Origin of the sequence: Acinetobacter sp. YH12043, assembly GCF_013419915.1 — a bacterium.
Taxonomy (GTDB): domain Bacteria; phylum Pseudomonadota; class Gammaproteobacteria; order Pseudomonadales; family Moraxellaceae; genus Acinetobacter.
This window is the reverse complement of record NZ_VOZD01000028.1, coordinates 1-42150: the sequence shown is the minus strand read 5'-3', so window position 1 is coordinate 42150 and position 42150 is coordinate 1. Positions and strand designations below refer to the sequence as shown.

39 protein-coding genes are annotated in these 42150 nt (G+C 42.4%); 13 read left to right on the top strand and 26 right to left on the bottom strand.

Features of this window, described 5'->3' with window-relative positions; genetic code table 11:
- Nucleotides 1–157 precede the first annotated feature (157 nt).
- The 7 genes from FTU01_RS12990 to FTU01_RS12960 form a co-directional block, all read right to left on the bottom strand.
- The gene (locus FTU01_RS12990) at nt 158–796 is read right to left on the bottom strand and encodes an autotransporter outer membrane beta-barrel domain-containing protein (RefSeq protein ID WP_180139425.1); all 639 of its coding nucleotides are present in this window, start codon (nt 794–796) and stop codon (nt 158–160) included.
- Nucleotides 766–1146 carry a hypothetical protein gene (locus tag FTU01_RS12985; protein WP_180139422.1) on the bottom strand — a complete coding sequence of 127 codons (381 nt, stop codon included), beginning with the start codon at nt 1144–1146 and terminating at the stop codon, nt 766–768. Before FTU01_RS12985 ends, FTU01_RS12990 begins: the two co-directional genes overlap by 31 nt.
- Nucleotides 1147–1389: 243 nt before the next feature.
- Complete coding sequence (locus FTU01_RS12980; protein ID WP_125279305.1) at nt 1390–2241, bottom strand: IclR family transcriptional regulator; 852 nt, start codon at nt 2239–2241, stop codon at nt 1390–1392.
- Between the two features lie 130 nt (nt 2242–2371).
- Entirely contained in the window at nt 2372–3589 is a 1218-nt protein-coding gene (locus FTU01_RS12975) for a CaiB/BaiF CoA-transferase family protein (protein WP_180018191.1), read from the bottom strand.
- A gap of 15 nt (nt 3590–3604) precedes the next feature.
- A complete protein-coding gene (locus tag FTU01_RS12970) occupies nt 3605–4807 on the bottom strand; it encodes a 3-oxoadipyl-CoA thiolase (RefSeq protein ID WP_166135187.1) in 1203 nt (400 codons plus the stop codon).
- A 12-nt stretch (nt 4808–4819) separates the two neighbouring features.
- On the bottom strand, nt 4820–6337 hold the full coding sequence (locus FTU01_RS12965) for a 3-hydroxyacyl-CoA dehydrogenase (RefSeq protein ID WP_180139419.1): 1518 nt from the start codon (nt 6335–6337) through the stop codon (nt 4820–4822).
- A 3-nt stretch (nt 6338–6340) separates the two neighbouring features.
- Nucleotides 6341–7120, bottom strand: coding sequence for an enoyl-CoA hydratase (locus FTU01_RS12960; RefSeq protein ID WP_004786253.1), 780 nt, complete (start codon nt 7118–7120; stop codon nt 6341–6343).
- A gap of 308 nt (nt 7121–7428) precedes the next feature.
- Here FTU01_RS12960 and FTU01_RS12955 point away from each other — a divergent pair, with 308 nt between their 5' ends.
- The 5 genes from FTU01_RS12955 to FTU01_RS12935 all read left to right on the top strand — a co-directional run bounded on the left by FTU01_RS12955 (nt 7429) and on the right by FTU01_RS12935 (nt 13959).
- Entirely contained in the window at nt 7429–8583 is a 1155-nt protein-coding gene (locus tag FTU01_RS12955) for an acyl-CoA dehydrogenase family protein (protein ID WP_180139416.1), read from the top strand.
- Between the two features lie 57 nt (nt 8584–8640).
- Nucleotides 8641–9882, top strand: coding sequence for an MFS transporter (locus FTU01_RS12950; protein WP_004786258.1), 1242 nt, complete (start codon nt 8641–8643; stop codon nt 9880–9882).
- A 114-nt stretch (nt 9883–9996) separates the two neighbouring features.
- Complete coding sequence (locus tag FTU01_RS12945) at nt 9997–11709, top strand: electron transfer flavoprotein-ubiquinone oxidoreductase (protein WP_180139413.1); 1713 nt, start codon at nt 9997–9999, stop codon at nt 11707–11709.
- Nucleotides 11710–12098: 389 nt separating this feature from the next.
- The gene (locus FTU01_RS12940) at nt 12099–12887 is read left to right on the top strand and encodes a PaaX family transcriptional regulator C-terminal domain-containing protein (protein ID WP_125279313.1); all 789 of its coding nucleotides are present in this window, start codon (nt 12099–12101) and stop codon (nt 12885–12887) included.
- 94 nt (nt 12888–12981) lie between these two features.
- A complete protein-coding gene (locus tag FTU01_RS12935; protein ID WP_180139410.1) occupies nt 12982–13959 on the top strand; it encodes a fatty acid desaturase family protein in 978 nt (325 codons plus the stop codon).
- 56 nt (nt 13960–14015) lie between these two features.
- Here FTU01_RS12935 and FTU01_RS12930 read toward each other — a convergent pair whose 3' ends face one another.
- The gene (locus FTU01_RS12930; protein ID WP_180139407.1) at nt 14016–14966 is read right to left on the bottom strand and encodes a cation diffusion facilitator family transporter; all 951 of its coding nucleotides are present in this window, start codon (nt 14964–14966) and stop codon (nt 14016–14018) included.
- 197 nt (nt 14967–15163) lie between these two features.
- Nucleotides 15164–15811, bottom strand: a complete 648-nt coding sequence (yfcF, locus tag FTU01_RS12925) for a glutathione transferase (RefSeq protein ID WP_180139404.1) — start codon at nt 15809–15811, stop codon at nt 15164–15166.
- 225 nt (nt 15812–16036) lie between these two features.
- On the opposite strand from yfcF, the gene FTU01_RS12920 reads away from it, so the two are divergent.
- Entirely contained in the window at nt 16037–16756 is a 720-nt protein-coding gene (locus FTU01_RS12920; protein WP_180139401.1) for a glutamine amidotransferase, read from the top strand.
- A gap of 181 nt (nt 16757–16937) precedes the next feature.
- Here FTU01_RS12920 and FTU01_RS12915 read toward each other — a convergent pair whose 3' ends face one another.
- The 5 genes from FTU01_RS12915 to FTU01_RS12895 all read right to left on the bottom strand — a co-directional run bounded on the left by FTU01_RS12915 (nt 16938) and on the right by FTU01_RS12895 (nt 21461).
- Nucleotides 16938–17531, bottom strand: a complete 594-nt coding sequence (locus FTU01_RS12915) for a YceI family protein (protein WP_159123750.1) — start codon at nt 17529–17531, stop codon at nt 16938–16940.
- Nucleotides 17532–17658: 127 nt separating this feature from the next.
- Nucleotides 17659–18114, bottom strand: coding sequence for a GNAT family N-acetyltransferase (locus tag FTU01_RS12910; RefSeq protein ID WP_180139398.1), 456 nt, complete (start codon nt 18112–18114; stop codon nt 17659–17661).
- 182 nt (nt 18115–18296) lie between these two features.
- Nucleotides 18297–18512: a hypothetical protein gene (locus FTU01_RS12905; RefSeq protein WP_004786275.1), complete on the bottom strand. Its 216-nt coding sequence runs from the start codon at nt 18510–18512 to the stop codon at nt 18297–18299.
- A 135-nt stretch (nt 18513–18647) separates the two neighbouring features.
- On the bottom strand, nt 18648–20636 hold the full coding sequence (tkt, locus tag FTU01_RS12900) for a transketolase (protein ID WP_180139395.1): 1989 nt from the start codon (nt 20634–20636) through the stop codon (nt 18648–18650).
- 441 nt (nt 20637–21077) lie between these two features.
- Nucleotides 21078–21461, bottom strand: a complete 384-nt coding sequence (locus tag FTU01_RS12895; RefSeq protein ID WP_180139393.1) for a prepilin-type N-terminal cleavage/methylation domain-containing protein — start codon at nt 21459–21461, stop codon at nt 21078–21080.
- Nucleotides 21462–21933: 472 nt separating this feature from the next.
- Here FTU01_RS12895 and metK point away from each other — a divergent pair, with 472 nt between their 5' ends.
- From metK to FTU01_RS12880, 3 genes are all read left to right on the top strand, one after another.
- On the top strand, nt 21934–23100 hold the full coding sequence (gene metK, locus FTU01_RS12890; protein ID WP_004786281.1) for a methionine adenosyltransferase: 1167 nt from the start codon (nt 21934–21936) through the stop codon (nt 23098–23100).
- Between the two features lie 336 nt (nt 23101–23436).
- Nucleotides 23437–23781 carry a hypothetical protein gene (locus FTU01_RS12885; protein ID WP_180013114.1) on the top strand — a complete coding sequence of 115 codons (345 nt, stop codon included), beginning with the start codon at nt 23437–23439 and terminating at the stop codon, nt 23779–23781.
- Nucleotides 23782–24032: 251 nt separating this feature from the next.
- Nucleotides 24033–25244, top strand: coding sequence for a YeeE/YedE family protein (locus tag FTU01_RS12880; RefSeq protein ID WP_180139390.1), 1212 nt, complete (start codon nt 24033–24035; stop codon nt 25242–25244).
- 45 nt (nt 25245–25289) lie between these two features.
- Here the strand turns inward: FTU01_RS12880 and FTU01_RS12875 are convergent, their stop codons facing one another.
- The 3 genes from FTU01_RS12875 to FTU01_RS12865 form a co-directional block, all read right to left on the bottom strand.
- Entirely contained in the window at nt 25290–25799 is a 510-nt protein-coding gene (locus FTU01_RS12875; protein ID WP_179993375.1) for a hypothetical protein, read from the bottom strand.
- A gap of 62 nt (nt 25800–25861) precedes the next feature.
- On the bottom strand, nt 25862–26641 hold the full coding sequence (locus tag FTU01_RS12870; protein ID WP_180139387.1) for a TIGR03915 family putative DNA repair protein: 780 nt from the start codon (nt 26639–26641) through the stop codon (nt 25862–25864).
- Entirely contained in the window at nt 26641–27900 is a 1260-nt protein-coding gene (locus tag FTU01_RS12865; RefSeq protein WP_159123756.1) for a putative DNA modification/repair radical SAM protein, read from the bottom strand. Before FTU01_RS12865 ends, FTU01_RS12870 begins: the two co-directional genes overlap by 1 nt.
- 208 nt (nt 27901–28108) lie before the next feature.
- On the opposite strand from FTU01_RS12865, the gene FTU01_RS12860 reads away from it, so the two are divergent.
- Entirely contained in the window at nt 28109–29152 is a 1044-nt protein-coding gene (locus FTU01_RS12860; RefSeq protein WP_180139384.1) for a nitronate monooxygenase family protein, read from the top strand.
- Nucleotides 29153–29216: 64 nt separating this feature from the next.
- On the opposite strand, the gene FTU01_RS12855 is transcribed toward FTU01_RS12860, so the two are convergent.
- A complete protein-coding gene (locus tag FTU01_RS12855) occupies nt 29217–29894 on the bottom strand; it encodes a hypothetical protein (RefSeq protein WP_125279326.1) in 678 nt (225 codons plus the stop codon).
- Nucleotides 29895–30139: 245 nt separating this feature from the next.
- Nucleotides 30140–31165, bottom strand: a complete 1026-nt coding sequence (gene dusB / locus FTU01_RS12850; RefSeq protein WP_180139381.1) for a tRNA dihydrouridine synthase DusB — start codon at nt 31163–31165, stop codon at nt 30140–30142.
- Between the two features lie 80 nt (nt 31166–31245).
- Between dusB and FTU01_RS12845 the strand changes: the two genes are divergently transcribed.
- Nucleotides 31246–32451 carry a DUF1615 domain-containing protein gene (locus FTU01_RS12845; RefSeq protein WP_180139379.1) on the top strand — a complete coding sequence of 402 codons (1206 nt, stop codon included), beginning with the start codon at nt 31246–31248 and terminating at the stop codon, nt 32449–32451.
- Entirely contained in the window at nt 32418–33083 is a 666-nt protein-coding gene (locus FTU01_RS12840; RefSeq protein ID WP_180139377.1) for an HAD-IB family phosphatase, read from the top strand. The genes FTU01_RS12845 and FTU01_RS12840 overlap by 34 nt, the downstream gene beginning before the upstream one ends.
- Before the next feature lie 53 nt (nt 33084–33136).
- Here the strand turns inward: FTU01_RS12840 and FTU01_RS12835 are convergent, their stop codons facing one another.
- Together FTU01_RS12835 and FTU01_RS12830 are read right to left on the bottom strand one after the other, a co-directional pair.
- The gene (locus tag FTU01_RS12835; RefSeq protein ID WP_004786314.1) at nt 33137–34231 is read right to left on the bottom strand and encodes an acyl-CoA desaturase; all 1095 of its coding nucleotides are present in this window, start codon (nt 34229–34231) and stop codon (nt 33137–33139) included.
- 14 nt (nt 34232–34245) lie between these two features.
- Nucleotides 34246–35310 carry a ferredoxin reductase gene (locus FTU01_RS12830; protein ID WP_125279328.1) on the bottom strand — a complete coding sequence of 355 codons (1065 nt, stop codon included), beginning with the start codon at nt 35308–35310 and terminating at the stop codon, nt 34246–34248.
- Nucleotides 35311–35463: 153 nt separating this feature from the next.
- Between FTU01_RS12830 and fabR the strand changes: the two genes are divergently transcribed.
- Nucleotides 35464–36141, top strand: coding sequence for an HTH-type transcriptional repressor FabR (gene fabR, locus FTU01_RS12825; protein WP_004786319.1), 678 nt, complete (start codon nt 35464–35466; stop codon nt 36139–36141).
- Between the two features lie 47 nt (nt 36142–36188).
- Here fabR and FTU01_RS12820 read toward each other — a convergent pair whose 3' ends face one another.
- The 5 genes from FTU01_RS12820 to FTU01_RS12800 form a co-directional block, all read right to left on the bottom strand.
- Nucleotides 36189–36989 (bottom strand): alpha/beta fold hydrolase, encoded by an 801-nt coding sequence (locus tag FTU01_RS12820; RefSeq protein ID WP_034702914.1) that lies wholly within the window; start codon nt 36987–36989, stop codon nt 36189–36191.
- Between the two features lie 128 nt (nt 36990–37117).
- The gene (locus FTU01_RS12815; protein ID WP_004786323.1) at nt 37118–37384 is read right to left on the bottom strand and encodes a PAAR domain-containing protein; all 267 of its coding nucleotides are present in this window, start codon (nt 37382–37384) and stop codon (nt 37118–37120) included.
- Nucleotides 37385–37531: 147 nt separating this feature from the next.
- Nucleotides 37532–40369 carry an RNA polymerase-associated protein RapA gene (gene rapA, locus FTU01_RS12810; RefSeq protein ID WP_159123766.1) on the bottom strand — a complete coding sequence of 946 codons (2838 nt, stop codon included), beginning with the start codon at nt 40367–40369 and terminating at the stop codon, nt 37532–37534.
- A 143-nt stretch (nt 40370–40512) separates the two neighbouring features.
- A complete protein-coding gene (locus FTU01_RS12805) occupies nt 40513–41157 on the bottom strand; it encodes an RluA family pseudouridine synthase (protein ID WP_166135116.1) in 645 nt (214 codons plus the stop codon).
- A 130-nt stretch (nt 41158–41287) separates the two neighbouring features.
- Complete coding sequence (locus FTU01_RS12800; RefSeq protein ID WP_180139376.1) at nt 41288–41998, bottom strand: phosphopantetheine-binding protein; 711 nt, start codon at nt 41996–41998, stop codon at nt 41288–41290.
- Between the last annotated feature and the right edge of the window lie 152 nt (nt 41999–42150).

The window sequence follows — 42150 nt, the reverse complement described above, 5'->3', positions numbered from 1 at the left end:
ATGGAGAAATCTAATCGGTATGTTATACCTGAGAGAAGAGTGAGGAGTTATCCAAGGGTTGTAAAAGGAAAACCTCAAAAATACCCAAGAAAAAGCCAGTCAATCTCTTAACTGACTGGCATTACTCTATCTTAAGAGGGCTTTTTCATTTCAGAACTTAGAAGTGGTATTTCAAGCCTAACTGAATCAGGTAATCGCTTGATTTAGATGCATTACCTGTCAACTCGCCAAACCAGTTCCATTTACTGCCACTGGTATAGTTCAAACCGACACCATACAAGAGGTAATCCTTGTCAAAGGGCGGAGCCTGATAACCATACTGGATTGTATTATCTACATTGGACGAGATTGTGACCATGCCATTATCACGATCAAAGGCATCGGCATACTCACCATAACCAGTCAGGTAAAGATTCTGGTTTAGCTCATAGTCAAAACGCACACTCACATGCGCTTTAGTTTCAGCCACATCTACATCACTTACAGTCAGACCAATAACAGTATCTTCTTTGACCGCATCCAGTTTTGCAGCGTTATAGCTTAAAGCCATGTATGGTGAAACAGTCAGACGGTCAGCGAAGAAGTCATAACCCAGTTCAGCATAAGCACCGTATTTAAACAGATCAGCTTTATTGGATTCTTTCACCGAATCAAGCCCATCAGTCACAGTACGGTTAAACTCAACATCACCGAAACCAAGCTGCACATTACCTGAAACATATACACCCTTGTCAGATTGCCATTTTGCATAAGCGCCCAGACCAGTTACATCAGTTTCAGTTGAAGCATCAGCCAAAATGTTGGTGACGGATCTTGAATTGGGATCCCCGCATTGGTCAGGTCTTCAGCCGTGATCGTACCATTCTGATAATCCTGAATGTATTTAAATATCTTTTGGACAGAATGTTGCAGATATGCATTCTTTTGAACATCAAGATCAGCAATCTCGATCCTTACCTGTTTAGTAGGCGCAGCGTTATCCACAACATTAAATTTAGCTTTGTCATAGGTATAAGCAAGCGTAGTCGGTGTAGTACCGCCATTAGTCGGGGGTGTATTCACTGTTGTAGAGGATTTTGCACCACCACATGCAGTCACCATTATAACAACTACCGCCAAAGAAAGAGCTGTTGTAATTGTCTTCATCTTAGTTTTCATACCCCTTATCATCTTTAGTTATCAAGCTATTTTTAATTTAAATTAAGGTCTTATGAGTGATAAAAACACTCATGAATTACCATAGAGGAATTAATTAAGTATTTGTAAAATAATGATAAATTATTATCAGGTAAAAGAATTATTATTTTCAATGAATTTTATAGATATTTTATAGCAGGTATTTAATTGAAATACCTACTATTTTCTAAAATTAATCAATTGAGAAATGTATTATCCCAATTCATTTCTAATATTATTCACCATATGTAATAAGCGTGGTGCAATATCATTTTTGATTTTCTCTTCATTGAGCAGAAAACTTGGACCGCCGCAGTTAAACACCAGTAGACCATGCTGTTCATGGACAAAAGGAACTGCAACCGAATTCACATCCTTATGCCATTCACCGATTGAAAAGCAGAAACCATATTCCTGATAGTCTTTAAATGACTTCTCCAGATTTTTTTGGATCTGTGGCCATTCTTCAACATGTTTACGGCGAATCGCATCAAGCAGAAAATCACGCTCATCTTCTGGCATTGCAGCCAGACAGGCACGCCCCATTGAACTTAAATGAATCGGCAAATGGGTTCCTACCTGACGACGCATGGTGACATTGCCTTTGCCCTGCACCACATCCAGATAAATCATATTCAGACGGTCACGGGTTGCCATCGCAACAGCTGCCTCAGCATAGTCTGCCAGATTTTTCATTAATGGATGAGCAACCGATCGCAAGGATAAATTCGACAGCATCGAATAACCAAAAGACAGTACGCCGACTGAGAGCTGAAACTTGCTCGAATTAGGAACCTGCTTCAAATATCCTAAACGGGACAAGGTATGGGTTAAACGAGTAATCGTCGGTTTAGGTAAACCTGTCATTTGCGACAGTTCCTGATTTCCCAGATGCTGATGTTTTGGACTGAAGCAACGCAGTAACTCCAGACCACGTGCTAAAGCTGTAATAAATTGACGGTCATTTTCATCCTGCATATCTTCGATCGGATGCAATAACTCATGGCGCAAAGGCGCAATTAATTTTTCTTCCGACTGATCGGTTTCAGGTACATCATCAGACATGTCTTCACCGTCCTTCAAATTCATAATAAGTGTTTCGCATTGCGAAATTATAAATAATTATCTTGTATATAGCAAAGAAGCAACTTTGATTAAGTTGCTTCTTTATTGGACTTATGGGTTTTCTTTTTGATTAACCAACAATACCTTGAGCTTTTAGGGCCTCCAGTTTTTCCTCATCCACGACACGTGAAAGAATTTCATTCGTATGTTCACCTAACATTGGTGGTGCTTTACGATATTCCACTGGTGTACGCGATAATTTAATTGGTGAGCCAATCACCGTTAATTTTTCTTTTAACGGATGGGGGATCTCAACCAGCATATTACGCGCTTGCACTTGTGGTTCCTGGAAAGCTTGTTCAAGGTTATTAATCAGGCCTACCGGAACTTTCACTGCATGAATTGCTTCTACCCAATGCTTCGCAGTATTGCTTAAGAAATGTTTGGCTAGCAGCTCTGTGATTTCTGCACGATGCTGAATACGCAGTGCATTGGTCACAAAACGTGGATCTTGCGGTAAATCAGGCAAACCAATTGCAGCGCTCAAGGCAACAAATTGCTTGTCATTACCACAGGCAATAATGAAGTCTTGGTCGGCAGCGCGGAATACCTGATAAGGCACAATATTGGCATGTGCATTACCATAGCGACCCGGGATTTTGCCTGAAGCCAGGTAGTTCATCCCTTGGTTTGCCAGCAAAGCAACCTGAACATCTAGCAATGCCATATCAATATGCTGACCGAGACCAGTCACATGACGGTTTAACAAAGCTGCCTGAATGGCAATGGTCGAGTACAAACCCGTGGTCAAATCCGCAAAAGCCACGCCAACTTTTTGTGGTCCACCACCCGGTAGGTCATCTTTCTCACCAGTGACAGACATTAAACCGCCCATCCCCTGGATGATAAAGTCATAACCTGGTTCAGGTGCACGAGGGCCAGTTTGACCAAAGCCAGTAATTGAGCAATACACCAGTTTCGGATTAATCGCGCTGAGGCTTTCATAATCCAGACCGTATTTTTTCAATGAACCCGCTTTGTAATTTTCAATCACCACATCTGAATCAGCAGCCAGTGCTTTGACCAGTTCCTGACCTTCAGGCGTTGAAATATCAATCGCAACTGACATTTTATTACGGTTGGCTGACTGGTAGTACGCCGCTTCACGTGTATTTTCACCATGGTCATTTTTCATCCAAGGTGGTCCCCACATACGGGTATCATCACCCGTTTTAGGACGTTCAACTTTAATCACTTCAGCGCCTAAATCCGCGAGGATTTGACCACACCAAGGACCTGCAAGTACGCGACTTAAATCCAGTACGCGAATACCCTCTAATGCACCCATGTGTTTTTCCTTTGTTTATACGCGTTCGATGACCAGTGCCAGACCTTGGCCCACACCGATACACAGACTAATCACAGCATATTTTTTGCCGCTGCGCTGCAATTCACGAGCGGTGCTGAGCACTAAACGAGCACCTGAAGCACCGAGTGGATGCCCAACTGCAATCGCACCACCATTCGGGTTCACACGAGCATCATCAAATGCCACACCCAGACCTTTTAAGCATGCTAAAACTTGTGATGCGAATGCTTCATTGATTTCAATGATATCCATGTCATCCAACGTCAAGTTGGCACGTTTTAATGCTAGTTTGATCGCATCAACCGGACCGGCGCCCATAATACGTGGTTCAATACCCGCAGCCGCTGAAGCGATGATTTTCGCCATTGGCTGGATGCCCAGTTTTTCCTGAGCGGCTTCAGAACCAATGATTAGCGCTGCTGCACCATCATTGACACCAGAAGCATTACCCGCAGTCACTACACCGCCTTCAAACAGTGGGCGTAGTTTCTCTAAAGCTTCTAGATTAGAAGATGGGCGTGGATGTTCGTCTTGATCGACCAGTTTTGGAGGCAATTTACGGCCTTGAGGCACTTCAACACCCACGATCTCACCAGCAAAGAAACCTGTCTGTTTAGCAGCTTCATATTTGGCTTGTGATGCTGCAGCAAACTGGTCTGCATCTTCACGGGTTACACCGTATTCTACTGCTACATTATCGCCAGTTTGCGGCATGGTGTCATTGCCGAACTGTTTTTCAATGGCAGGGTTCGGAAAACGTGCGCCGATGGTTGAATCGAATACTTTAAAATCACGGCTAAATGGTGTTTCAGATTTGGCAAAGACAAACGGTGCACGAGACATCGACTCGACACCACCTGCAAGGAAGATATCCCCTTCATTACAAGTAATTGCACGAGCAGCATCAATCACCGCAGCCAAGCCAGAAGCACATAGACGGTTCACAGTTTGTGCTGGCGTTTTCACATCCAGACCCGCTAATAACGTTGCATGACGTGCAATGTTACGACTGTCTTCACCCGCCTGATTGGTATTACCCAGAATTACATCATCAAAAATATCAGCAGGTAGATTATGTTTTGCAACCAATGCCTTAATCACATGTGCAGCTAAATCATCTGGACGAACCTTTGCCAGGCTTCCTGCATGACGGCCAAATGGCGTACGTAATCCATCATAAATATATGCATTTAACATGAGTTTGATTCCTTAAACTGCTGCAGTGTGAAGAAGAGAAAGTTTTAAACGGGCACGGCGTTGTAACCATGGACTTGGACGGTAACGCTGGTCGCCGGTATTCGCCAGGATACGTTCCAGGATCAACAGGATACGTTCTGCGCCCAAAACATCACCCCATGAAATTGGTCCATGTGGGTAGCCCAGACCAAGTTTTACTGCTTTATCGATATCGGCTGCAGTTGCGATTTGTTGTTGGGCAATATCACAAGCCAGATTCACGACCATTGCCAATACGCGCTGTGCGACAAAGCCAATACTTTCAGCAATTACCGATACGCCATGACCATTTTTAGCAAACAATGCATGTGCCTGGTCGATATAGGCTTTTTGAGTTGCAATCGAAGGCATGATGGTACGGTGCTTGGCAAAATCAGTCAGCATATCGATGCTGATTGCACGAGTCGCATCGACATCAAAACGAAGCGCTGCAGTCGTGGTGTCTTCACCATAAGTGGCCAATAGAATCAGACTGTCAGCTGCCGGAGTTTCTGCACTGTCGATAACCAGACCTTGCTCACGGATATAGTCACGCAAGATACTGGCATCCTGCTCAAGATCTGCTTTGATCCAGACCGGGCTGAATTCAGTTACTTCAGGCGCAATCTGAGCCGGAGCTTCATTAGTCTTTTGACCATCCTGATACTTATAGAAACCTTCACCGACTTTACGACCGACTTTTTTACCAGCCAGCATTTGACGGGTTAAAGCGCTTGGACGGTAACGGTCTTCCTGATAATACTGGTTGAAAATCGATTCCATTACCGGATGAGAAACATCCAGTGCAGTCAAGTCAAATAATTCCAGTGGTCCCATACGGAAACCGGCACCTTCACGCAGAATACGGTCGATTTCAGAAACAGAAGCTACACCTTCACCCAGGATTTTTAGTGCTTCAGTACCATAAGCACGACCCGCGTGATTGACAATGAATCCTGGCGTGTCTTTGGTACGCACACCAAAGTGACCCATATGTTGTGCCAGTTCGAGTAGATCTGCAACGACCTGTTCATCTGTTGCTAGGCCAGCAATCACTTCGACAATTTTCATCAAGGGCACTGGATTAAAGAAGTGGAATCCCGCCATACGACCTTGATGCTCAAGATTGGAAGCAATCGCAGTCACTGAAAGCGATGAGGTATTGGTGGCCAGAATGGTCTCTGGTGAAACAATGGATTCCAGCTGTTTAAATAAACCTTGCTTGATGTCCAGATTTTCAATGATGGCTTCAACCACCAGATCAACACCAACCACTTCTTCAATGCTGTTTAGAATTTTAAAGCGTGCCAAAGTTTCATTCAGGACTTCTTCAGTGAATTTCCCTTTAGCTTGCAGCTTTTCTAAAGTAGTTTTTAGTTTAGCTAGACCTGCTTCTGCAGCACCTGCTTTGGCATCGAATAAGCGCACTTCCAGACCTGCCTGGGCTGCGATTTGTGCGATGCCCATGCCCATTACACCAGTACCAATGAGCGCCATAGATTGAATGGTCATGTCTTATTCTCCAGTGTACTGAGCAGGACGTTTTTCAAAGAAGGCATTGACGCCTTCTTTCTGATCTTTAGTATCAAACAAAATCTGGAAAGCTTTACGTTCCAGTGCCAAAGCACCTTGTAAAGATTGATCTTGGCCAAGATTGGTCACTTCTTTAATTTGCTGAACCGCAATTGGAGAGAAAGATGCAATGGTTTGAGCAATTTCAATGGCATGGGTAATAGTGTTTTCATCTTCCACGACTTCAGAAACCAAGCCCATACGCTCAGCTTCAGCAGCTTTCACCAGTTTACCGGTGAGTACCCAAAGCATGGTTTGGTATTTACCAATCGCACGCAGTAAACGTTGTGTTCCACCTGCACCTGGCATCAAGCCCAGCTTCACTTCAGGCTGACCAAATTTGGCATTTTCACCGGCAATGATGATGTCGGCATGCATGGCCAGTTCACAGCCACCACCGAGTGCATAACCATTCACAGCCGCAATAATCGGTTTCGGACAGTCAGTAATACTTTGCCAGTACTGTTCAGTATGGCGTAAATACATTTGTGCTGTGGTTGCAGTAGTGAAATCTTTAATGTCTGCTCCCGCAGCAAAAACCTTTTCACCGCCGGTCAAAACAATGGCTTTTACAGCATCTAATTTTGAAAGGTATTGAAATGCTTCAGAGAGTTGCTGACGTAATTCCAGGTTCAAGGCATTACGTGCTTCCGGGCGATGGATTTGAACAATCGCGACGCCATCTTCCTGTACAGTCAATTTTAAAATTTCAGTGCTTTCCATAATCTTCTCATTTCGCACAGCGGTATTTAATTAACAATATACATAAATTTCGTTCAAAGTAAACTATTCAAATATGAACAAAAAATATTTTATAACGCCTTAAAAAATAGCATTAATCACATTAAATCAATTATTTAAATCTAATTTTAAAGCAAAACATATATATCGCACAGCGAAATATACTTTCGTATATATTGATCCTTGTTTTAATTTTAATTAGTATCCGCATAAATTTAGCTTAGTGATGAGTTTTTATTCACATTGGACAAGATGTGGACAGAACGAAATCCTAGATACGGAGTTAGGACATGATTCGTGATCAGGAAACCTTAGACCAGTTGGTAGATATGATTCGCCAATTTGTAGAAGGCGTATTAATCCCAAATGAAGAAATTGTTGCAGAAACGGATGAAATTCCTGCAGAAATCGTGCAACAAATGAAAGAGTTGGGCTTATTTGGTTTAACCATTCCTGAAGAATATGACGGTCTTGGCCTGACCATGGAAGAAGAAGTCTATATCGCTTTTGAACTGGGCCGCACTTCCCCTGCTTTCCGCTCATTGATTGGTACGAATAACGGTATCGGCGCATCTGGCCTGATCATCGACGGTACTGAAGAGCAAAAACAGCACTTCCTGCCAAAACTGGCTAGCGCTGAAATCATTGGCTCGTTCTGTTTGACTGAACCGGATTCAGGTTCTGATGCAGCATCTTTGAAAACCACTGCTGTGAAAGATGGCGATGAGTACATCCTGAATGGTACCAAGCGCTTTATTACCAATGCCCCACATGCGGGTGTGTTCACGGTAATGGCTCGTACCAACCCAGAATTGAAAGGCGCTGCTGCCATTTCAGCGTTCATCGTTGATAGCAAATTACCAGGTATTTCACTGGGTAAACGTGACAAGAAAATGGGCCAAAAAGGCGCACATACCTGTGACGTGATCTTTGAAAACTGCCGTATCCCTGCATCAGCTTTGATTGGCGGTGTGGAAGGCGTTGGCTTTAAAACTGCGATGAAGGTTCTGGATAAAGGCCGTATCCACATTGCCGCACTAAGCGTGGGTGCTGCAACCCGTATGCTGGAAGATTCATTGCAATATGCCGTTGAACGTAAGCAGTTCGGTCAGGCGATTGCCAACTTCCAGTTGATCCAAGGCATGCTGGCAGATTCTAAAGCTGAAATTTATGCAGCGAAATGTATGGTGCTTGATGCAGCGCGTCGTCGTGATGCCGGCCAGAACGTAAGTACTGAAGCATCTTGCGCAAAAATGTTTGCAACAGAAATGTGTGGCCGTGTCGCTGACCGTGGTGTGCAAATCCATGGTGGCGCGGGCTACATCAGTGAATATGCAATTGAGCGCTTCTACCGCGATGTGCGTTTATTCCGTCTTTATGAAGGAACCACGCAGATCCAGCAAGTCATTATTGCTCGCAATATGATTCGCGAGGCGACTCAGTAACAAGTTTGGCCTGATCAACTCTCCTTGCGATCAGGCCTTTTTTATAGGTAATGGATGATGGCTATAACGAATACAATTTCAAAAATTGGCCCAAATACCTGGAAAATCGCATTTATCTTTGCATTCCTCGCCCTGCTGGTCGACGGTGCGGATTTAATGCTGCTTTCCTACAGCTTAAACAGTATTAAAGCTGAATTTGGCCTAACCTCTGTGGAAGCTGGGATGCTCGGAAGCTTTACCCTTGCAGGTATGGCAGTTGGAGGTATATTCGGAGGGTGGGCTTGTGATAAATTCGGTCGTGTACGTACCGTCGTTGTCTCAATCCTTTTATTTTCGGCATTGACTTGTGGTCTTGGTTTTACCCAAAGCTTTGCTCAATTTGGTGCATTACGTTTCTTCGCTTCTCTTGGCTTGGGTTCTTTGTATATTGCATCGAATACTTTAATGGCTGAGTACGTACCTACTAAATATCGTACTACCGTTTTAGGTACATTACAGGCTGGCTGGACAGTTGGCTATATCGTTGCGACCTTGCTTGCGGGCTGGTTAATTCCAGATCACGGCTGGCGCATGCTGTTCTATGTGGCTGCAATTCCAATCGTAATGGCGATCCTGATGCACATCATGGTTCCAGAACCAGCTGCATGGCAAGAAAACCGCTTCAAAAAAGTTGAAGTGACTGACAAACCTGCTGAGTCGACCTGGAAGCTGATTTTCCAGGATAAGAAAAACCGCAACATGTTTATCTTATGGGCTTTAACTGCTGGTTTCCTTCAGTTTGGTTACTATGGCGTTAATAACTGGATGCCGACATACCTGGAAAGTGAACTGGGTATGAAGTTCAAGGAAATGACTGCCTACATGGTCGGTACTTATACCGCGATGATTCTAGGTAAAATCCTTGCAGGCTTAATGGCAGATAAATTCGGACGTCGTTTTACTTATGCCTTCGGTGCAATTGGTACAGCGATCTTCCTGCCATTGATCGTATTCTATAATTCACCAGACAACATTCTATACTTATTGGTGATCTTCGGTTTCCTATACGGTATTCCATATGGTGTGAATGCAACATATATGACTGAAAGCTTCCCAACCAATGTACGTGGTACAGCAATTGGTGGTGCATATAACGTCGGTCGTTTAGGTGCGGCAATTGCCCCAGCTACGATTGGTTATCTGGCAACAGGCGGTTCGATCGGTCTTGGCTTCTTAGTAATGGGTGCTGCATACTTTATCTGTGGTCTGCTTCCTGCCCTGTTCATCAAAGAAAAACTCTACGATCCTCAAAAATCTTAATCCGTTTTAGAAAAAGCCTCCTAGGAGGCTTTTTTCATAATCAATTCCCAACTTTCTATTTAAAAACTTTTTCACTGTGGTAAAATACCGCTAAGCGAAACAGGATTTCTTATTATGGAAGATATTTCTAGAGAATCGATGGAGTTTGACGTTGTGATCGTAGGTGCGGGTCCTGCCGGCCTGTCTGCTGCAATCAAGATCCGTCAACTTGCAATTGAAAACAATTTAAATGATCTGTCCGTTTGTGTCGTGGAAAAAGGCTCCGAAGTCGGTGCACATATTCTTTCAGGTGCTGTGCTTGAACCACGTGCCATGAACGAACTGTTCCCGAACTGGAAAGAAGAAGGTGCGCCTTTAAATGTGCCAGTGACAGAAGATAAAACTTTATTCCTTCTTTCAGATGAAAAATCACAAGAAGCCCCGCACTGGATGGTGCCGAAAACCATGCACAATGATGGCAACTATGTCATCTCTCTGGGCAACGTGGTGCGCTGGTTAGGCCAGAAAGCCGAAGAACTGGAAGTATCGATCTTCCCGGGCTTTGCTGCTTCAGAAATTCTGTATCATGAAGATGGTACGGTGAAAGGTATCCAGACTGGTGACATGGGTATTGGTAAAGATGGCGAACCGACGCATAACTTTGCGCCGGGTTATGAGCTGCATGCCAAATACACCATCTTTGCTGAAGGCTGCCGCGGTCATTTAGGTAAACGCCTGATCCAAAAATTCAATCTGGATAAAGATGCTGATCCACAACACTACGGGATCGGCATTAAAGAGCTGTGGGAAATCGATCCTGCCAAGCATAAACCAGGTCTGGTAATGCACGGTGCCGGCTGGCCTTTATCTGAAACCGGTTCTTCAGGCGGCTGGTGGTTATACCATGCTGAAAACAACCAGGTGACTCTGGGCATGATCGTGGATCTGTCTTATGAAAATCCGCACATGTATCCATTCATGGAAATGCAGCGCTGGAAAACCCATCCACTGATCAAACAGTATCTGGAAGGCGGTAAACGTATTTCTTATGGTGCGCGTGCCGTAACCAAAGGTGGTTTTAACTCCCTGCCGAAATTTACCTTCCCGGGTGGCTCACTTATTGGTGATGATGCCGGCTTCCTGAACTTTGCCAAGATCAAAGGCTCACACACTGCCATGAAATCCGGCATGTTGTGTGGTGAAGCGGTATTTGAAGCGATTGCTGCCGGTGTAGAAAAAGGCGGTGATCTGGCGATTGCCCGTGTGACTGAAGGCGAAGACTTCTTTGTTAAAGAACTGACTACTTATACAGACAAGTTCAACAACAGCTGGTTGAAAGAAGAGCTGTACAGCGCGCGTAACTTTGGCCCAGCAATGCACAAGTTCGGTCAATGGATGGGTGGTGCATTCAACTTCATCGACCAGAACGTGTTTAAAGTACCATTTACCCTGCATGACCTGATGCCAGACTTTAAAACTCTGAAAACAGTTGATGCAGTGAACTTCAAGCCGAACTATCCAAAACCGGATGGTAAGCTGACGTTTGACCGTCTGTCTTCAGTGTTTGTATCGAACACGGTGCATGAAGAAAACCAGCCGGCACATTTAAAACTGACCGATGCTTCGATTCCAGTAGATGTCAACTTACCGAAATGGGATGAGCCTGCACAGCGCTACTGCCCGGCAGGTGTGTATGAAATCATGGAAAATGATGACGGTTCGAAACGCTTCCAGATCAATGCAGCGAACTGTGTACACTGCAAGACCTGTGACATCAAAGATCCATCTCAGAATATCACCTGGGTAACACCGGAAGGTGGCGGTGGTCCGAATTACCCGAATATGTAGGGTAATTTGTGTGAGTAAGAAATCTTTTTCTTGTTCATATACCCAATTTTGAAGCAGTTATAACTAACACTTCACTTTAATTTTTTAGGTAATCCCAGTTCCCTAGGGAGCTGGGATTAAAAATAATCAAGAATAAAAAAATAAAAACAGATTCAGGTCTTTTTCGCTGACTTGCTGCTTAGACCAGCTTATTGATTGTGAAATATTGTGTCCCAGTAAAAAACCAAGACCTTATCTAGTCATTTTTATTTATAAACATTACCTTTAATTAAAATTAATTGCCTGAATATACAAACTCTTTAGTCGTATTCCTCTTTGGTTACCCCTATTCAAAATGCTATTGTACAAAAAGTTTCCAATTTCCCATTTTCTAATCACGATCTAGTTTCATGACTTATAAATTGAATGCCCGACATCTGGTGCTAGACCTGCTCTATGCCTCACATAATTCTACTGTTAGCATCAAACAGATGTTGTGTGCAGCAGATTTATTAGGAATCTCTGATAACAGCTTGCGGGTTGCGGTCGCACGCCTCAATCAGGATCAGATCATTCAGTCAGTAGAACGCGGCATTTATCAGTTAATTGAAAAAAAATTTGATACTTCTTTTATCAGCCTGAACAAACATCCTAATATGCAGACTGCTACGGCTTGGGATGGCAAATACATTCTGGTTTATACCGGTGCGTTGGGACGAGTAGATCGTACGGCCTTATCTAAACGGGAAAAAGCCCTGCGTTATTATGGATTTCAGGAACTGGAACAGAATGTGTTTATCCGCCCGGATAATTTACAACTCAGTTTGAACGAGCTTAAATCAGCAGCCGTCAAGTTTGGTCTGGATCAAGGCGCACGATTTTTTCAGGTCAGCGAGATCGATCAGCACACTCATGTATCTGCACTTTGGGATATTCATGGCCTGCATCAAACTTATTTGAATATCAGTCAGGAAATTGAACAATGGTTTGAAAACCATCAACAGTTATCCTTGGCTGAATCAGCTAAAACTGCCTTTTATCTGGCAAAATCTGCTGTATTTAGTCTGCGTGCAGATCCGTTATTGCCTGAAGAATGGCTAGACGCTCCAGCCCGACAAAAATTTGAACTGGCTGTACGGCGTATGGAAGAACAAGGCCAGCAGTTATGGCAGCAATATTTTCAGCAGCAAGGCGTATAATTTATTTCCTATACACTCACAAAAATAAATTGACTGTAATATTTTAATTCAAATATAGTGACAAGAAATACAAGAACTAGATCAAGGCAGAATAATGAACAGTAAAGTGAGTGTCACAGAGCTATTTAGCCGTGAAGAAATCAAAGAGCTGACCACCCCATCCGACTTACAGGGGGCTCTGGCAGTGGGCTCAACTTGGGCTGTGATTGTTTTGACCTTTGGCACAGTCGCTTATAGCTGGGAATATTTACCAGTCTGGGGAAAAATATTGATGTGTGCCTTGGCATTAGCCATTCTGGCGGGTCGCCAACTCGCTATGGCCATTTTGATGCACGACGCCTCACACCATAGTTTGTTTAAAACCAAGTGGCTAAACACACACTTCACTGACTGGCTATGCGCCCGTCCGATCTGGAATGAGGTCGGCAAATATCGACCATATCATTTGAAACATCATGCCCGCACCTCTCAACCTGATGATCCAGATTTAGGTCTGGTCAAAAACTTTCCAATTACTAAACAATCATTATTCAGAAAATTCTTTAGAGATCTAAATGGTCAATCTGGCCTGAAATTTCTGGCTGGCCGAGTCTTGATGGATTTAGAACTTCTGGAATGGAGTGTTTCCAATGATCCGAAACCAATTCCTCGTGGTAATCGCAGTAACTTGGAACTGGCAAAGAATCTGTTAAAAAATAGCTCGGGCATGCTGATTTCTAATGCTGCCCTATTTTCTGCACTTTGGGCCAGCGGTCATCCGAAACTTTATTTATTGTGGCCGTTAGCTTATATCACTCCTTTCCCACTCTTTATTCGTATCCGGGCAATGGCTGAGCATGCTGGTCTGGAAACTAGCCATTCTGCTTTAACTAATACCCGTACCACCCGTGCAGGATGGCTAGCGCGTGCTTTCGTTGCACCGATTCATGTAAATTATCATATTGAACATCATTTAATGGCCTCTGTTCCACATCAAAATCTGCCCAAAATGCATCAGATGTTGCGAGAGCGCGATTACGTGAAAGCACCACCGAGTTATAAAGATGTAATTGTGTCACTATTGAAAGACTAAAATTAAAAGATCAAAGTTTAAAAATACATTAAGTGTGATAGCAAAATTCCTCAAACTTAATGTTGATGGCTTTCTTTATGGTCATGATGCTCATGCGAATGGGCTGATTGCCGATGCTGTTCTGGGGGACAATCTTCTGCTTCAATTTGCAATGTCATCTCAGTAATGTGATGTTCATGGTGCAACATCTCGAATGCCTCCTGATGCAACTTTTTATAGTCAACGTCTGGCGCAACCAGATGAACGGTCAGTATGACTTTCTTGGAAGTAATCGCCCAGACTTTTAGCTGATGAATATCTTCAACACCGTCTAGCGCCAGTAGGTCATGGCGCAGTTTTTCAATATCGATTTCATCGGGAACTCCTTCCAGCAGAATATTGATGCTCTGTTTCAATAAAATCCATGTCCGTGGAATGACCCAGAATCCGATCATGACCGCAATCACGGTATCGATCCACATCCAGCCGCTGAAATAGATGATGATTGCGCCAATAATGACACCCACCGAACCCAGTGCATCACTCAGTACTTCCAGATAAGCCCCTTTAATATTCAAGCTTTCCTGACTGCTAGAAACCAGAATTTTCATGGAGATCAGGTTAATGACCAGTCCAAGTATGGCGACAATCAACATGCCCAGACTTTCAATTTCAGGGGGATGGCTCAGGCGCTGGTAAGCTTCGAACAAGATATACATCGCCACCAGAAATAGCATAATCGCATTAAACAAAGCTGCCAGAATTTCAAATCGCTGGTAGCCAAAGGTACGTTTATCATCTGCGGGTTTTTGCCCGATCTTAATCGCAGCCAGTGCAATCGCCAATGCAGCGGCATCGGTAAACATATGTGCTGCATCAGAAAGCAAGGCCAGACTCTGAGTCATAAAACCGGCAATAACTTCTACAATTAAAAAGGCTGTCGTTAGGGCTAAGGCGATGGACAGTTTTTTGGCATTCTTGGCACTAACTTCTACATGACTATGATCATGATGATGTGATCCACCCACCTTATACTCCTTTTCATTTGAATCTGATTCTAAGTTTTAGCTACTTCTTATTACCTATACTTTCTATACTACGCTTGCTCTGCTGATATTTAAGCAATTTTTTGTATAACTTGGCTCTCTTTTAAAATATCCATGTCTATTCATTAAGCAAACTTAGTACTTAAATTATTAAATTAACCTCTCTACCGGACATAGAATCAAAACTCAGCATGAGTCCTCAATTTTTCATTTTCCAAAATCCAGGACTGCACTGAAGATCGCTGAAAATTACGCTGGATATAGGCCTGAATCTTTTCGGGAAGCTCAACATCATGACTAAGCAGACGATGCAGCATAAAGGCTAGATCAAAGTCTGCAATTGACCATTGTTCGGTGAGCCAAAGCTCTTCAACTAAAGTTTCTGTGATTGCCAGTAAGCGCTGAATATCCTGCATGGTTTCAGCCGATGCGATTAAAGGCCTTTTAGGTGGAACAAAGATCGAAGTTGAAAGCATATCCTGCCGGATAGAGGAAAAATCAGTTTTAATCAAAGCCTGAACGGCGCGACATTTTGCTCTGGCTTTCATCTCTGCAGGATATAAAGCACGATAATCCGGTGCCGGAAAAGCATCTTCCAGGTATTCAGTAATCGCCCACGATTCAAATAAATGAAAATCATCAATGATCAGACAAGGAACTTTGCCACTCGGACAAATTTTACGATAAGCCAAAGATTGCTGTTCCAACAGATCCAGATCGATCATTTTTTCCTGAAAGTTGAGTCCTTTCTCTTTTAGAGCCACATAAACCGACATGGCATAAGGACTGATACGTTTTTTATCGACATATAAGCAGATATTGTGCATTTTTTATCCTGCCTCTTATGATTATCCACTGCTTTCTACTCTAACGCCTTTTTTATAGAAAAGGAAAATATCGCTGCATATTGATACAAAGCGGAGTTATAGTCTTACATAGGATTGCCGATTCGGATGAATCACCTACCTAAGGCTAAATCACCGGATTAAAAAGACTTCTAATTTTTTGCAGAATAACGTTAAATAAATATTTTCCATTTAGACCTGACTGCTATGCTGAACCTTGATCACTTCCCCGATACCGTATATGCCATTCAACATCTGGCTTTTGAAGACTTAGGTGCCTGGGAAGATGTGTTTTATCAGCTGGGATTACGTGTTCGCTATTTTGAAGCCGGTATTGATGACCTGCGTAAAGCTTATGAATATACAGGTCTGACAATTATTTTAGGGGGTCCAATTGGTGTTTATGAAACGGAGGACTACCCTTTCTTACAACAAGAAATAGACTTACTTAAAGTGCGTTTAGAAAAGAATTTACCCACTTTAGGTATTTGTCTGGGTGCTCAACTCATGGCTCATGCACTCGGTGCTAAAGTCTATGCAGGACATAGCAAAGAAATTGGCTGGTCTAAACTTAGTCTTCTAGCCGCTGAGAATAACCCGCTGCAACATCTGAAAAATATTGAAGTGCTACATTGGCATGGCGATACTTTTGATCTGCCTGAACAGGCTGAATTATTAGCCAGTTCCAATCTCTACCCAAATCAGGCTTTTCGCTTAGGATCAAATATTCTGGCTCTGCAATTTCATCCTGAAGTCGCTGGCGATAGCTTGGAAAAGTGGCTAGTTGGTCATACCTCTGAATTACGCCAAACCAAAATTAATATCCCCGCTCTTCGGGCAGCCAATCTTCAATTTGCGCCTGCACTGGAAAGCACTTCTAAATCTGTCCTAGAGCAATATCTGACTCAGTTAAAACTAGTATCTTGATCAAAGGTACTGGATAAATATTTATGATTGAAAGTTTGTCAAAATAGATTAATGGAATCATAGCTAAGATTTTTTAGTTTCAGATAAATGCCAATTCTGATTCATAACTCATCTATTGGCCCAAGAAAAAAGCACCTTTATAAAGGTGCTTTTTTCTTTTTATGCAGAATGGAAATAAATCTTATTTCTTTGCAGGTTCTGCCGGAATGGTCGCTTCAGTGGTGATCTGAACAGTAATCTTGTCACTCACATGCGGAACATTCGCGCCTAAGCCGAATGCAGAACGGTCAAATGATGTTGTGGCATTAAAACCAATTGCCGGAACTTTTGCCATCGGATGTTCACCCTGTTTATTTAACACCGCATCCAATACCACTGGCTTGGTCACGCCTTTAACGGTTAAATTACCTGTAATCTTGAAGTTCTTTTTGTCCTTGGTTTCTACCTTAGTACTTTTGAAGGTAATATTTGGATATTTGGCCGCATCAAAGAAATCTTCTTTCTTTAAATGGTCATCCAGTGCAGTTACGTTGGTATTAATACTAGAAACTGGAATGGTCACATCTACAGAAGATTTTGCTGGCTGTTCATTGTCGACCACAATTTTACCCTGAATATCAGAGAAATTGCCTGATGGCGTAGAAAACCCAAAATGGTTCCAGCTAAATACCGTCGCAGTATGACTCGGATCAATTGTATAAGTCACTGGTTTTGCAAAGCTAAAAGTTGCAATAGATGCGGCTACCAAGCCTAAAGTTAATGTTTTCAAATTCATGTTGTTATCTCTCGTCTGAATTAACTTCAGTTTATAGAATCTTGAACCGTTTACATCCCTAAAGATAAAACGTTTTGTTGCAACTATGAAACGATAAAATTGTAAATTCTCGTGTAAATCTAAGCATTTAAGACATACGATACTGGATAAATCCGGTTTTTTTGGCCACTTTATCATAGAGCAATCTGGCCTTATGGTTCGATTCATGGGTCAGCCAGTACACCCGATCACAATTACGCTGCTTTGCTACATCATAGACATGCTGAATCAGTACACGTGCTACGCCCTGCCCGCGATAATCCGGATGAACAAATAAATCCTGCAAATAGGCATAAGGACGCATGGTCCAGCTACTGTCATGCTCAACCACATGAACTAGCCCGACTACTTTTCCATCAATCAGTGCAGCAAAACCGTACATATTGTCCTGTCCAGGGCTAGTGAGCTTGGCCCAGGTATTTTCACTAATTTTTTCTGAAATTTGCGCCTCATAAAAGGTTTGATAGCCTTTCCATAAAAACAGCCATTCGGGCTGTGATATTTGCTCTAGAGATTTGATCTGGATCTGGGATGATATTTCCATATTGAGTAACTTCTTTGGTTTATGTCTTTAATTATCTTTAAGTCAATTATTTACGATATGAGTCATTAGGTTTTTATGATGGCACGAACTTAGATTTATCTCATCTAATGTTCATAAGCAACTGTCAGAGGAAATCATCCGACATAAAAAAAGCCCCATTCAGGGACTTTTAGTATTTTCTGTTAAAGTTTTTCAACCAGAATACGATCCACCTGTTTCAAACCAGAATGCTTTTCATGGTTCTTACGACGTACTTTAATGATTTTTTCTTCAGCCATTTCCTGAAGTAATAGCTCAACCGCAACCATTGCTTCAAGGGGTAGATCCTGCCCGATCCATTTCTGCTCGCCTGCATCCATTAAAGTAATTTCATCACTAATTTGTTCATACAAGCTCATGTTTATCTCACTCTTTCATTTCAATTATGGGAGAACACTTTTTAGCGGTTGCCACATGAAAACAAGGCTAGAAAGCGGAAAAACAAAAGACGCCCCAAAACTGGGGCGCCCTTAAAAAACGACTTAATCAGTTGATTAAGCAGTAATCTCTTTTACAGCTGCTACAACAGCTTCAGTTGTAATACCGAAGTGTTTAAATAGGTCTTTAGCAGGTGCAGATTCGCCATAAGTGGTCATGCCGATCACACGACCATCCAGACCTACAAATTTCCACCAGTAGTCCACATGTGCAGCTTCAACCGCTACACGTGCACGAATATTTGAAGGAAGAACCGATTCACGATATGCAGCATCCTGTTTCACGAACTCTTCAGCACATGGCATAGATACCACACGTACACCTTGAAGCTGTGCATAAGCTTCCATTGCAAGAGAAACTTCAGAACCAGTCGCAATGATGATCGCTTTCAATTCGCCTTTTTCTTCAGCCAGAACATAACCACCTTTCGCTACATTCTCAATTTGTGCTTGAGTACGCGTTTGGAATGGCAGGTTTTGACGAGAGAAGATTAACGCTGTTGGGCCTTCTGAACGCATCAAAGCAGATTTCCAGGAAATCGCTGCTTCAACAGTGTCGCATGGACGCCATGTATTCAGGTTTGGTGTACCACGTAAAGATGCGATTTGTTCAATTGGCTGGTGTGTAGGACCATCTTCACCCAGACCGATTGAATCGTGAGTATATACATGGATCACACGTTGTTTCATCAGTGCAGACATACGTACTGCATTACGTGCATATTCCATAAACATCAGGAATGTTGCTACATAAGGAATGAAACCGCCATGCAGTGCAACACCGTTGGCAATCGCAGTCATACCAAATTCACGTACGCCGTAGTGAACATAGTTACCTGCTGGATTGTCCTGTACGCCTTGCGCGCCTTTCCAAAGTGTCAGGTTAGAACCTGCAAGGTCAGCAGAACCACCTAGTACTTCTGGTAGTGAAGGCACAAGAGCTTGTAACGTATTTTGGCTCGCTTTACGTGTAGCAATGGTTTCTTCTTTTGCATTTACTTCAGCGATATAAGCATCCGCTTTTGCAACAAAGTCAGCTGGAAGATCACCAGAAAGACGACGTTTTAATTCAGCTGCTTCAGTTGGATATTTTGCTGCATAAGCGGCAAAATTTTCATTCCATGCTGCTTCAGCTTGTGAACCTTTATCTTTGGCATCCCAAGCTGCGTATACATCTTCAGGAATGACAAACGCTTCATCTGACCAGCCCAAAGCTTCACGAGTCAATACGATTTCGTCATTACCTAAAGGAGCACCGTGACAGTCTTCTTTACCCTGTTTGTTTGGTGAACCTAAACCAATCACTGTTTTACACATGATGATGGTTGGTTTATTCACTTCAGCTTTTGCTTCAACAGTGGCTTGACGGATTGCATCAGCATCATGACCGTCAACTTTGATCACTTGCCAGCCATAAGACTTGAAGCGTTGTTCTGTATCGTCAGAGAACCAACCTTCAACTTCACCGTCAATCGAAATACCGTTGTCATCATAGTAAGCAATCAGCTTACCCAGACCTAAAGTACCTGCCAAAGAACATGCTTCGTGAGAAACACCTTCCATCAAGCAGCCATCGCCCAGGAAGCAGTAAGTGTAGTGATCTACAACTTTGATATCTTCCTTGTTGAATTGCGCTGCTAAAGTTTTTTCAGCCAGTGCAAAACCAACAGCATTTGCGATACCTTGGCCTAATGGGCCAGTGGTTGTTTCAATACCCGGTGCATAGCCCAATTCTGGGTGACCTGGAGTTTTAGAATGAAGTTGACGGAATGCTTTAAGATCTTCAATTGAAAGATCATAGCCCGTTAAATGAAGAAGTGCGTATTGAAGCATAGAGCCATGGCCATTCGACAATACGAAACGGTCACGGTTAGCCCAATTCGGATTTGTTGGGTTATGGTTTAAGAATTCGCGCCAAACCACATCAGCGATATCTGCCATCCCCATTGGAGCACCTGGATGTCCTGAGTTTGCTTTTTGCACAGCATCCATTGCCAATACACGAATTGCGTTTGCAATACGACGTTCATTAAGCGGGGTTGTCATAAATCAGCGTCCAAATAAATTCAGAAGAAATAGGAAATGATGAAAAGACTTTCAAAACTGTCGTCTATTGTCTTAAAAAAACAGCGAGGGGTAAAGACTAGCCTACAATATTTATCAATTTATTGATCTTGTATTTACCTATCGAATAAATATTCTGCACTTTTAAGGTGCATTGATTGACTAGAGTCTAAGTTAAATTCTAATAAGATGATAAATCTGGGATTATTCTTAACTATTTTTTATAAATTAAACTTTCACAATATGCTGAATTCCTTTTCAGGATACATGCATATAGGGATCAAAACAGAAGATCCAGATTTAACTAAATGATCTTTTCCAGGCTATAAAAATGCATATGTGAATATCTATTGTCTGCCCAAGATCATCAGACATGAAAAGATAAAGGTTGAAGTTCAATCAGGCTAATCGATATCCCGAAAATTATTGTCCTCGGCAATCTTTAGGTAAATAACGCTGACTGATATCGCTCGAAGAACAACTGCCGCTATAAACATCAAAGGCGATGGATTTCCCACGAATAGCCGTATCTACCTCATCCTGTCGGAACTTAAATTCAATTCGACAAGCTGCATTGATCACGACTTTTTCAATATATTGGGTTCCGCTGCCAATTTGACGGCCCGTATCACAATGTCCATCAGAGGCAATAAATTGAGTTCGATAGCTACCTGCCTGCTCAAAAACCTCCGCTAGTTGGCTTCGCACTACATAACTGTGATAACTCATGCCTGCTACTGTCGCCAGAATGGCAATAATCGTGAGTACAATCATGACTTCAATCAAGGTAAACGCCTTTTGATACATGCTTTTCCATCTCCGTACAGTCTTTTAAACAAGTCCATACCAAAAGATTTCGCCACTTCCTGACAGGCGGTTTCTGAAGACTTGAAGCTACTATGCAGAGTCGTACCATTTGCAGCAAGGCTATCTGTCGTGTGATCAATACACCCGCCTTAATTTATTAATAGAATGATCACTTTCCTTGATATTTTAGACACTCTAATTTTTATATTTTTCTTAGTATTTGGTTCTGCGAATTTATCTGGAAATATCACTGCTTAATAAGCGTCTCTTATCAATTCACAAACTATTTATTAAGTTTATTAAATGAATTTACCCTGCTGTTTAATTAGACATATCAGTTTTTTTAATTCCAATAATCAAATAAAAGCACAATAATTTGAAACAATTTCGTGCAATTTTGTCGAGTTGCGCTAGTCCTAGAGCACAAGTCGATGTAACATATCGGGTCTTTAAATTTAACTGTGATAGGACTATGCGCGAGTACGCTGTATTTACTTCGGAATCTGTAAGCGAAGGCCATCCAGATAAAATGGCTGACCAAATCAGTGATGCTATCTTGGATGCAATCTTAAAAGAAGACCCATACGCACGGGTTGCTTGTGAAACGCTTGTAAAAACAGGTGCGGTTGTACTTGCCGGTGAAATCACAACAACTGCGAACATCGATTTTGAAGCGGTTGTCCGCCATACCGTTAACAGTATTGGTTATCATCATTCTGACCTAGGTTTTGATGGTTCGACCTGTGCGATCATCAACATGATCGGTAAGCAGTCTCCTGAAATTGCTCAGGGTGTAGACCGTCAGAAACCTGAAGATCAAGGTGCTGGCGACCAGGGCTTGATGTTTGGTTATGCCAGCCGTGAAACTGATGTACTCATGCCTGCGCCAATTTCTTATGCGCACCGCTTAATGGAAAAACAGGCTGAATTACGCCGTAACGGTACATTGCCTTGGTTACGTCCAGATGCAAAAAGCCAGGTGACTTTCGCTTATGAAAATGGCGTACCTGTTCGTCTAGATGCTGTTGTGCTTTCAACTCAACACGATCCTGAAATTTCACAAGCTCATTTAAAAGAAGCTGTGATTGAAGAAATCGTGAAAAAAATCATTCCTGCCGACATGTTCCATGCAGACACCAAATTCCACATCAATCCGACCGGGATGTTTGTGATCGGTGGTCCTGTAGGTGACTGTGGTCTGACTGGCCGTAAAATCATTGTAGATACTTACGGCGGTATGGCACGTCACGGCGGTGGTGCATTCTCTGGTAAAGATCCATCAAAAGTTGACCGTTCTGCTGCTTATGCAGGCCGTTATGTTGCGAAAAACATTGTCGCTGCGGGTCTTGCAGATAAATGTGAAATTCAGGTGTCTTATGCAATTGGTGTTGCCGAGCCAACTTCAATTTCAATCAATACCTTCAATACAGGCAAAGTGTCGGATGAATTGATCGTTCAATTGGTTCGTGAGCACTTTGACCTGCGTCCATATGGTATTACCCGTATGTTGAACCTGATCCAGCCAATGTATAAACAGACTGCGGCTTATGGTCACTTTGGTCGTGAAGGTTCAGATACTGCATTTACTTGGGAAAAAACTGACAAAGTCGAAGCACTTAAAGCATCTGCTGGTCTATAAGTTTTCAAGTTTTAAAAGCTCGCTTTATGCGGGCTTTTTTTATGGCTTCTACTTTTAGCCTGACAAAAATTGAGCTGGAAATAGTTGTGTTTTGTTACATCTAAAACTCATATTAAAACGGATAAACTTATTCTTTATAAGCAGTGAGAAGCAATCCATATAAGGGTTGTAAGAAAATACATTCAAATAATCAGACAATTTATATCTAGCAAAAATTGTATAAGCCTTTATAAAAATTACATTTAGCGAACAAATTCTGATCTAATTATTAGCATAAATTCAAATAAATACTCGCTAGACTGTTTTCGACCTTACAACTACAAAGGATATGACACGATGAATAAATTACTTGTTGCTTTGGGTTTAGTTGCTACCGTAACACTGGTGGGTTGTAGTAAAGAAAAACAGCCTGAGACTGGCGCGACTACAGGTGAGCATTTAGAAAATGCTGCTACTCAAGCCGGCCATGATATGGAAGATGCCACTCATGAGGCGTCTCAGGAAACTGACCAAGCCATGGATAATGCGGCTGCAAATGCTTCCCGTGCCGCTGATGAAGCCGCCGCTGCGACTTCTCGAGCAGCAGATGCAACTGCTGAAGCCGCTAAAAACGCGACTGCTGCAACTGCCGGTGCTATTGAAGAAGGTGCAGGCAAAGTACGCGAGAAAGCTGAAAATTAATTTTTAAAGCTTTAGATCTTTAAAAGCCTGCTTTGCAGGCTTTTAAACTTTTTATACATTTCACTATTAGGCAGGTGATTGTTCTAATTAAGCTGATATCTTTTGAAATAATCACGACCTTATATCATTTAAAGTCATAATTATTATCAGTTATCAGGATGTTTAATTGGCTCTTAGAAATTCTAGATCAGCCCATTTTAGTGAGAAATTGCGTAATATACGCGACTTTATTTTTTAAAGCTTGATCTCCCATGTTTGTTATTGCTGCGTCTTCCCAGCGATCGAATCTCTCGGTCTGGGTGGCTTTTATTTTACTTGTATTAGGAACTGTCGGTGCCTATCACATCGTGGGCCTGAACCAGGCTCTATTATTTCTGGTGGGTGGTGCACTGGGCATGACCTTGTATCATGCCTCGTTTGGTTTCACCTCCAGCTGGCGCGTCTTTATTAAAGAACGTCGTGGTCGTGGCTTACGTGCCCAAATGATCATGCTGGGTCTTGCTGTCTTGCTATTTTTTCCTGCTTTAGGCGCAGGTGAACTGTTCGGTAATCCAGTTCAAGGCTTTGTCAGTCCAGTTTCGCTTTCTGTGGTAATTGGTGCATTTATATTCGGGATTGGCATGCAGCTCGGTGGCGGTTGTGCATCAGGCACACTTTATACCGTTGGTGGTGGTAGTGCCCGTATGCTGGTAACTCTGTTCTTCTTCTGTGCCGGCTCACTGATTGCGACTTCGCATATTGACTGGTGGTTTAACCTGCCTCATTTCGCACCTATCTCCATTGTAGAAAGTTTTGGTGTCATTCCTGCACTTGTTTTGAGTTTCATTATTTTTGCTGTCATTGCGGCTGCAACTGTATTTTTTGAAAAGAAACGTCATGGCAACCTGGAAATTGAAGCTCGAAGCCAGCATCAGGGCTGGAAACGCTTTTTGCGTGGTCCATGGCCATTAATCTGGGGCGGAATCATTTTAACCCTGCTTAACTTTGCTACTTTGGCGCTGGCTGGTCGTCCATGGGGAGTTACTTCTGCCCTTGCTGTTTGGGCCGCGAAATCTGCAAGTTTTGTTGGAATTGATGTAGCCTCTTGGGCGTATTGGCAGCAACCAGCAAATGCCAAAGCCTTATCTGAATCGCTCTGGTTCGATATTACGTCTATGATGAACTTTGGCATCATGCTTGGTGCATTATTGGCCGCCAGTCTGGCAGGTAAATTTGCTCCAAATTTCAATATTCCAAAACGTTCATTGGTTGCTGCAGTTATTGGCGGTTTGATGCTTGGCTACGGCGCTCGTCTGGCTTATGGCTGTAATATCGGTGCCTATTTTAGTGGTATTGCTTCAGGCAGCGTACATGGCTGGTTATGGCTGGTCTTCGCATTCCTTGGAAATGGGCTTGGGGTAAAACTTCGTCCAATTTTCTTCCCCGGTGAGAAACCTCAACCAGAAAAATTAACTGGTTGCTAAATAAAAAAGCCCATCTTTGCGATGGGCTTTTTTTTAGCTTACTACTTATAACGCAGCTTTTAGATTACAACCATAATTCATGGTTTGTTGAACCTGACGATAAGCCGTATAACGGTCCAGAATAAAAGTATAGAACTGATCGCTAGATGCAAAATTGGATTTCAGGTCTTCATTCTCGGCTTTAGGCAATTGAATTTCGTCGACCAGATTCAGATTATAATGCCCCAAGCGATACATCTCAGCAAAATAACCATTCATCATGTCACAATAGGCCACTTTACTGGATTTTAGCGCAGTCCGGCTGACAGGATGCTGATTCAAGGTTTGCAGGTTATTCACATCCAAAGGCAACTGATGAGAAAAGGCAATGCTTTCTACTTTTTTAAATTGCTGAAAGTCCTGTGCCAACTTACTGTTTAGATCATCAAAACGTTGCTGTAATTCCTGTGCACTTTTAACCTGATATTTACCCGGATCTACTGCTATTTTCTGTTGCTCTGCTGAACATGCAGCCAATCCAGTTACCATAGCTAATGATGCCAGCCATACCTTCATATCTATACACTCGATCTAAATATTAGCTGTCATTATGCCTTAAACTTGGGCGAAGATTTTATTTAAAGTACTTTCTCATTCATATAACGCCAGTAGCGTTTAGGTACATACTGGATATGCAGCTTCATATTTTGTCGTGCCTGAATATTCACGCTTTTAAAATAATCTTTCCAAAGCTGATCATAGAGTACTTCTTCATCATCCAGTTCAATGCTAAAAGACTGACTATGTCCAATCCGGATTTGTGGATCAACTATTTCTGCATTCATTTCTATCTGATGTACATCATCTAAATCGTAATAGATGCCGTACTGGCGCTGCTCATCATAAATTAGCCAACGCTGATCTTGGTAACGTTCCTTAAAATGCGGGGAAATAATCGGCAGTACATTAAAATCCGGTTTGACCAGACTGAGAAACAATCCATCTTTGGCCTTTTTGAAGCGGACAAAAGCTTCCATACGATGCTTTTCACGCCCGACCTGTTTCATCCATTGTGACATTCCGATGACTGCATGATGGCCATAATCTTTATCAACCGGCCGCTGATTTTGGAATACATAGACCGCAAAATCGAACAGGTTCTGAAATGCCTGTTCTTTTTCAGAAAGAAAAGCATAATAAAAGGCTTTTAAACTACTGGATGATATTTTCTGTTTTAAGCCTTGCCAGACCCGCTGCCCATGACTTTCATTCGAGGCCACATGAATAAAATCATCGAATAGGCCATTTTGGGCCTGCGGATTAGCCGTCACTTTGACATCAAACTCTTTAAATTCAAAAGCCCGAAATACACAGCTTAATAAACCGGTCATGGTGCCATCAAAACAGTAGTGTGCCATCAGAAACCAAATCCCAGTTGAGGTGACAGTTGCTGCTGATATTTGGACTGACCCGCTTGTAAAATCTGCTGGCGAATCTGCTGGGATTGCTGCTCCTTTTTAAATTTCGGTGTATCTGCACAGCGAATAAAATGCTGCGCCCGGTTATACGCCACGCCCATCCGTTTTAGTTGATCGATATGAATCTGACCAAAACGGCGTGCCTGTACAATCTTTTTGGCAGAACGTACTCCAATGCCAGGCACGCGTAATATTATCTTGTAGTCGGCTCGGTTAATATCAACCGGGAAGGCCTCCGGATGGCGTAAAGCCCAGCTCAGTTTTGGATCAATATCCAGATCCAGATTTGGATGCTGGTCATCCACAATTTCATCTGCTTCAAAACCATAAAAGCGCATCAGCCAGTCAGACTGATATAGACGATTTTCTCTTAATAAGGGTGGCGCTGAGCCGATTGCAGGTAAGGCTTTTTCTTCGGGATTAATCGGAATATAGCCAGAAAAATACACGCGTTTCAGCTTAAATTCCTTGTAGTGCCGATCAGCCATCAAAATAATATCTTTGTCCGTTTCACTATGCGCACCGACCACCATTTGCGTGGTCTGTCCTGCGGGAACAAATTTGGGAACGGATTTGATGATCTTACGTTCATCTTTCAACTGGATTAAGCGATCCCGTACAATTCCCAGATCTTTTTGCACTTCTGTATGGGTTTTCTCTGGAGCAAACTTTTGCAAGCCAGCTTCGGTTGGCATTTCCAGATTAATACTCATCCGGTCGACATATAAACCTGCTTCAGTAATGATTTCCTGCGATGCTCCGGGAATGGTTTTAAGATGAATATAACCATTAAAATTTTCTTCAAGACGCAGCTTTTTCACCACCTGCAACATCCGCTCCATGGTGTAATCTGCTGATTTAAAAATTCCCGAACTGAGAAACAGCCCTTCAATATAATTACGGCGATAAAAATTCATGGTCAGATCGACCACTTCCTGCACGGTAAATGCAGCACGTTTTACGTCATTGGAACGACGAGAGACACAATAGGCACAGTCAAAAATGCAGACATTTGAAAACAGTATTTTCAGTAATGAGACACAGCGACCATCTTCGGTATAGCTATGACAGATTCCATTTCCGGTATTGCCCAAGCCTTTGTCTTTATTTTTACGGTTACTGCCACTCGATGAACAGGACACATCATATTTGGCAGCATCAGCTAAAATTTGTAGTTTTTCTCGGATACGATCAGACATGATTTCAGCAAGTTGTTGGCTAAAAACCTATTATAAATTTTCCCCGTTATGCACTATAGCTTTCCTGTCTTTATAGCGACATCTCATGTCGTAAGAAATGTAATTGAACCGTTATCCATACAGCATTATTTCAAAATAAAATAACCAATATGATTTGCTTAATTTTGCGGCTATAGGCAAAGTAGATAGAGTAACAGGGAGCAAATCTATGTCTTTATTAGAAAAACTCGGAATAAAACATCCTATTTTCTTGGCCCCTATGGCAGGCGTTTCGACACCTGAACTGGCAGCGGAAGTTTCAAATCAGGGTGGTCTGGGTTCGCTGGGCTTGGGAGCCAGCAGCGTAGAATCTGCGCGCCAGCAGATTTTAAAAACTCAGGAACTTACAGATTGCCCATTTCAGGTTAACTTTTTCTGTCATGACAGCCAGCCTCTTGATGAAAACGTAGCCCAAGCCTGGATTGACCAGTTTAAAGATAAATTTGCTGAATACGGAATTAATCCACCCACTCAATTGAACTGTATTTACCCAAGTTTTAAAGACAATGATGACTTCCTGAATCTGGTTCTGGAAACCAGACCATGTGCGGTCAGCTTTCATTTTGGTATTCCTCTTCCGCATCAGATTCAGGCTCTAAAAGATGCCGGTATTCTGACGATGGTATCTGCAACCAATTTTGCTGAGGCCAAAGCCATTCAAGCAGCAGGGATTGATATCATCATTGCTCAAGGCATTGAGGCTGGAGGTCACCGGGGTATCTTTAGTACCAAATTTGATGCCTCAGTCAAAACCTCCAATCTGGTCAAGTTAATAAAACAGCATTTTTCACTGCCGGTGGTTGCTGCAGGCGGAATCATGAATGGTGAACAAGCTCGTCAGATGATAGACTTTGGCGCTGAAGCAGTACAATTGGGTACAGCATTTGTTCAATGCAAATCTTCCAATGCCAATGACGCCTATCGTAAAGCGCTACTGTCCAAGCCGCTAACTCAAGTTAGTGCCAGCATTTCCGGCCGTCCAGCGCGTGGCATCATTAATCACTGGCACATAGACGTAGACACGCCTAATCGTCTGGATGTACCTGCCTATCCATATACTTATGATCTGGCCAAGCAGTTACATGCAGCAGCGTCCAAACATGGTGATCAGGGTTATGGCGCATTTTGGGCAGGTTCAAATGTGACGCAAATTCGTGAGATGGAAGCTTCTGATTTAATTAATCAGTTAGTGCTGGAAATGAAACAAAAATAAAGCAAAATTTAATTTTAGAACATAAAAAAACCTCTCCAAAGAGAGGTTTTTTTATATCGTTCTTTTAACGAGTCATACGATGCCAAGCATCTTTGATCGCAAATTTTGCTTCTTCCCAATTCAAACGAGATTCACCTTTTACCTGTTCCCATTTGGTTCGTAATTCAGGTTCGGCATGTTCGAAGTCAGTTTGACGGTCATATAGCGGACGGTTTTCATAACCAACCCGATAAGCACCACGATAGTCACGATCATAGTCGAGATCGCTGTAAGTAGTGCGTGATTCCGTATAATACGGACGGTTGGTATGCTCAGTTCTCCAGTAATCATCTTCCTGCTTAATCGTGTCCGGATGCTGATAATTATCTGCCTCTGGATGATTTTCTGGATGCTCATAGTTATCCGTTTGTTTCGGATGATCAGGTGAAGCAATATCATTCCCTGCAATACCGCCTACAACACCGCCAATGATACCGCCTACTACTGCCCCTGGAGGACCACCTACCAGACCGGCAGTCGCTCCAACTGCTGCCCCGCCTAAAGTACCTGCACTGGTAGCAAGTACATTATCCTCACCTTCATTCATATCTGGCACACGAGGATTATCTTTTTGAGGTGAATTTAAATCTGGTCGAGCACTGGCATCTGTTGCATCTTGATTTAATGCGTCACTACGTTCCTCTGGTAATTCAGTCGAGGTTTTATTGCCAAAGTCTGTAACTGGACGATTGGTATTTGTCATTATAGATCTCCCTTGATCATGAGAATGAACAAGATTGAATAAACATCTTGCCATGCTAGAAATTCAGCTTAGAGCAATTTCACGTAAACAATGTCCATGTCATGTCCAGTTTCAGTGAACTTAATATGCGGCTATGTTCACTACAGTCTTTAATGTAACGGAAGCATATAAAATTTTAGCTATAAGATAAAAAAGGTACTGTATTTACTACAGTACCTTTTGAAATAAGTAGGAAATCTATCTTTTTATTTAGTTTCTAACAGATTTACCTGATCTATTTGTACATCGCTCATGATATGTCCATGTTCCAGTAATCCATTAAAATAGTTTTCCACCACTTTATATTGATCGGCAGTGTTTTCTACTTGATACATATTTTGACGGAATTCATTACTCGAACGTAGACCTTTGGTATACCAGGCAATATGCTTACGCGAAATACGGCAACCTGAATATTCACCATAAAACTCATAAAGCTCGGATAAATGCCCTAGTAGCACATCTTTCACTTCAGCAATACTTGGCGCAGCCAGATGCTCTCCGGTTTTTAAATAGTGTGCAATTTCACGAAAAATCCAGGGGCGACCTTGTGCTGCACGGCCGATCATAATGGCATCCGCACCTGTATAGTCCAGTACATATTTGGCTTTCTCAGGGCTATCAATATCTCCGTTCGCAATCACGGGAATATTCAGCATTCCTTTCACTTCCTTAATTAAAGAATAGCGTGCCGTATTGAGGTACATGTCTTCACGAGTACGGCCATGTAATGCCAGCGCTGCAATCCCCGCGTCTTCAGCACGTTTTGCAACTCGCAGAATATTTTCATGACCGTTGAGATAGCCCAAACGGGTTTTTAAAGTCACAGGAACATCAACTGCAGCAATGACTGCATCTAAAATACGTGCAACCAGATCTTCATCCTTTAACAAGGCAGAACCGGCCAGCTTATTACAGACTTTCTTTGCTGGACAACCCATATTAATATCAACAATTTGTGCCCCATTTGCAACCTGATAACGCGCTGCCTCAGCTAAGTCATGCGGATCAGAACCGGCAATCTGCGCTGAAATTGGTGCCAGCTCACCATCAAAATTCGCCCGATATAAGCTTTTTTTACTCATGCGCAAGGTCTTGTCAGAAGTCATCATTTCACTGGCTGCATGACCCGCACCGAAGTACTTGCATAAGGTTCTAAATGGACGATCGGTGACACCTGCCATGGGAGCGACAATCAAATTATTTGACAGTTGATAGGGACCAATATACATATAAATTCATCACTTTTCTGATGGGCATAGTATACTGCATCTGCCTTGTTCACTCATCTTTTCAATTTATTTACGACACCATGAACAAATATTTTGCTCAAGTTTTTTCTCTTAAGTCCGTATCCATACTTGCTTTATCTATTAGCCTTGTAGGGTGTGGCAATGGTTCATGGTGGTCAAATGATGAACCAACTCTTGAAGTTGAACATATTCGCAAAGCCATTCCAGGTCGTGTCAGCCAGCGTGAATCCTGGGCACAAGATATTTATGACATCACTGACCAGCTCGGTATTCCACAAACCAAAGAGAATATCTGTTCAATCGTGGCAGTTGTCGATCAGGAATCTAACTTTAATGCAGACCCGGTAGTTCCTGGTCTTGGTGAAAAAGCCGTTAAAGAAGTTCAGGAACGTCTGGAAGAAAAATTTAAAGATAAACTTGGTGAAAGTATCGGTGGAACAGTTGCAGGATATTTCCAGGATGTACTGAAAAACCAGCCAAGCCCAGAAGACAATTATCTAAGCCAGATGCGCCGGGTCAAAACCGAACGTCAATTAGATGAACTTTATCGTGAAATCTTTGATTACATGGCCAAGCATTATCATGTAAGTGCACTGACAGGTGCAGCCAAACTATTTGGACAAAATATTGGCGAAAAAATGAATCCGATTACAACTTTGGGTTCCATGCAGGTTCATATCAGCTATGCCAAGGAATATAAACGTCAAGGGGGCAGTATTGCTGATTTGCGTAGTGACCTGTATAGCCAGTATGGTGGACTGTATTATGGGATTCATCGATTGATGATGTACCCTGCGGATTATGAAAAACCGATTTATCGTTTTGCTGATTATAACTCTGGGATGTATTCCAGCCGTAATGCAGCATTCCAGAGCATGTTAAATAGCTTAACCGATGCCGAATTGAGCCTGGATGGCGATTTACTACTATATACTAAAGATGGCGCGATTCGCTCACAAAAGAGTCAATCTGAACGAGAGCTCATCAGCGTTTTTGCAAAAAATAATTTTATTATTACTGAACGTCAGATTCGGGCGGATTTAAAAAAAGAAAAAGTTAAAGATTTTGAAGATACTATGACTTATCGTGGCATCAGTAAACTTTATCAAGAAAAAACCGGTAAAGAGCCAATTTATGCAATGATGCCAGAAGTCGTGATCTCAGGCCCAAAATTGAGTCGTGAGTATAATACTAACTGGTTTGCCAGCCGTGTCGATGGTCGTTATCAAACATGCATGCGCCGCATCAAAAACATAAAACTCTAGCCTTATTTGATTTTGATGGAACCCTGTATCCTTATGACAGTTTTACAGGGTTCATTTTCTATGCTTTAAAGAAAAGGCAGATTTTAAAACGTGGCATTCGTATTCTGCCTTGGATTCAGGCTTACTATCTTAAGCTCTATCCTGCTCATGCAATGCGCCCAAAGCTGTATTACACCATGTTCAAAAATAGTCATGCGCATGAAATTCAGCAGCTTGCCGAAGAATTTGCACAGCAGCTTGTTTTAAGATTAAATCCCAAGCTATTAAAGCAACTTAGACAACATCAGCAACTCGGGCATCAAGTCGTTCTCGTTTCTGCTTCACTGGATTTATATTTAAAACCGGTTTGTACTTATTTAGGCATTGACCTGATTTGTAGTGAAGTAGAAATTCTGACAGGCAAAATGACAGGTTTATACAACACACCTGATTGTAGTAAGGATCAGAAGAAAAGTAGAATCTTGGAAAAATATAATTTAGAAGATTATGCTGAAATTTATGCTTATGGAAATAGCGAAGAAGATGAGGCAATGTTATGCCTTGCACAGTATGCTTATCTGGAAGGACGAGATAAAGTACTTCCACTACTTGAAATGAATTTACCCGAGTCTGAGCTTAAAATAATTAATTAAACTGAGAATAATAAAAAACCGCTATGAATAGCGGTTTTTTATTGAAATCCATCTTACTTCTTAAACGGAAAAGCATATTTCACGATACGTTTAATTACGCTGCCATACTGTTTTACCAAACTGGCATTATTATAGTTTAAGCCGTATTTTTTACATACTGCTTCTACTTTTGGCGCCATTTGACGGTAACGGCGTGCAGGCACATCTGGATATAAGTGATGTTCAATCTGATGGCTTAAATGTCCAGTCAAAATATGAAACGCTTCAGAACCAGTCAAGTTTGAAGAACCACGAATCTGGCGCATATACCAGTGACCCCGACTTTCATTTTCCATAACAGCTTTCGGAAACACTTCTACATCTTTAGTAAAGTGACCACAGAAAATAATACTGAAAGTCCAGATATTACGAAGGCCATTTGCCACCAGGTTACCTGTCAATACCGGTAATGCTGCAGGACCTGCAATCAACGGGAAGAATACATAATCTTTGAATAATTGCTTGCCAATTTTACGCTGCATTGGCTTCCATTCTTCAAGAGTTTGTTCTTTGGTTTTACGGCCTTTGAAGTATTTACCCAATTCAAGGTTTTGAATGGCTACGCCCCACTGGAATAACAAGCAAAATGGAATACTGTAAATTGGCTGTAATAAATAACCTGGTTTCCAGCGTTGCTCAGGGAACAAACGCAACAAGCCATAACCAATATCATCATCCATGCCTTTAATGTTAGTATAAGTATGATGCTTGAAGTTATGGGTTTGACGCCAGTTGTCTGAAGTTCCGACAATATCCCACTCGTAGGTTTGGCCATTGAGCTTCGGATCATTCATCCAGTCATATTGACCGTGCATGACATTATGACCCAATTCCATATTTTCCATGATTTTGGCAAAGCCTAATAAGCCTGTACCCAACAACCATGCTGGCGGGAACCATCCTGCAAATAATAAGGCACGACCTGCAATCGATGAATAACGGATGCTCGAATATACGCGACGGATATATTTGGCATCTTTTTCACCTAAATCATCCAGCACTTCCTGTTTGATGGCATCAAGCTCACGTGCAAGTTCATCTAGCTCAGACTGGGTCAGTTCACGGTTTTTAGGATTTTTAAAATACTGTAATTTTACTGGCATATTCATAGGATAAAACTCGCTTATAAGTCGATGACAAGGTCAGTCTGCGCTGAGTTAACACAAATTTTTAAAAGATTACCCGGCTCGGTATTTTGTGCGCCATTGACCAGATTCTTGGTTGAACCTTCCGCTTTATTACAGGCACATTTATTACAGATACCCATACGACAGCCATGGGTCGGTCGGATATTCTGCTGTTCCAGACTCACCAGAATCGACTGGCCTTTTGGAATCGTGACGATTTTTTTTGATTGAGTCAGGGTTACATTGACAAAACCGGTATCAGCTTCATCATTCAGACTCATGCTGAACGCTTCACTTTTGAACAGTTTCGCTGAAGCAAACAGTCGTTCTGCAGTCGCAACAAAACCTGATGGTCCACATGCATAGACTGTACTTTGTTCCAATGCTTGCAATTGGTCTAGATAAGATTCATCAAGACGCGGCGCAGCCGGTTGTTCCTGAGTTGCAAATACCTGATAAGAAAAGTTTGAAAACTTTTGTGCCAGCTCTTCAAAACGCGCAATGAAAGCAGCATCCTGGTTTTTCTTAACCCAGTACCATAAAGTTACTGGTGCAACCAGTTCAGCTTTATCTTTTAAAGCTTCCAGCATACTCAGCATTGGGGTGATACCACTACCCGCAGCAAGCAAAAGCAATGGGCTGTCCTGTTCTGGCAAAGTCATGTCACCGAAAGGCTGACCGAATTCAATGATATCGCCGACTTCAGCCTGTTCAGCAAACCAGGTAGTAACTTTACCCGCATTCACTTTTTTAACCGTCAATAAAATATGCTGCTGATCAATACGGGTCAGACTATAGCTACGTTCATAACGAATGCCGTTCACCACCACAAATACAGGATGATGTTGGCCCGCCTGACCGAACTGGAATAAATGATTGACACGAATCGTCAGGCTCAGCATATCCTGCGCAGCATGTTCTTTGCGCACAATCTTGCCTAAGGGCTGATTCATTGACCATAAAGGATTTAATTTCTGCATCCAGAAATTAATCGCATATGGATCAATCACACTCTCTTTCAGCGTATTTAATGGCGTTTTAAGCTTTTCGAGTACAGGCATCGTTTTAGACATCACCTTGGATTTTTAATTATTATACACTTGTATATATATTTGTATATACATTTGTATTGTTTCTAATCATTTCACAAGCTGGACTGCCTTCGTTATAATGTGTTAATGCCTTTTACTAATCACCTCATGAATGAGCCTTCAATGAAAATAAGCAGTGACGCGTCTTTACCATCGAAAAGCATTGATGAGCCCATTATTGTCCGTAGTGTGGGCCGTAAAGCGACCATTACCAAGGAAGAACTGTTCCAGGCTGCTTTAAACCTGATCGGACCACAAAAAAGTATTTCATCTTTAAGCTTGCGTGAAGTTGCTCGTGAGGCTGGAATTGCTCCGAACAGTTTTTATCGTCATTTTAAAGATATCGATGAACTGGCGATTGAGCTGATTGATCGTGCCGGGATTGTGCTGCGTCAGATTCTCAATGAATCTCGTCTAAAAGCATCGAAACAGAACAGTATTATTCGTAGCTCTGTTGAAGTCTTTATTGCTCAGCTGGATGCTGATGAAGGCAATTTAAGCCTGTTGTTACGTGAAGGCTATACTGGTTCAAAATCTTATAAACAGGCAGTCGAACGCCAACTGAATTATTTCCAGCAGGAGCTTCAGGAAGACCTGATCCGTCTGGAACGACTAAATAATAAAAAATTATTTCATCCCGAGATTGCGGCCAGAGCGATTACCCAACTGGTATTTAATATGGGTGCCAATGTGATCGATATGGCACCTGAAGACCGTAAGGAAATTGCGGAACAGACCATGATCATGATTCGCATGATTCTGGAAGGTGCCCGTCATCTGGATCAATCTCAAATCCGTTAAGCCAGCTGAAAAAAAAGACTCTTAGTGAGTCTTTTTTATTACCAAGATTAAAGCTTATTCAATCTGGCTTTAACATGGTTTGCCGTCATTTCCGGATGCTCTAGTGGAAACATATGTCCGCCCTGCACCACCGAATAATGAATTTGGTAAACCTTATGCATGCCTTGTGGTAAACCTTGCTGATAAAACTGGCTGCGCTCTGCAGTGATTAAATGTATCGGAACCTGGGGTGGTTTTCTTGGTGTACGCCACCACCAAGCCGGTACAGTCCGGAAAATTTCTGCCTCAATCTGTTTGGGAATGGCTAAAGTTACCCCTCCACGCTCTTGATCAGGCACAATCCCGCTTTCGATATAATCCTGAAAACATTGCTCATCAAAATGCTTAAACAGACGATTCGATCTCAGCGCTTCAACGGCGTCCTGTTTAGATGGCCAGTAATCTTTACGTTTTAGGGTAATACCTGCCGGAGTGAAACGGTCAATACTTTTTAAGTTGAGCTTTTTCACGACTTCAAACAGTGCACTGTTTTTACCAATCACGAAAGGTGGATCCATGATCACCAGTTTGGAAAATAAATCCGGACGTTGATAGGCTGCCATTAAAGTTATCAAACCACCAAATGAATGTCCCAGCCCAATCACCTTTTGATCCGGAGATTGCTGCTGGATATCCTGTATCACTTCATTTACTAGATAACGCCAGTCTTTGGTAATTGGATAGGCTGGATTCATCCCGATCAGCGGAATTGCCTTGACCTGATATTCATCCTGAAAATAATTTAAAAACTTGCGATAGCTTGCCGATGGAATGCCATTGGCATGAGTAAAATGCAAAACCTGTTTCATTATTTTCTTTGATCATTTCTTTATAAAGTCTGAAAGAAGCTTAATATTGAAATGCAAAATTCTACAGAACCAAATTCATCAATCTATGACCTTTAAGTCACTATGAACTCATGTCTGGATATAGATGATTATTTTTTGGAAATAGTCAGGTTTTGCATCGGCAAAAAAGTGGCTCCACAACTGGCTTTATCTCCAGCAATGATTACAGCCCTGCCTTTGACTATTGTAGATAAATCACTAGCAATAGCTGTCACGGTAGTTTGGCACTTGGGACAGTAATGCTTCATGCCATTCAGATGCACCGCCATGCCATTAATTAAAAAAGAGTTTTCACATTCAGTGACCATACCGCCATGGCTGGTTTTTGCGCCAATAGTGATCAATGCTTTGGACATGATATTTTATTTCTTATTCTTAGAGGTGCTGATTTTAAACAATACAGAAAACATCAACCAGCATTCCCCGACCAAAAGCTCAATCATGACTCTAATTTTAGCCATAAAAAAAGCAGCCCGGAAGCTGCTTTCATAATTCATTAGATCTTATGGCTTAACCACGACCATTACTTGAATCGCTTCAGGTGTTACAGATAAACCTTCTAACAGACTCAAGCCTTCTTTTTGCAGCTTCTGTAAACGTGCGATTTCATCTTCACGGATACTTGGGTTGAACTGTTTCAGGTAAGTCAGACGGTCAATTTCATACTGCCATTTATTGCCATACGCTTCTTTAGCCTGCTGCCTGAAGTTTGGCAATGCTGAACGAGCCAGTTCCAATGCCTGTTGATAACGCGCTTCAATCACTTCACGGCGTGCTTTCACCACCTGACGGCAGCTATTGCCATCTAAATGATGTAGATATGGTTTCAGGATTTCAGGCGCAATCTTCTGAGACAGATCCTGACCTTTTTCACTCAGCAATACACGGATCAGCTGCTGTGGCAAGCTTGACGGTAAGTTCAGTGCTTTTGGTGCAACCACATCAACCTTGAACCACACTTCCATCAATACAGAACCTTGTGGCAATGCTGCAGACTTTAAGACCGCAACGTTGGTACTACCAAAGCCCTGAGTATTGATCATTTCCATCACGCTTTCAGTGAATGGATGCTCTAAAGTTAGATATTGAGCATCTTCACGGATCTGAGCCTGGTCACGATAGAAGGTGGCTGTCATACCCTCTTCATCCAGGGTCAAACCTTGTACCTGCATCTGATCCGTTGGCTTGATGATCACCGTACCATTGCTTTGCTCATCAAAGTCGATATTGGTCGATGCCATAAAACGCTTCATGAACATTGGCAAGGTGGTATTATCATCATAGTCTTCAAGCGCATTAACAATTTCCTGTGCCACGACGGGGCGGCAAGAATTGTACTCAAGTAGACGGTCACGACCTTCCTGCAACTCGGCTTCAAGCGCTTCACGTTGTACGCTAACTTCTTCCAGCAGATCTTCAAATTCCTGACCTTTATCTGCCAGCAAGCAATCTTTCAGGGCAACAATAAAGTTTTCTTGCAGCGTTTGCGCCGTTGGAGAAATGTTGCTGAAAATATTCAGCGCTTCGTTATACCAACGGAACATACGCTCCTGCGCAGTACCCACCAGATAAGGCACATGAATCTGGATACGGTTTTCCTGACCGATACGATCCAGACGACCAATACGCTGTTCCAAAACATCCGGATTGGCCGGTAAGTCAAACAGGATCAAGTCTGATGCAAACTGAAAGTTACGGCCTTCTGAACCGATTTCAGAACATAACAGAATCTGTGCACCATAAGATTCTTCAGCAAAATAAGCTGCTGCCTGGTCACGTTCCAAAAGACTCATGCCTTCATGGAACATGGCAGTACGGATACCTGCATGCAGACGTAATACATTTTCCAGTGCTTCAACCACTGGACCACTACGGGCAATCAGTAATACTTTTTTGTGTTTCAGATCAGTACGCAGCTTTTCCATCAACCACATTACACGCGGATCGGTTTCCATCCACGAGCCATCAAGTTGAGATTCTTCCGGCCACATCTGTTCACGTAGTTTGCCATCTTTAGACCAGTTTTCTGGCGCTGGCAATGGTGCTGGCTGACAGTCACGACCCGGGAAGCCCTGAATCGCTTCACGTGTGTTACGAAACAGGATACGACCCGTACCATGACGGTCTAGCAATTCATGAATGGCACGGAAACGTTGCTCTGGGGTATCTTCAATCGCATGACCAAGCAGGCTTTCAATCGCAGTGAAATGCTCAGCTTCCAGTGGAAGGTCTGACATCAGTACTTCAGCGATTTTAGCGGTATGCTGATATTGCTCTTCTTCATCTAGGAAACGATCCAATGAACTGAAACGTTGCGGATCAAGTAAACGTAGACGTGCAAAGTGAGATTCTACACCGAGCTGTTCTGGTGTTGCAGTCAATAACAATACGCCCGGTGTTTTCTCTGCCAGCTCTTCGATCAGATCATAACGGTCATTGCCGCCTTCTTCCTCAGACCACATCAGGTGATGCGCTTCATCGACAACCAACAGGTCAAAGCCCGCTTCAATCGCCTGTTCGCGTAGATCTTCGTGATCCACCATCAAGTCCACAGAAGCAATAATGCGCTGTTCGGTCAGGAATGGATTTAGTTCAGGATCATGCTCTTTGATCGATGCAGTACGAGCCAAATCAAATAGGGAGAATTCAAGATTGAAACGACGGCGCATCTCAATCATCCACTGATATTGCAGTGAATCCGGGACCAAGATCAGAATACGTTCAGAACGGCCAGTTTTAAGTTGCTGATGAATGATCAGACCTGCTTCGATGGTTTTACCCAAGCCTACTTCATCGGCCAGTAAAACACGCGGCGCGAAACGCTGACCGACTTCATGTGCGATATACAACTGGTGTGGAATCAGACCCACACGCGAACCGACCAAGCCACGCAATGGACTGGTTTGCATATTGGCTTGCATCAGCAAGGCTTCAATACGCAGGTCATACCACTCTTTATAGTCAATCTGGCTAGCCAGTAAACGATCTAAAGGTTTAGACAACTGGATCGTTGCACCTACACGGGTTTCATTTAAAGCTTTACGTTCTTCTGTACCATCTTCAAGAGTACGAACCACGTGATAACGCACTACACCATTGCGGTCTTCAACTGACTCAACGGTCCAGATCGTACCTTCCTGATCTTGCAGTTCGTCATTCGCATTAAATACGATACGAGATAAGGGTGCGTTACTGCGAGCATAGACGCGAGTTTCATCGCTTTTTGGGAATAAAATGCTGACCGATCGCTCATCAACATCAATGAGAACCCCTAAACCGAGTTCTGTTTCAGTATCTGATAACCAACGTTGACCAATAGCAAATTGCTGCAATTTTTCCACCTTTATCTTAAGTACAAGATTATGAATATCAGGCTCAATCACGAAACGTCATTTGAGCAAAATTTCACACCTTCAAGCAATGTATTTTGACATAAAGCCCACTAAAAAGTGAGCATAATTCACGTCGATTAAACAAGTATTTCCTAGAATTCAGCCGGACAATTAAATTCAACTAACTGTTGTGTTTTAGGATGATAAAAACTTAAACGCTCAGCATGTAAGCACAGACGTGGACTAAGCTGTTGCTGCTTTGGCGTCGCATACAAGGTATCGCCAATAATCGGATGTCCGAGATATTGCATATGTACACGGAGCTGATGTGAACGACCAGTAATCGGAGTCAGTTTCACCCGAGTCACTGCTTGCCCCTGAATTTCAAAATGTTCGATGGCCAGCCATTCTGTAATTGCCGGCTTATTATGATTCGGTTCAGCAATATGCAGTGGTGGACGGCTTGGATCATAAATGACAGGCACATCAACTGTACCCTTGCCTTCTAATGTTCCAGCCACGATGGCCTGATAGGTTTTATCGGTTTGGCGTTCCTGGAACTGGCGAGAAATGGATTTTTGCCCTTCTCGGCTTAAAGCAAATACTAAGATACCGGAAGTGTCTCGATCCAGACGATGGATCAGTAAAGTTTTAGGTTCTAATTTGATGAGGCGATTGATCAGGCAATCTTGTAAATCTTCTGTTTTACCGGGCACTGTGAGTAAGCCTGCAGGCTTATGGATGACCATAAAATCTTCATCACGATGTATCAGATGTTCGGTTAGAAAATTACTCAAAGTTCAATCCCACGCTGATCGCGAAAAACAAGGCGGCCATAATAGAAAGCTTGAGTGATAATTACAATGCGCATTTATGTAAATGGCGATGAAATTTCCGATTATTTTAAGAAAATTACCCAATTAGCGATTATCGACGTGCAGATTGCATTACAAAGCTCACTAAATCATGTAATGACGGGTGTTCCAGCACATCTTCATAACGCAGATCAGCACCATGCGCACGCCATGTGCCAACCAGACTGACTACTGCTACAGAGTCCAGTCCATACTGCTTTAAATCAGCATAAGGATCAATTTCCAGCGCATCTATATTCAGCTGTTCAGCTACTGCTAACATGATGCCTTTGGTTGACAATACATATTCTGACGGCGCACTTAAGTTCCACAATCGGGTCAGACTATAGCTGTTCATATGATGCAAACCTTGTGCCACTATATTCTCAATCCACTGGATATGCTGTTCCTGACTAGGCATCAAAATTGCATCATTAATTATGCAAATTTGGTCTGTCACACTTTGCAGATGTGGCAGGATCTGTTTCAGCATCGGTGTGATTTGTCCGGCAAAAATCAGTTGAGGATGAGTTGAAGCATATTCTCCAAGTTGCTGCATGCCTTGAATCAGGTCATCGCCATATAGGTCGACAATGGGAATATCCAGTGCTTTAGCTTTATTGCTGATCTGAATCAGATTATTCATCAGCTCAGTCTCTTGAATTTCAGTCTGCATTCTTAAATTATGCAGCCCAACCAAGACCAAGACTGAATCAGCAGCAGCAAGCTGCCATTTAGCTTGAGATGGAGCAAACTGGATTTTTTTGGGCATTGTATAGAGCATGGGAGTTTTATCTATTTAGCTTATTACCCGAATCGCGGATAAAAAATTGACTTGAAAAATAAGAGGACTAGAGCCATCAGTTGAGTTACCACACAAAACTTAAAACTCTAGTCCCGATGTTTAATAGTACCGAATTATTTTGCGTAATTGAT

What these genes read in the sequence shown, in the direction of transcription:
- FTU01_RS12985 (WP_180139422.1), bottom strand. Translation starts at nt 1,146, where the DNA reads ATGAAGACAATTACAACAGCTCTTTCTTTGGCGGTAGTTGTTATAATG.
- FTU01_RS12980 (WP_125279305.1), bottom strand. Translation starts at nt 2,241, where the DNA reads ATGTCTGATGATGTACCTGAAACCGATCAGTCGGAAGAAAAATTAATT.
- FTU01_RS12975 (WP_180018191.1), bottom strand. Translation starts at nt 3,589, where the DNA reads ATGGGTGCATTAGAGGGTATTCGCGTACTGGATTTAAGTCGCGTACTT.
- FTU01_RS12970 (WP_166135187.1), bottom strand. Translation starts at nt 4,807, where the DNA reads ATGTTAAATGCATATATTTATGATGGATTACGTACGCCATTTGGCCGT.
- FTU01_RS12965 (WP_180139419.1), bottom strand. Translation starts at nt 6,337, where the DNA reads ATGACCATTCAATCTATGGCGCTCATTGGTACTGGTGTAATGGGCATG.
- FTU01_RS12960 (WP_004786253.1), bottom strand. Translation starts at nt 7,120, where the DNA reads ATGGAAAGCACTGAAATTTTAAAATTGACTGTACAGGAAGATGGCGTC.
- FTU01_RS12955 (WP_180139416.1), top strand. Translation starts at nt 7,429, where the DNA reads ATGATTCGTGATCAGGAAACCTTAGACCAGTTGGTAGATATGATTCGC.
- FTU01_RS12950 (WP_004786258.1), top strand. Translation starts at nt 8,641, where the DNA reads ATGGCTATAACGAATACAATTTCAAAAATTGGCCCAAATACCTGGAAA.
- FTU01_RS12945 (WP_180139413.1), top strand. Translation starts at nt 9,997, where the DNA reads ATGGAAGATATTTCTAGAGAATCGATGGAGTTTGACGTTGTGATCGTA.
- FTU01_RS12940 (WP_125279313.1), top strand. Translation starts at nt 12,099, where the DNA reads ATGACTTATAAATTGAATGCCCGACATCTGGTGCTAGACCTGCTCTAT.
- FTU01_RS12935 (WP_180139410.1), top strand. Translation starts at nt 12,982, where the DNA reads ATGAACAGTAAAGTGAGTGTCACAGAGCTATTTAGCCGTGAAGAAATC.
- yfcF (WP_180139404.1), bottom strand. Translation starts at nt 15,811, where the DNA reads ATGCACAATATCTGCTTATATGTCGATAAAAAACGTATCAGTCCTTAT.
- FTU01_RS12920 (WP_180139401.1), top strand. Translation starts at nt 16,037, where the DNA reads ATGCTGAACCTTGATCACTTCCCCGATACCGTATATGCCATTCAACAT.
- FTU01_RS12915 (WP_159123750.1), bottom strand. Translation starts at nt 17,531, where the DNA reads ATGAATTTGAAAACATTAACTTTAGGCTTGGTAGCCGCATCTATTGCA.
- FTU01_RS12910 (WP_180139398.1), bottom strand. Translation starts at nt 18,114, where the DNA reads ATGGAAATATCATCCCAGATCCAGATCAAATCTCTAGAGCAAATATCA.
- FTU01_RS12905 (WP_004786275.1), bottom strand. Translation starts at nt 18,512, where the DNA reads ATGAGCTTGTATGAACAAATTAGTGATGAAATTACTTTAATGGATGCA.
- tkt (WP_180139395.1), bottom strand. Translation starts at nt 20,636, where the DNA reads ATGACAACCCCGCTTAATGAACGTCGTATTGCAAACGCAATTCGTGTA.
- FTU01_RS12895 (WP_180139393.1), bottom strand. Translation starts at nt 21,461, where the DNA reads ATGTATCAAAAGGCGTTTACCTTGATTGAAGTCATGATTGTACTCACG.
- metK (WP_004786281.1), top strand. Translation starts at nt 21,934, where the DNA reads ATGCGCGAGTACGCTGTATTTACTTCGGAATCTGTAAGCGAAGGCCAT.
- FTU01_RS12885 (WP_180013114.1), top strand. Translation starts at nt 23,437, where the DNA reads ATGAATAAATTACTTGTTGCTTTGGGTTTAGTTGCTACCGTAACACTG.
- FTU01_RS12880 (WP_180139390.1), top strand. Translation starts at nt 24,033, where the DNA reads ATGTTTGTTATTGCTGCGTCTTCCCAGCGATCGAATCTCTCGGTCTGG.
- FTU01_RS12875 (WP_179993375.1), bottom strand. Translation starts at nt 25,799, where the DNA reads ATGAAGGTATGGCTGGCATCATTAGCTATGGTAACTGGATTGGCTGCA.
- FTU01_RS12870 (WP_180139387.1), bottom strand. Translation starts at nt 26,641, where the DNA reads ATGGCACACTACTGTTTTGATGGCACCATGACCGGTTTATTAAGCTGT.
- FTU01_RS12865 (WP_159123756.1), bottom strand. Translation starts at nt 27,900, where the DNA reads ATGTCTGATCGTATCCGAGAAAAACTACAAATTTTAGCTGATGCTGCC.
- FTU01_RS12860 (WP_180139384.1), top strand. Translation starts at nt 28,109, where the DNA reads ATGTCTTTATTAGAAAAACTCGGAATAAAACATCCTATTTTCTTGGCC.
- FTU01_RS12855 (WP_125279326.1), bottom strand. Translation starts at nt 29,894, where the DNA reads ATGACAAATACCAATCGTCCAGTTACAGACTTTGGCAATAAAACCTCG.
- dusB (WP_180139381.1), bottom strand. Translation starts at nt 31,165, where the DNA reads ATGTATATTGGTCCCTATCAACTGTCAAATAATTTGATTGTCGCTCCC.
- FTU01_RS12845 (WP_180139379.1), top strand. Translation starts at nt 31,246, where the DNA reads ATGAACAAATATTTTGCTCAAGTTTTTTCTCTTAAGTCCGTATCCATA.
- FTU01_RS12840 (WP_180139377.1), top strand. Translation starts at nt 32,418, where the DNA reads ATGCATGCGCCGCATCAAAAACATAAAACTCTAGCCTTATTTGATTTT.
- FTU01_RS12835 (WP_004786314.1), bottom strand. Translation starts at nt 34,231, where the DNA reads ATGAATATGCCAGTAAAATTACAGTATTTTAAAAATCCTAAAAACCGT.
- FTU01_RS12830 (WP_125279328.1), bottom strand. Translation starts at nt 35,310, where the DNA reads ATGCCTGTACTCGAAAAGCTTAAAACGCCATTAAATACGCTGAAAGAG.
- fabR (WP_004786319.1), top strand. Translation starts at nt 35,464, where the DNA reads ATGAAAATAAGCAGTGACGCGTCTTTACCATCGAAAAGCATTGATGAG.
- FTU01_RS12820 (WP_034702914.1), bottom strand. Translation starts at nt 36,989, where the DNA reads ATGAAACAGGTTTTGCATTTTACTCATGCCAATGGCATTCCATCGGCA.
- FTU01_RS12815 (WP_004786323.1), bottom strand. Translation starts at nt 37,384, where the DNA reads ATGTCCAAAGCATTGATCACTATTGGCGCAAAAACCAGCCATGGCGGT.
- FTU01_RS12800 (WP_180139376.1), bottom strand. Translation starts at nt 41,998, where the DNA reads ATGCTCTATACAATGCCCAAAAAAATCCAGTTTGCTCCATCTCAAGCT.